51 protein-coding genes, 2 pseudogenes and 1 riboswitch (1 of these 54 only partly in view) are annotated in these 56,915 nt (G+C 71.2%); of the genes and pseudogenes, 30 read left to right on the top strand and 23 right to left on the bottom strand.

All coding sequences use genetic code 11. The annotated features are described in order from the left end of the window. Positions 1-176 precede the first annotated feature (176 nt). The gene (locus tag OG395_RS38835) at positions 177-1,616 is read left to right on the top strand and encodes a CoA transferase (RefSeq protein WP_327247104.1); all 1,440 of its coding nucleotides are present in this window, start codon (positions 177-179) and stop codon (positions 1,614-1,616) included. Positions 1,617-1,679: 63 nt separating this feature from the next. Here OG395_RS38835 and OG395_RS38830 read toward each other — a convergent pair whose 3' ends face one another. The 4 genes from OG395_RS38830 to OG395_RS38815 all read right to left on the bottom strand — a co-directional run bounded on the left by OG395_RS38830 (position 1,680) and on the right by OG395_RS38815 (position 4,815). Beyond that, complete coding sequence (locus OG395_RS38830) at positions 1,680-2,723, bottom strand: zinc-dependent alcohol dehydrogenase family protein (RefSeq protein ID WP_266987143.1); 1,044 nt, start codon at positions 2,721-2,723, stop codon at positions 1,680-1,682. A 21-nt stretch (positions 2,724-2,744) separates the two neighbouring features. Further along, positions 2,745-3,434, bottom strand: a complete 690-nt coding sequence (locus tag OG395_RS38825; RefSeq protein ID WP_327247103.1) for a lysoplasmalogenase — start codon at positions 3,432-3,434, stop codon at positions 2,745-2,747. Beyond that, positions 3,431-4,309 (bottom strand): sterol desaturase family protein, encoded by an 879-nt coding sequence (locus OG395_RS38820; RefSeq protein WP_327247102.1) that lies wholly within the window; start codon positions 4,307-4,309, stop codon positions 3,431-3,433. Before OG395_RS38820 ends, OG395_RS38825 begins: the two co-directional genes overlap by 4 nt. Before the next feature lie 119 nt (positions 4,310-4,428). After that, positions 4,429-4,815 (bottom strand): nuclear transport factor 2 family protein, encoded by a 387-nt coding sequence (locus OG395_RS38815; RefSeq protein ID WP_327247101.1) that lies wholly within the window; start codon positions 4,813-4,815, stop codon positions 4,429-4,431. A 306-nt stretch (positions 4,816-5,121) separates the two neighbouring features. Here OG395_RS38815 and OG395_RS38810 point away from each other — a divergent pair, with 306 nt between their 5' ends. Next, the gene (locus OG395_RS38810; RefSeq protein ID WP_327247100.1) at positions 5,122-7,170 is read left to right on the top strand and encodes a fibronectin type III domain-containing protein; all 2,049 of its coding nucleotides are present in this window, start codon (positions 5,122-5,124) and stop codon (positions 7,168-7,170) included. 144 nt (positions 7,171-7,314) lie between these two features. Here OG395_RS38810 and OG395_RS38805 read toward each other — a convergent pair whose 3' ends face one another. Beyond that, positions 7,315-8,028, bottom strand: a complete 714-nt coding sequence (locus tag OG395_RS38805; RefSeq protein WP_327247099.1) for a VIT1/CCC1 transporter family protein — start codon at positions 8,026-8,028, stop codon at positions 7,315-7,317. Positions 8,029-8,333: 305 nt separating this feature from the next. Between OG395_RS38805 and OG395_RS38800 the strand changes: the two genes are divergently transcribed. From OG395_RS38800 to OG395_RS38780, 5 genes are all read left to right on the top strand, one after another. Further along, on the top strand, positions 8,334-9,359 hold the full coding sequence (locus OG395_RS38800) for a DEDDh family exonuclease (RefSeq protein WP_327249596.1): 1,026 nt from the start codon (positions 8,334-8,336) through the stop codon (positions 9,357-9,359). A gap of 64 nt (positions 9,360-9,423) precedes the next feature. Further along, positions 9,424-9,657, top strand: a complete 234-nt coding sequence (locus OG395_RS38795; protein ID WP_026249933.1) for a hypothetical protein — start codon at positions 9,424-9,426, stop codon at positions 9,655-9,657. Between the two features lie 71 nt (positions 9,658-9,728). Continuing rightward, on the top strand, positions 9,729-10,559 hold the full coding sequence (locus OG395_RS38790; protein ID WP_327249595.1) for an SURF1 family cytochrome oxidase biogenesis protein: 831 nt from the start codon (positions 9,729-9,731) through the stop codon (positions 10,557-10,559). A gap of 107 nt (positions 10,560-10,666) precedes the next feature. Further along, on the top strand, positions 10,667-12,466 hold the full coding sequence (locus OG395_RS38785) for a glycoside hydrolase family 15 protein (protein WP_327247098.1): 1,800 nt from the start codon (positions 10,667-10,669) through the stop codon (positions 12,464-12,466). A 5-nt stretch (positions 12,467-12,471) separates the two neighbouring features. Then, positions 12,472-13,227: an SDR family oxidoreductase gene (locus tag OG395_RS38780; protein WP_327247097.1), complete on the top strand. Its 756-nt coding sequence runs from the start codon at positions 12,472-12,474 to the stop codon at positions 13,225-13,227. A 119-nt stretch (positions 13,228-13,346) separates the two neighbouring features. Here OG395_RS38780 and amaP read toward each other — a convergent pair whose 3' ends face one another. The 5 genes from amaP to OG395_RS38755 are packed head-to-tail and all read right to left on the bottom strand — an operon-like array spanning position 13,347 to position 15,685. Continuing rightward, entirely contained in the window at positions 13,347-13,934 is a 588-nt protein-coding gene (gene amaP / locus OG395_RS38775; protein ID WP_327247096.1) for an alkaline shock response membrane anchor protein AmaP, read from the bottom strand. Next, a complete protein-coding gene (locus tag OG395_RS38770; RefSeq protein WP_327247095.1) occupies positions 13,931-14,617 on the bottom strand; it encodes a DUF6286 domain-containing protein in 687 nt (228 codons plus the stop codon). Before OG395_RS38770 ends, amaP begins: the two co-directional genes overlap by 4 nt. Then, entirely contained in the window at positions 14,614-14,967 is a 354-nt protein-coding gene (locus OG395_RS38765) for an Asp23/Gls24 family envelope stress response protein (protein ID WP_327247094.1), read from the bottom strand. Before OG395_RS38765 ends, OG395_RS38770 begins: the two co-directional genes overlap by 4 nt. Positions 14,968-14,972: 5 nt before the next feature. Beyond that, on the bottom strand, positions 14,973-15,164 hold the full coding sequence (locus OG395_RS38760) for a hypothetical protein (RefSeq protein ID WP_327247093.1): 192 nt from the start codon (positions 15,162-15,164) through the stop codon (positions 14,973-14,975). A gap of 32 nt (positions 15,165-15,196) precedes the next feature. Then, positions 15,197-15,685, bottom strand: a complete 489-nt coding sequence (locus tag OG395_RS38755) for an Asp23/Gls24 family envelope stress response protein (RefSeq protein ID WP_327247092.1) — start codon at positions 15,683-15,685, stop codon at positions 15,197-15,199. Positions 15,686-15,778: 93 nt separating this feature from the next. Here OG395_RS38755 and OG395_RS38750 point away from each other — a divergent pair, with 93 nt between their 5' ends. Continuing rightward, complete coding sequence (locus OG395_RS38750) at positions 15,779-16,480, top strand: hypothetical protein (RefSeq protein ID WP_266987107.1); 702 nt, start codon at positions 15,779-15,781, stop codon at positions 16,478-16,480. Positions 16,481-16,828: 348 nt separating this feature from the next. Here the strand turns inward: OG395_RS38750 and OG395_RS38745 are convergent, their stop codons facing one another. From OG395_RS38745 to OG395_RS38735, 3 genes are all read right to left on the bottom strand, one after another. Further along, complete coding sequence (locus OG395_RS38745; RefSeq protein WP_327247091.1) at positions 16,829-17,620, bottom strand: enoyl-CoA hydratase/isomerase family protein; 792 nt, start codon at positions 17,618-17,620, stop codon at positions 16,829-16,831. Between the two features lie 223 nt (positions 17,621-17,843). Further along, positions 17,844-18,065 (bottom strand): helix-turn-helix domain-containing protein, encoded by a 222-nt coding sequence (locus OG395_RS38740; protein WP_037691626.1) that lies wholly within the window; start codon positions 18,063-18,065, stop codon positions 17,844-17,846. A 359-nt stretch (positions 18,066-18,424) separates the two neighbouring features. Then, positions 18,425-20,023 carry an ABC-F family ATP-binding cassette domain-containing protein gene (locus tag OG395_RS38735; protein ID WP_327247090.1) on the bottom strand — a complete coding sequence of 533 codons (1,599 nt, stop codon included), beginning with the start codon at positions 20,021-20,023 and terminating at the stop codon, positions 18,425-18,427. A 288-nt stretch (positions 20,024-20,311) separates the two neighbouring features. Here OG395_RS38735 and ypfJ point away from each other — a divergent pair, with 288 nt between their 5' ends. Then, entirely contained in the window at positions 20,312-21,202 is an 891-nt protein-coding gene (gene ypfJ, locus OG395_RS38730; protein ID WP_327247089.1) for a KPN_02809 family neutral zinc metallopeptidase, read from the top strand. A 72-nt stretch (positions 21,203-21,274) separates the two neighbouring features. Beyond that, positions 21,275-21,688, top strand: a complete 414-nt coding sequence (locus OG395_RS38725) for a VOC family protein (protein ID WP_327247088.1) — start codon at positions 21,275-21,277, stop codon at positions 21,686-21,688. A 34-nt stretch (positions 21,689-21,722) separates the two neighbouring features. On the opposite strand, the gene OG395_RS38720 is transcribed toward OG395_RS38725, so the two are convergent. From OG395_RS38720 to OG395_RS38710, 3 genes are all read right to left on the bottom strand, one after another. Then, positions 21,723-23,024, bottom strand: coding sequence for a hypothetical protein (locus OG395_RS38720; protein WP_327249594.1), 1,302 nt, complete (start codon positions 23,022-23,024; stop codon positions 21,723-21,725). A gap of 185 nt (positions 23,025-23,209) precedes the next feature. Beyond that, positions 23,210-24,337: an alpha/beta hydrolase gene (locus tag OG395_RS38715; RefSeq protein WP_327247087.1), complete on the bottom strand. Its 1,128-nt coding sequence runs from the start codon at positions 24,335-24,337 to the stop codon at positions 23,210-23,212. Positions 24,338-24,417: 80 nt separating this feature from the next. Beyond that, positions 24,418-25,131, bottom strand: coding sequence for a class II aldolase/adducin family protein (locus OG395_RS38710; RefSeq protein ID WP_327247086.1), 714 nt, complete (start codon positions 25,129-25,131; stop codon positions 24,418-24,420). Between the two features lie 282 nt (positions 25,132-25,413). Here OG395_RS38710 and OG395_RS38705 point away from each other — a divergent pair, with 282 nt between their 5' ends. The 7 genes from OG395_RS38705 (at position 25,414) to OG395_RS38675 (ending at position 34,327) form a co-directional block, all read left to right on the top strand. Beyond that, on the top strand, positions 25,414-26,703 hold the full coding sequence (locus OG395_RS38705) for an inorganic phosphate transporter (protein ID WP_327247085.1): 1,290 nt from the start codon (positions 25,414-25,416) through the stop codon (positions 26,701-26,703). A gap of 12 nt (positions 26,704-26,715) precedes the next feature. After that, a complete protein-coding gene (locus OG395_RS38700) occupies positions 26,716-26,949 on the top strand; it encodes a hypothetical protein (RefSeq protein ID WP_327247084.1) in 234 nt (77 codons plus the stop codon). Between the two features lie 358 nt (positions 26,950-27,307). Continuing rightward, positions 27,308-27,438: riboswitch (cobalamin riboswitch) on the top strand. A gap of 147 nt (positions 27,439-27,585) precedes the next feature. Beyond that, positions 27,586-28,566, top strand: coding sequence for a cobalamin biosynthesis protein (locus OG395_RS38695; protein ID WP_327247083.1), 981 nt, complete (start codon positions 27,586-27,588; stop codon positions 28,564-28,566). Next, entirely contained in the window at positions 28,563-30,149 is a 1,587-nt protein-coding gene (locus tag OG395_RS38690) for a cobyric acid synthase (RefSeq protein WP_327247082.1), read from the top strand. The genes OG395_RS38695 and OG395_RS38690 overlap by 4 nt, the downstream gene beginning before the upstream one ends. A 136-nt stretch (positions 30,150-30,285) precedes the next feature. After that, positions 30,286-32,301 carry a putative cobaltochelatase gene (locus OG395_RS38685; protein ID WP_327247081.1) on the top strand — a complete coding sequence of 672 codons (2,016 nt, stop codon included), beginning with the start codon at positions 30,286-30,288 and terminating at the stop codon, positions 32,299-32,301. Then, positions 32,301-32,909, top strand: a complete 609-nt coding sequence (gene cobO / locus OG395_RS38680; protein WP_327247080.1) for a cob(I)yrinic acid a,c-diamide adenosyltransferase — start codon at positions 32,301-32,303, stop codon at positions 32,907-32,909. The genes OG395_RS38685 and cobO overlap by 1 nt, the downstream gene beginning before the upstream one ends. Then, the gene (locus tag OG395_RS38675) at positions 32,903-34,327 is read left to right on the top strand and encodes a cobyrinate a,c-diamide synthase (RefSeq protein WP_327247079.1); all 1,425 of its coding nucleotides are present in this window, start codon (positions 32,903-32,905) and stop codon (positions 34,325-34,327) included. The genes cobO and OG395_RS38675 overlap by 7 nt, the downstream gene beginning before the upstream one ends. A 5-nt stretch (positions 34,328-34,332) precedes the next feature. Here OG395_RS38675 and OG395_RS38670 read toward each other — a convergent pair whose 3' ends face one another. Then, the gene (locus OG395_RS38670; protein ID WP_327249593.1) at positions 34,333-35,085 is read right to left on the bottom strand and encodes a ZIP family metal transporter; all 753 of its coding nucleotides are present in this window, start codon (positions 35,083-35,085) and stop codon (positions 34,333-34,335) included. An 85-nt stretch (positions 35,086-35,170) separates the two neighbouring features. Here OG395_RS38670 and cobC point away from each other — a divergent pair. Further along, positions 35,171-36,764: pseudogene (cobC, locus tag OG395_RS38660) on the top strand (Rv2231c family pyridoxal phosphate-dependent protein CobC). A gap of 85 nt (positions 36,765-36,849) precedes the next feature. Here cobC and OG395_RS38655 read toward each other — a convergent pair. Both OG395_RS38655 and OG395_RS38650 read right to left on the bottom strand, forming a co-directional pair. Further along, positions 36,850-37,779 (bottom strand): SCO1860 family LAETG-anchored protein, encoded by a 930-nt coding sequence (locus tag OG395_RS38655; protein ID WP_327247077.1) that lies wholly within the window; start codon positions 37,777-37,779, stop codon positions 36,850-36,852. A gap of 300 nt (positions 37,780-38,079) precedes the next feature. Continuing rightward, on the bottom strand, positions 38,080-39,180 hold the full coding sequence (locus tag OG395_RS38650; RefSeq protein ID WP_327247076.1) for an amidohydrolase family protein: 1,101 nt from the start codon (positions 39,178-39,180) through the stop codon (positions 38,080-38,082). Positions 39,181-39,283: 103 nt separating this feature from the next. Here OG395_RS38650 and OG395_RS38645 point away from each other — a divergent pair, with 103 nt between their 5' ends. The 7 genes from OG395_RS38645 to OG395_RS38615 all read left to right on the top strand — a co-directional run bounded on the left by OG395_RS38645 (position 39,284) and on the right by OG395_RS38615 (position 46,866). Continuing rightward, the gene (locus tag OG395_RS38645) at positions 39,284-40,390 is read left to right on the top strand and encodes a pyridoxal-phosphate-dependent aminotransferase family protein (RefSeq protein WP_327249592.1); all 1,107 of its coding nucleotides are present in this window, start codon (positions 39,284-39,286) and stop codon (positions 40,388-40,390) included. A gap of 412 nt (positions 40,391-40,802) precedes the next feature. Further along, entirely contained in the window at positions 40,803-41,267 is a 465-nt protein-coding gene (ectA, locus tag OG395_RS38640) for a diaminobutyrate acetyltransferase (RefSeq protein WP_376342335.1), read from the top strand. A 55-nt stretch (positions 41,268-41,322) separates the two neighbouring features. Continuing rightward, positions 41,323-42,591, top strand: a complete 1,269-nt coding sequence (gene ectB, locus OG395_RS38635) for a diaminobutyrate--2-oxoglutarate transaminase (protein ID WP_327247074.1) — start codon at positions 41,323-41,325, stop codon at positions 42,589-42,591. Between the two features lie 55 nt (positions 42,592-42,646). After that, entirely contained in the window at positions 42,647-43,045 is a 399-nt protein-coding gene (locus OG395_RS38630; protein WP_327247073.1) for an ectoine synthase, read from the top strand. Between the two features lie 3 nt (positions 43,046-43,048). Then, on the top strand, positions 43,049-43,942 hold the full coding sequence (gene thpD / locus OG395_RS38625; RefSeq protein ID WP_266987068.1) for an ectoine hydroxylase: 894 nt from the start codon (positions 43,049-43,051) through the stop codon (positions 43,940-43,942). A gap of 94 nt (positions 43,943-44,036) precedes the next feature. Beyond that, positions 44,037-45,059, top strand: a complete 1,023-nt coding sequence (locus tag OG395_RS38620; protein ID WP_327247072.1) for a VOC family protein — start codon at positions 44,037-44,039, stop codon at positions 45,057-45,059. A 103-nt stretch (positions 45,060-45,162) separates the two neighbouring features. Then, positions 45,163-46,866, top strand: a complete 1,704-nt coding sequence (locus tag OG395_RS38615; RefSeq protein ID WP_327242291.1) for an ISAzo13 family transposase — start codon at positions 45,163-45,165, stop codon at positions 46,864-46,866. A gap of 139 nt (positions 46,867-47,005) precedes the next feature. Here the strand turns inward: OG395_RS38615 and OG395_RS38610 are convergent. Next, positions 47,006-48,525: pseudogene (locus OG395_RS38610) on the bottom strand (beta-galactosidase); the annotation flags it as partial. Between the two features lie 14 nt (positions 48,526-48,539). On the opposite strand from OG395_RS38610, the gene OG395_RS38605 reads away from it, so the two are divergent. After that, positions 48,540-49,337, top strand: coding sequence for a carbohydrate ABC transporter permease (locus tag OG395_RS38605; protein ID WP_327249591.1), 798 nt, complete (start codon positions 48,540-48,542; stop codon positions 49,335-49,337). A gap of 42 nt (positions 49,338-49,379) precedes the next feature. After that, positions 49,380-50,432 carry a LacI family DNA-binding transcriptional regulator gene (locus OG395_RS38600; protein ID WP_327247071.1) on the top strand — a complete coding sequence of 351 codons (1,053 nt, stop codon included), beginning with the start codon at positions 49,380-49,382 and terminating at the stop codon, positions 50,430-50,432. 23 nt (positions 50,433-50,455) lie between these two features. Here OG395_RS38600 and OG395_RS38595 read toward each other — a convergent pair whose 3' ends face one another. Further along, on the bottom strand, positions 50,456-51,526 hold the full coding sequence (locus tag OG395_RS38595; protein ID WP_327247070.1) for an alkene reductase: 1,071 nt from the start codon (positions 51,524-51,526) through the stop codon (positions 50,456-50,458). A 147-nt stretch (positions 51,527-51,673) separates the two neighbouring features. On the opposite strand from OG395_RS38595, the gene OG395_RS38590 reads away from it, so the two are divergent. Continuing rightward, a complete protein-coding gene (locus tag OG395_RS38590) occupies positions 51,674-52,168 on the top strand; it encodes a MarR family winged helix-turn-helix transcriptional regulator (protein WP_327247069.1) in 495 nt (164 codons plus the stop codon). Positions 52,169-52,188: 20 nt separating this feature from the next. On the opposite strand, the gene OG395_RS38585 is transcribed toward OG395_RS38590, so the two are convergent. Together OG395_RS38585 and OG395_RS38580 are read right to left on the bottom strand one after the other, a co-directional pair. Next, on the bottom strand, positions 52,189-53,250 hold the full coding sequence (locus OG395_RS38585; protein ID WP_327247068.1) for an aminotransferase class V-fold PLP-dependent enzyme: 1,062 nt from the start codon (positions 53,248-53,250) through the stop codon (positions 52,189-52,191). Between the two features lie 100 nt (positions 53,251-53,350). After that, positions 53,351-54,070: a DsbA family oxidoreductase gene (locus tag OG395_RS38580; RefSeq protein WP_327247067.1), complete on the bottom strand. Its 720-nt coding sequence runs from the start codon at positions 54,068-54,070 to the stop codon at positions 53,351-53,353. 887 nt (positions 54,071-54,957) lie between these two features. Between OG395_RS38580 and OG395_RS38575 the strand changes: the two genes are divergently transcribed. After that, a complete protein-coding gene (locus OG395_RS38575) occupies positions 54,958-55,899 on the top strand; it encodes an ABC transporter ATP-binding protein (protein ID WP_327247066.1) in 942 nt (313 codons plus the stop codon). After that, a protein-coding gene (locus OG395_RS38570; protein ID WP_327247065.1) for an ABC transporter permease crosses the window boundary here: on the top strand, positions 55,896-56,915 show its 5' portion. The gene runs 363 nt beyond the window's last position; 1,020 of the gene's 1,383 nt are visible here — the first part of the coding sequence; it begins with the start codon at positions 55,896-55,898; the stop codon falls past the right edge of the window. The genes OG395_RS38575 and OG395_RS38570 overlap by 4 nt, the downstream gene beginning before the upstream one ends.

The raw sequence follows: 56,915 nt of genomic DNA, 5'->3' as shown, positions 1-56,915 counted from the left end.
GAGCCAGGCCAGCCGATCGCCGCAATGGCAATGGCAATGGCTCCCTGCCGCGCTCGAAGACTTTTGTGCTTGGAACGGAGGGAAATGCATGCGATACGACGGCGGCGTCATCAAACGCCGGGGGCGTCCCCCGCCCCTTCGTTCCGCCAGGTGGCGCTCAGTGCCATAGTGCGGACATGGCACGCATACAGAGCTCCGGTACGGAGCAGGCCTGGGCCGCTCTCGGCGGTGACCCCGCGCTTCTCGGCCGTATCGGATTCGGCGGACCCACCGATGCGCTGCCCGCGCGGCTGCCCGTCCTGGAGTTGGCCCGCTCCACTGTCGCGGTCTGTTCGCTGGCCGCCGCCGAACTCGCGGCGCGCCGCACGCAGGGCGGCGCCGGTCCCGTACCGCAGGTCCAGATCGACGACGGGGCGGTGGGCACGGCGTTCCTCAGCGAGAGGCATCTGCGGATCGACGGGCGCGCGCCGACGACGTTCGCCCCGCTGTCCCGGTTCTGGCGGACGGCCGACGGCTGGGTCCGCACCCACGCCAACTACCCCCACCACCGCGCCCGTTTGCTCACCGCGCTCGGCCTGCCCGACGACACCGGGGTGGACACAGTGGCGGCCGTGCTCGCCGAGCGCCGGTCGGTGGAGATCGAGGAGACGGTGTACGCCGCGGGCGGTCTGGCCGTCGCGCTGCGCACCCCCGAGGAGTGGGCCGCGCACGAGCAGGGCGCCGCGATCGCAGCACGCCCGTTGCTCACGCTCGAACGGACCGAGGCGCCGGGATTGGTGGCGCCGCGCCGCCTCTCCCCGCTGCCGGGTTCGCCGCTGCTGCCCGCCGCCGGGCTCCGGGTGCTGGACCTGACGAGGGTGCTCGCCGGTCCGGTCGCCACCCGCACGCTGGCGCTGCTGGGCGCGGACGTGCTGCGGATCGACGCGCCGCAACTGCCGGAGAGTCAGGACGCCCACAGCGACACCGGCTTCGGCAAGCGGTCGGTCTCCCTGGACCTGCACGACCGAGCCGGGCGGGCGACGTTCGAGGAGCTGCTCGCCGGCGCCGATGTACTGGTCACCGGATACCGGCCGGGCGCGTTGGAGGCGTACGGCCTGACTCCGGAGGCGCTCGCCGTACGCCGTCCCGGTCTGGTCCTCGCGCAGGTGTCCGCGTGGGGCCGGTACGGGCCATGGCACGAGCGGCGCGGCTTTGACAGCCTGGTACAGGTGGCCGCAGGCATCGCGACGCTGGAGGGGAACGCGGGAGCACCGGGCGCGCTGCCCGCGCAGGCCCTCGACCACGGCACCGGGTACCTGCTGGCGGCGGGGGTGCTGCGGGCACTGTCCGAGCAGCACGACGAGGGCGGCTCGCGGCTGCTGCGACTGGCGCTCGGGCAGACGGCGCACTGGTTGTGCAAGGGCCTGTCGGAGCAGTCGGCCGAGGGCGCCGCGGAGACGTACGACCCCGAGAAGTACCTCGGCATCACGGACAGCGAGATGGGACGCCTGCGGTACGCCCTGCCGCCGGTGTCCTTCGCGGGCGGCCCGGCGGACTGGTCGCGCCCGCCGGGCCGGCTGGGCGCGGATTCCCCGGTGTGGGGTGTCACCGCGGCTGCCACCGGCGGCACCCGCTGACCGGAACGGGCCCGGCGGACGTGTCCCGTCCGCCGGGCCCGCACGGTTCACTGCCGGGGTCCGCTACGGCTTGATGAGGACCTTCAGCGCCGTACGCTCGTCCATCGCCCGGTAGCCCGCGGGGACCTCGTCGAGGCCGATGGTGAGGTCGAAGACGGGCGACGGGTCGATCGTGCCGGACAGGACGTCGGGGAGCAGTTCCGGAATGTACGCACGCACGGGGGCGACGCCGCCGCGCAGGGCGATGTTCCGGTCGAACATGACGCCGAGATCCAGCCCGGTACCGCTGCCGTGCGGCACTCCGACGTAGCCGATCGAGCCGCCGTCGCGGGTGATCTCGACCGCCGTACGCATCGACTGCTCGGTGCCGACGGCCTCGATCACGGCATGCGCGCCCGCGCCGCCGGTCAGTTCCCGTACGGCGGCGACGGCCGCCTCGCCGCGCTCGGCGACGACGTCCGTGGCGCCGAAACGGCGGGCGATGTCCGTGCGCACCTGGTGGCGGCCCAGCGCGATGATCCGCTCGGCGCCGAGCCGCTTGGCGGCCATGACGCCGCACAGGCCGACCGCCCCGTCACCGACGACCGCGACCGTGGAGCCGGGCCTCACGCCCGCGCCGACGGCTGCGTGGTGGCCGGTGCCCAGCACGTCGGACAGGGCCAGGAGCGCCGTGAGCAGCCGGTCGTCGGACGCGGCGGCGGCCGGGAGCTTGACCAGTGTGCCGTCGGCGAACGGGACGCGGACGGCCTCGCCCTGACCGCCGTCGGAGCCGACCGAGCCCCAGAAGCCGCCCTGCGGGCAGGACGTCATCAGGCCTTCGGCGCAGTACTCGCAGCTGCCGTCGGACCACACGAAGGGGGCGACGACCAGGTCGCCGACCGCGAATCCAGCGACCTCCGAGCCCGCCTCCTCGACGATCCCGAGGAACTCGTGGCCGATTCGCTGGCCGGGCTGCCGGGCGGACTCGCCGCGGTACGCCCACAGGTCGCTGCCGCAGATACAGGCCCGCAGGACCCGCAGCACCACATCGGTGGGCTGCTGGATCGTCGGGTCCGGCACCTCCTGCACACGTATGTCGTGGGGGGCGTGGATGACGGTGGCGCGCATGCGTGGGGGTCCTTGCTGATCTCAGATGCTGATACTCCGCTCACGGTACGCCCCAGGGGTGACAAGGGCCCATTTCGCACCCGGTGCAAGCGCTCCGACGGTGAGCAGGAACTGCGCCGCGATGTAGGTGAGCATGATCCAGAAGTCGGGGGCGGGCAGCTGGGGCAGGTCGGCGATGCCGGTGGCGATCAGCGCGTCGGAGAGCAGGAAGAGCGCCCCGCCGACGGCCGCGTACCGGCCGAAGGTGCTGGACCGGTAGGCCATCGCGGTGAGCAGCAGGCTGTACCCGGCCATCGGGATCCGCAGGTCCGCGGGCAGCCCGCCCCAGAGCAGGACGAGGAAGCCGGCCAGGACGGCCGCGTACGCGACACCGAGCAGCACGGAACTCCGGGCGCGCCCGAAGAGCCACAGATAGCAGACATGACCTGCGGCGAAGGAGCCCATGCCGATGAGGAAGGCGGCGTCGGCGTCCGGCAGCAGGAGTGTGTCGCCGCCCCAGCCGAAGAGCAGCGCGGCGATCAGCGGCCGGGGGCCGCGGCGGGCGGCGGCGTACCCGGCGAGCAGCGGCATGAGCAGCGGCTTGGCGACGAGGTGCGCGATGCCGACATCGGCGAGGACACCGAAGAGATCGACGGCGGAGGCGACGAGGAAGGCGATGAGCAGGGGGCGTACGAGGCGCGCCCGCTGATCGGCGACCGTGGCGGCGCTCATCCGGTGCGACCGGGTGCGGCGACGACGCCGGCGGAGGCCTCGGACGCCGGCTGCCACCCCGGCCCGCGGAAGACCCGCCCGGCCCGCTCGCCCCAGCTGCCCGCCGCCCGTACGTCCCTGGCGATCGCAGCGTACTCGTGGGTCGCGACGCGCAGCGGGTTGTGGGTGGCGATGTCCTTGGTCAGCCCGTAGACCGGCCGCTCGGTCTCGGCGGTGAAGGAACCGAAGAGCCGGTCCCACAGGATCAGGATGCCGCCGAAGTTCCGGTCGAGATAGCCGCCCTGGGACGCGTGGTGCACCCGGTGGTGGGAGGGCGTGTTCAGTACGTACTCGAAGGGCCGGGGCAGCTTGTCGATCCGTTCGGTGTGAACCCAGAACTGGTAGACGAGATTGGCCGAGGAGCAGAACGCCAGCGCCGCCGGATGGACCCCGCACGCGACGAGCGGCACATAGAACGGCCAGACGGTCAGCGAGGTCCAGGGCTGGCGCAGCGCGGTGGTGAGGTTGAACTTCCGGCTGGAGTGGTGGACCACATGGCAGGCCCAGAGGATCCGGATGACGTGGTGGCCGCGGTGGGACCAGTAGTAGAGGAAGTCCTGTGCGAGCAGCATCAGCAGGACCGTCCACCACAGGACGGGGACGCGGAGCGGGGTCAGCTCGTAGACCGCGGTGTAGATCGCCACGATGGGCACTTTCCACAGCAGGTCGAAGACGAGGCTGCCGAGCCCCATGGTGACGCTGGTGACGGCGTCCTTGGTCTCGTACCCGGCGGCGTCCTCGTCGGGGTGGATGCGGTGGCTGACCATTTCGACAACGGTGAGCAGGACGAAGGCCGGTATGGACCACAGCACGACATCGGGCAGGTTCGGCTCCATGCGAGCACCGTAGAGCTGCCGGTCGGCCCGGGACTAGACGTTGTTACCAACAAGTATGCAAGACGCGATGTCAGCAACCTTTGGCACCTTCTGCCAAGAGGGGCGTCGCACGATTCCGCTCATGCGCCCTCGAGCGGGATCGGTGTGGCCTGGTGGTAGTACATCTGCCACGTCGCGCTCGCACTCCGCCTGCGCCAGAGTGAACTCCGTCGTGCCCGGTTTCCACCGATCACGGTCTCGTAGGTGAGGTGCACCAGCCCTGGTGCCAGCAGGACACCGGTCATGTCCGAGGGCTCGAAGCGCGGGCCGTCCTCTGCCGCACCGTCCATCTCGGGCAGCGCGGCCAGCATGTCCTCATACGCCCACCGTCGGCCCGAGGCGCCGACCTCCACGAAGTCCGGATCCAGCAGCTGCCTGGCCCGCGATCGTGATGTGCGCACGTCGGGGTCCATCAGTCGCAGCTCGCCCGCGATGGCTTCGCGCACCTCGTCCGTCTCTCTGCTCATGCGGCATCCTCGCCCGGGTGACCTGCCCCTGCGCAACCGAGTCACCCCCCGCAGAGCGGGCTCGGCCTCGGTTCCGGGAAGCCGAGCGGTGGACCGTCAGGCAGAACCGAGCCGCCTCGGAACAGCTCCGACAGCACGCTCGCCGGCGGCTCCAGCACGGCCGGCATGGTCCAGCCCTCCGGACGAGGGGCAGAGGGACAGTGGACCGAAGTCGGATTTCCCGGACCTACAACCAAACGCGTTCCTCTCGAGTCATGATCGTCGGCGGTCACATCCTGCCGCAGACGATCAAGACCGAAGGAACGCATGAACCGACCCAGAGGCACAACGGTCGCCACTGCCAGCGCCGTCGTGCTCGCCACCGCGGGCGGCCTGCTCACCGCGGCCGCCCCCGCCTCCGCCGCCGTGACCTGCGCATCGCCCGTCTTCAAGCGGACGTTCTTCGCGAACACCACCTTCTCCGGGACCCCCAAGGGCACGGACTGCGACGCGGCGATCGACCAGAACTGGGGCACCGGCGCACCCGGCTACAAGGGCATGCCCGCCGACAATTTCGGTGTCCGCTGGTCCACGACCCGCGACTTCGGATCCGGCGGGCCGTTCACGTTCGCCGCCTCCTCCCGAGACGGCATCCGCGTCTACCTCGACGGCGTCCGCAAGGTCGACCTGTGGAAGAACGTCGCCACCACCGTCTCCAAGACCGTCAACGTGACCATCCCGTCGGGCAAGCACAGCCTCCGCGTCGACTTCGTCAACTGGACCGGCGCCGCCAACGTCAAGTTCGCCTACACCCCGCGCACTTCGGCGACCGTCGACAAGGTCAAACCGCTCGTCCCGACCGGGACCACCGTCACCTACAGCACGGCGACCATGTCCACGAAGGTCAGCTGGGCCAAGAACAAGGAGATGGACCTCGCCGGGTACCGCGTGTACCGGCGGCTGAAGGGCGCCTCCTACCCCGCGAAGCCGATCGCGACCACGACGTCCACCTCGTGGACCGACACGACCGTCCCGAAGGACGGCAACGTCTACTACTACGAGGTCCGCGCCTACGACAAGGCCGGCAACACCTCCTCGGGCACCGCCGACCTCGGCATCACCACCCTCGACCGGACCGCCCCCGCCGCCCCGAAGGGCGTCGAGGACAACTGGGCCATGGGTTACCCTGACAAGGTCACCCTCTACTGGAACAGCAACACGGAGTCCGACCTCGCCGGCTACCGCGTGTACCGCTCGACGTCCTCCCCGGTCGCCCTCACCCCCGAGAACCTGCTGAACGGCGACAAGCTGTCGGGCGGCGGTTACAGCGGGCCCCTGCCGCAGACCGGCGACATCTACTACTACGTCGTCACCGCCGTCGACACGCACGGTCACGAGTCGGCGGCCTCGGGCGCGGCGATGTACTACACCCGCGACCTGACGGGCCCGGTGGACACCGCCCTCAACGCGCGAGGCTCGGAAAGCGAGGCGGGCGTCACGTTGACCTGGGACGCCTCCGAGCGGACCAGCCGCGACTTCGCGGGCTACTCGATCTTCCGGTCGCGCACCGTCGCCGGGGCCCCGCCCGAGGAAGTCGGCAAGGGTGTGAAGGGCACCACCTTCACCGACGCCGCCCCGCCGCCCGGCGTCACGTACTACTACTCCGTGGTCGCCCTGGACCACGCAGGAAACGGGGGCCCCGCGTCCGAGGAGGTCGCCGTCACCGTCGCCGGCAACACGACCGCCCCCGCACCGGTCACCGGCGTGACGGCCACCCCGAAGGAGAACGGCGTCACTCTCTCCTGGGACGCGGGCAACGCGCCCGGCTTCGACCACTACCGCATGCTGCGCGGCACCCTCGTCGACGGACAGTGGGTGTACAAGCCACTGCTGGACCCCTGGTCCCTGCGGCCCCGGGAGATCACGACGACGACGTTCCACGACGCCGTGCCCGCCGACGGGCAGCAGGTGCGCTACAGCGTCGTCGCCATCGACCAGTACGGCAACCAGCTCACCCCGGACACCGGCGCGACCGTCGCCGACGTCACCGAGCTGGACCTCCGCCCCACCGCCCCGCCCGCGGCCGGCGGACCAATCACCAGCCTCAACACCGGCTACAACGGCTGGATCCGCTGGTCCCTCTCCAGCAACAGGAACGAGAACGGCAGTCCGGTCTCCGGCTTCGAAATCCACCGCTGGAACCGGCAGACCGAGACGTTCGACCTGATCGGCACCAGCCCCGAGGACACCTCCGGGGACCACTCCTGGGTGGACCTCACCCAGCCAGCGGGCACCACGGTGTACTACCGCGTCACGGCCCTCTACGCGGACGGCACCAAGTCGGGCGCGACCGAGACCGCCGCCGTGACCGACTGAGCGCACCCACGCCGAGCGCACCACGCAGACGGTGAACTCCACCGAGGGGACTGGAAGTTGAGCTTCCAGTCCCCTTCGCCATGCCACGCCGGATTTCCGGCCTCTCGCCCGCAACCAGCCGCGTCGTCATCCAAGCGAAAGGTCCTAGACCCCCACCGCCCCCAACAACGCCCCCGCCCCATAGGTCACCGCCATCGCCACCGCTCCCCCGCCCATGTTCCGCAGTATCGCGCGCCCCACCGTCGCGTCGCCCAGCCGTGCGCTCCACCACCCCGTGAGCGCCAGCGCGGCCAGGACCGCCAGGACCGTGACGACCAAGCGTACCGACGACGGCGGCAGCACGATCGCCAGCAGGGGCAGCAGGGCACCCACCGTGAACGCCAGGAAGCTGGCGCCCGCCGCGTGCCAGGGGTTCGTCAGGTCGTCCGGGTTGATGCCCAGCTCGACTTCCGCGTGGGCGCGGAGCGCGTCGCGGTCGGTGAGCTGGAGGGCGGCCTCGCGGGCGAGTTCACGGCTGAGGCCCTTGCCCTCCAACAGGCCGGTCAGTTCCACGAGTTCCGCCTCCGGGGTCTCCTTCAGCTCCCGTTTCTCCGTGGCCAGCGCAGCCTGTTCCGAGTCGCGCTGGGTGGAGACCGATACGTATTCGCCCGCCGCCATCGACATCGAACCGGCCAGCAGCCCGGCCAGGCCCGCTGTCAGCAGGGCGCCGCGGTCGTCGGTGGCTCCGGCGACACCGACGACGAGGCCCGCGGTGGAGACCACGCCGTCGTTGGCCCCGAGGACCGCGGCGCGCAGCCAGTTCAGCCGCGCGCCGAGGCCGTCGCCATGGGCTTCATCGTGGGTCTGTGTCTCCGTCACCCGGGGAGAGTCTCATTCGTTCCCTCACCAGACGTGTACCGACCCACCCGGGGCGCAATCGGGAACGCTCCCCCGTCCAGTCCCCCGGTGAGGGTGATCTGTGGGGCGTGGCCACCGCGGAACACGACCCGGCGTCGGCGCGGGCACTGGCCAGGCCCGTCGACCAGGACCGGCTGTTCACGGCGTCCGTGCGGGCGCTGGTGAACGGGCTGACGGCGGCCGGCGGGACGTTGGAGCCGCGGCCCGGGACCGGTCGAACAGAGGGCTCCCGGATAGGGGGATGTCAGTACCGGCCCGTATTCTCTGTGACCATGCTCGACGACCGCCAGACCGCAGCACCGTGGCCGACCGCCTACCCGCAGGGGTATGCGGTCGTCGACGTGGAGACCACCGGACTCGCCCGCGACGACCGGATAATCTCCGCTGCCGTCTACCGGCTGGACGCGCAGGGCGATGTCGAGGACCACTGGTACACCCTCGTCAACCCGGAGCGGGATCCCGGCCCCGTCTGGATCCACGGGCTGACCAGCGATGTCCTGGAGGGAGCCCCGCTCTTCCCGGAGGTCGCCGCCGCCCTGTCGGAGCGTCTCGCGGGCCGGGTCCTGGTCGCGCACAACGCCGCCTTCGACTGGTCGATGCTGGCCCGGGAGTACGCCCGCGCGGCGGTCGTCGCCCCGGTCGAGCAGCGGCTCTGCACGATCGCGCTCTCCAAGGAGCTGCGGCTGCCGCTGCCCAACCACAAGCTGGAGTCGCTGGCCGCGCATTTCGGAGTCGTGCAGCAGCGTGCGCACCACGCGCTGGACGACGCACGGGTGCTGGCCGAGGCGTTCCGGCCGAGTCTGCATGCGGCGGCGCGCGACGGGGTGCGGCTGCCGCTGCTGGAGTGCCGCCCGCTGACCGAGTGGTCGGACTCCCCGGTGACCCCGAGGGTCGGCTATCAGCCCTCGTACGGAAGCCAGAACAGCTGGCGCCCCTCCCGGAAGCGGCCCGCCTGCCCGTATCCGAACCCCGGGCGGTACGACAAGGACAAACCGCTCATGCAGGGCATGCGCGTGGCGTTCTCCGGGGACACCTCCGTCGACCGTGAGCTGCTGGAGGACCGGGCGGTCGAGGCCGGGCTCCATGTGGCGACCAGCGTCTCCCGGCTGACCAGCCTGCTGGTCACCAATGACCCGGACGCGGCGACGTCGAAGACGGTGAAGGCCAAGGCTTTCGGCACGCCGATCGTGGACGAGAGCGCCTTCACCCACCTGCTGAGGGATGTGGCCGAGGTGTCGGCGACGGCCGGGGCGCCCGTGGCTCCTGCTCTGCCGACGCCGTCATCGGAGTGAACCGGGGGCGACTCGCCCGTCCGCCGCTCGCCGCCCGGCGTCCCCGCGTCCCACCCTGTGGCGCATGGCACGTTGTGAGGTTTGCGGAAACGACTACGGCATGTCGTTCGAGGTGCACGCGCAGGGTGCGGTGCATGTCTTCGACTGCTTCGCCTGCGCCATTCACCGGATGGCACCCATCTGTGAGCATTGCCGGGTCCAGGTCATCGGCCAGGGTGTCGAGGTCGACGGGCACTGGTTCTGCGGCGGGCACTGCGCCCGCGCCGAGGGGAAGGTGGGCATCGTCGACAAAGTCTGAGCCCCGGCCGCGCGGCCCCGTCCGCCACCCCCTCCGCGATGCACCCCATGACGCAGTTGTACCGTCATGGGGTGTACCGCTTCCTGTTGACCCGGCAGTGGCTGATCCTCGCCCTCCTCGCCCTCGTCCTCATTCCCACGATGGTCGAGCTGGGCTTCTGGCAGCTCCACCGGCATGAGCACCGGGTGGCGCAGAACTCCCTGATCTCGCACAACCTGAAGGCGAAGCCGGTTCCGGTCGCCACGCTCACCTCCCCCGGTCACACGGTCCCGCGCTCCGACTACTGGCGTGCGGTGACGGCCACGGGGACGTACGACACGAAGCACGAGGTCGTCGTGCGCCGCCGGACCTCGACCGACGGCAGCATCGGCTTCCACGTACTGATCCCGCTCGACCTCAAGGGCGGCGGTACGGTCCTGGTCAACCGGGGCTGGATCCCCACCGCCGACGACCAGCGCGCCTTCCCGGACATCCCGGCCGTGCCCACGGGCGAGGTGACCGTCACGGGACGGCTCAAGGCCGATGAGACGACGGGCACCAGCGGCATCAAGGACCTGTCGGACCTGCCGGACCGCCAGGTGATGCTGATCAACAGCGCCCAGCAGGCCAAGGCGCTCTCCCGGCCGGTCCTCGGCGGCTACATCGAGCAGACCGCACCCGAACCGTCCGGCGACGTCCCGGAGCTGATCGAGGCGCCGGACGACAGCTCCATCGGTCCGCACATGGCGTACGCGGTCCAGTGGTGGCTGTTCGCCGCCGGTGTCCCTGCGGGGTACGTGGTGCTGGCCCGGCGCGAGAAGCGCGACCGGGTGGAAGCCGCGGCCAAGGCCGAGGCCGAGGCCGAGGCCGCAGGCGATCCGGAGCCGGAACAGCCGGAGAAGCCCGCGCCCGCGACTGCCTGAGCGGACTGCTCGGCGACGGCCCGCCACCGTCCGGTGATGTCGGGCATGCGGCCGCCTGTGGGACATCGGCTGCTTAGCAGGGCCCCGGTTCGGGAACACGGCAGAACGTGACCCCACGCATCGAGGACTACGCCCTCATCGGCGATCTGCAGACAGCCGCCCTGGTCGGCAGGAACGGTTCTGTGGACTGGCTCTGTCTGCCCCGCTTCGACTCGGGCGCCTGTTTCGCCGCCCTGCTCGGCGACGAGGACAACGGCCACTGGCGCATCGCCCCGAAGGGCGCGGACACCTGCACCAGGCGCGGCTACGTGGGCGACTCCCTCATCCTGGAGACGTTCTGGGAGACCCGCACGGGCACCGTCAAAGTCATCGACTTCATGCCGCAGCGCGACCAGGAACCCGATGTCATGCGGATCGTCGAGGGGGTCAGCGGCACCGTCGACATGGCCTCCGTGATCCGGTTGCGCTTCGACTTCGGCTCCATCGTGCCGTGGGTGCGCCGCTCGCAGGGCCACCGAGTGGCGGTCGCCGGACCCGACTCGGTCTGGCTGCGCAGCGAGCCGCCGGTCAAGACGTGGGGCCAGGAATTCTCCACCTGCTCGTCGTTCACGGTCTCCGCGGGCGAGCAGGTGGCGTTCGTACTGACCTGGCATCCCTCGCACTCGCCCCGCCCCGATCTCGTCGATCCGCACGAGGCGCTGAAGAACACCCTGTCCGACTGGACCGAGTGGTCGGCCCGCTGCAAGTACCGGGGCCCGTACCGGGAGGCCGTGATCCGCTCGCTGATCACCCTCAAGGCGCTCACCTTCGCTCCGACCGGCGGCATCGTGGCGGCCCCCACCACCTCGCTGCCGGAGGAGATCGGCGGGGTACGGAACTGGGACTACCGCTTCTGCTGGCTGCGCGACTCCACCCTGGCGCTCAATGCGATGCTCTCGGCCGGCTACGTGGAGGAGGCCGCCGCCTGGCGGGACTGGCTGCTGCGCGCCGTCGCCGGGGACCCGGCCGACCTGCAGATCATGTACGGCCTGTCGGGCGAACGACGGCTGCCCGAGGCGGAGCTGCCGTGGCTGCGCGGATACGGGAACTCCAGCCCGGTCCGGATCGGCAACGCGGCGGTCCGGCAGCGACAGCTGGATGTGTACGGAGAGGTCATCGACTCGCTCCGACTGGCGCGTGAGGCGGGACTGGCCGACCAACCGCACGCCTGGAGTCTGCAGCTCAGCCTGCTCGGCTTCCTGGAGTCCACCTGGCGCGAACCGGACGAGGGGCTGTGGGAGATCCGCGGCCAGCGCCGCCACTTCGTGCACTCGAAGGTGATGGCGTGGGTCGCCGCCGACCGCGCGGTGCGCACCCTGGAGGCCAACCCGTCGCTGGCCGGGGACGCCGACCGGTGGCGGGCGATGCGGGACGCCGTGCACCGGGAGGTGTGCGAGAAGGGGTACGACCCGGTGCGGAACACGTTCACACAGTCGTACGGCTCCCGGGAGCTGGACGCCGCGACGCTGCTGATCGCCCGGACCGGCTTCCTGCCGCCGGACGATCCGCGGATCGTCGGGACGGTCGACGCGGTCCGGGCCGAGCTGGGCAGCGACGGGCTGGTCCGCCGCTACAGCACGGACGGCGGCTCGATCGACGGGCTGCCGGGCGGCGAAGGGGCCTTCCTGGCGTGCTCGTTCTGGCTTGCGGACGCGTTGCGCCTGACCGGGCGCACCGAGGAAGCCACGGAACTCTTCGAACGGCTCCTCGCGCTGCGCAACGATGTCGGGCTGCTCGCCGAGGAGTACGACACCGTGGCACGCCGGCAACTGGGCAACTTCCCGCAGGCGTTCAGCCACATCGGACTGGTGGGTACCGCCGTTGCCCTGGCCGGGTGCGACATGCTGGATGCCGACGCGGCAGGATAGGACCCATGGATCTTGGACTGAAGGACCGTGTGTACATCGTGACCGGCGCGACCCGGGGGCTGGGCCATGCCACCGCGCGGGAGCTGGCGGCGGACGGCGCGAAGGTGATCATCACCGGGCGGGACGGGAAGCGGGTCGAGGCGGCCGCCGCCGAACTGGGACCGGACGTGGTCGGCGTGGCCGCCGACAACGGGGAGCCCGGCGCGGCGCAGCGTCTGGTAGACGCCGCCCATGAGCGGTTCGGGCAGCTCGACGGCGTTTTGATCAGCGTCGGCGGACCTGCGCCCGGCTTCGTCGCCGACAACACGGACGAGCAGTGGCAGTCGGCGTTCGACTCGGTGTTCATGGGCGCGGTACGGCTGGCGCGCACGGCGGCCGCGGCGCTCGGCGAGGGCGGGGTCATCGGCTTCGTGCTCTCCGGCTCGGTCCATGAGCCGATCGCCGGGCTGACCATTTCGAACGGTCTGCGTCCGGGACTGGCCGGGTTCGCCAAGTCCCTGGCCGACGAGCTCGGCCCACGGGGCATCCGTGTGGTGGGCGTGCTGCCGGCCCGGATCGACACGGACCGGGTGCGGGAGCTGGACGCACTGTCCGGCGATGCGGAGGCTTCGCGTACGGCGGCCGAGGCGCGGATTCCGTTGCGCCGGTACGGCACGCCGGAAGAGTTCGGGCGGACGGCAGCATTCCTGCTGTCACCCGCGGCGTCGTATCTGACGGGGATCATGGTGCCGGTGGACGGCGGGTCGCGGCACGGGTTCTGAGCGGGACCGGAGGTACCGGGCCGTCCGGCAGCCTCTCTCGTCCTCCCCTCCCCATGCCACAAGGGCGGGCGAGGGAGCTCCGGACGGCCCGATTCTGCCGCTGCCGGACGTCCCCGCCCTCAGCTCACCCGTTCCGCACGGTGCTTGACGGCCCTCAGCCGCACTTCCGCCGGCAGTTCCGCCAGACCCGCCGAGTCCCTCGCGTGGGCCAGGGCCTCGTCCGTGAGGCGGCCGAGGGCCTCGTCCGGTGCCGCGTGCGGTTCCATCAGCAGCCGGATCCGCGCCCGCGGCGTACTGCGCCGGCCGACCAGCATCACCTGGGCGCGGGCCACCCCGTCCAGCGTCCCCGCCTCCCCGGCGAGCACGCCCTCCAGGGCCCGGCCGCGCAGCAGCGCGCCCTCGCCGTCGCCGCTGTCGACCAGCACCTCGGCGAGGCGGGCGCGGCGGAGCTGGGCGAGGAACCACCACAACGCGAGGACGACGAGGACCGCGAGGATCACGAGGACGGTCGGCCACCACCAGCCGTCGGCACGCCAGCGGTCCCGGTCGGCCCTGCTGAGCAGCACATCGGTCCTGCCGTCCCACGGCCACCAGGACGGCACGGAAAGGCCGAGCCCGGCGGCGAGCACCGCGCCGCCGCCGCAGACCAGCACCAGTCCGGCCAGTGCGAGCAGTACCCGGTTGACGGTCCTGAGCACCGCGGTCACCCCTTCTTCGCCGGACGGCGGACCTGCACGGACAGGCTCGGCGGCTTCGCCAGGCCCAGCTCCTCGATCCCCGTGCCCAGTACGGTGTCCAAGTCGGCCCGCACGTCGTCGAGTTCACGGAAGTGCGACACGGCACGCACCGCGACCTTGGCGCGCCCCATCCGGACCCGCACCGACTGCACGCCGGACACCTCCACGGCCCGGTCGCGCAGGACCAGTGCGGCGGCGGTCCGGTCGAGCCCGGCCCGTACCCCCGGACGGTCGCGGCGCATCGGCAGCACGTCGCGCAGACCGGGAGTGGCGGCGAGCACGATCAGCCACACACCGATCGCCATCGCGACCGCGGCACCGGCCACCACCCACACATTGTTCAGCGGCCGCTCCGCCAGGTCGTCGGCGAGCGCGCGGCGCCACTGCATGGCCGGGTGATGGGCCCGTACCGCGGCCACGTCGTACAGCAGCAGGCCTGACCCGCCGAGGACCACCAGCGCGAGGAGCCCGGCCGGGATACGGCGCGCGGACCAGAAGCGGCCGGCGCTGCCACCGCTGCGCTCCTTCACCGGCGCCGGGTCGTACGCCGCGGCGGAGGCGGACTGGTCGAGGGCCAGTCCACCTCCGCGTTCCACGGGGTCGCCGGCGGGCGGGCGCCGCGTGCTGTTCTCCGGCTCCTGGGGCTCGGTCATCGGATCCTCCCCTGTGCCGCGGCGCTCGCTCCCGCGGGGTGCAGACGCTCGACCTGTACGGCCACTTCGGGCACTTCCATCCCCGCCAACGCCTTTACCCGTTCGATGACATGCCGACGCACGGCACCGCACTGACGGCCGATGTCGGTGGGATATCCGAGCTCCAGACTGACCCGCACCCGGGCGGTCTCACGGTGCACCGTGACAGTGGCGCGCGGCGAGGCACCCTCCCGCGGCGGCTCGACGACAACCTCCTTCGCCGCCTGTGCAGCGATCTTCGCGACGACCCGGTCGGCGATCCGGGTCTCGCCCCGCTCCGCGGCGGGGACCCTGCCGAACACCCCCGACAAAGCCGTCACCGCCGTCGGTCGCCGCGCTCGCGACTCCGGAAGAAGTCGCCGAGTTCCAGTTCGCCGTCCAGGAAGCGACCGGCGACGAAGCCGATCGCTCCCAGTGCGGCAACCAGCAGAAAGGCCCCGAACCCGCCGAAGTACCCGGCGAATGCGAGCGCCATGCCGGCCACCATGCCGACCACAGCCATGCTCATCGTGCGCTCCTCAACTGCCTCGGGTGGGAGGCCTACTGGAGACGTGGCTCGGAATGGTCCTCGCCCTCCTCGTCGGGCAGCTTCACATCGCTGACCGCGATATTGACCTCGACGACCTCAAGACCCGTCATCCGCTCGACCGCCGCGATGACGTTCTCCCGTACGTCACGGGCGACATCGGCGATCGACACGCCGTAGTCGACGACGATCTCCAGGTCGAGGGCGGTCTGCGACTCGCCGACCTCAGCCTTGACGCCGCGGGTGACCGATTTGCCGCCGCCGGGGACCCGGTCGCGCACCGCCCCGAAGGTACGGGACAGGCCGCTGCCCATCGCGTGGACACCGAGCACGTCACGTGCCGCCATACCGGCGATCTTCTCGACCACACCGTCCGCGATGGTGGTACGGCCGCGGGTGGCGGGATCTCCTCCGCCGCGCTTGGTCAGCGGACTCTTTCGGCCGTCGTCCCCCGTCGCACTGTCAGGGTTCTCGGGCCGGTTCCGCTGCGGGGACTCGGTCATCGCCACTCTTCCCTTCGGGGCAGGGTTGGACTTCCTTGCCCACATTAAGTGCGCTTGCCCCGTCTCGCGCCGTGGATGCGGCAGGCTGGGGCAATGACGACGGCTGACAGCCCGCACAGGGCCGACGGATGGACGGCGGCGGTACGGCAGAGGCTCGGCCTGGGCAGACTGCTCCCTCTGGGTGGTCCGGCGGACGGTGCGTGGATCGCGGAGCGGGCCGTGGTCTCGGTGCTGCGGCGCTCGGTGGGCGCATCGGGTCCCGGCCCGGTGCTCGGTGACGTACGGATCACCGTGGCGGACCCGGACGCGGCCCCGGACCCGGCGCTGCCGTCGCCGCCGAGCGCGCTGCCGCCCGGACCCCTGCGGATCGAGGCGACGATGTCGGCGACGGCCGACCGGCCGCTGCCCGCCGCCGCGGCCGCCCTGCGCTCGGTCCTCGGGACGGCGGCCACGCAACGGCTCGGATTGGTGGTCGGCGAGGTGGATCTGCGGGTGACGGAGCTGCTGGACACGGTCCCCGACCGGGCGGCCCCGGAGCCTGCCGCGGTACGCGGGGCGGAGCCGGAGGGCGCGGCGGGGACGGCGGCGGCCGCGGTCCCCGGTGTCGCGACACTGACCCATGTGCTGGGCAGCGCGGTGCATACGGCCGCGGACCATGTGCGGGTCGAGCTGGCGACGGACGCGAACCACCGGGCGCTCGATGTGGCACGGGCGGTGCGAACGGCGGTGGCGGACGCCGTGGACGGGCATCCGCCGGTGACCGTGCTGGTCACCGCGGTGGTGGACACGGGATGAAGGGACCGGTCGTCCCTGTGGTGGACACCGAGCCACCGGGATCGTCACGGCCCCGGGCACGTGAAGTGGCCCTGAGAGCCTGTCGGGTGACCTCTGATCGGGCGGCCACGCCCTGGCACGCACGCTTCCCGCGTTACCGAAATGTACTGGTAGCTCCTTCCCCAGGCTCTCAGCTTCGCTCGAGCAGGGGAGACCCCATCCGAGGACATCCCGCCGCCTTGGAATCGCACGCACCACACCGCGTCCGCTATCCGATCGAAGGTCACCCGACAGGCTCTGAGCCGTCGCCACCGTGGCGCACGCGGAGTAACCGGGCGGCTCCCGCTGGGGGGACGCCCGGTGACAGCCTCAGTCGCTGAGGCCCGCGAGGTCGCGGAGGCGGCGCCCCTGGGCCGCGCGCTCGGCGGTGCGCTGGTCCTCGTAGGTACGCGAGACCGCACCGCTCAGCAGCGCCTTGGTCTCGACGACGGCGTCACGCGGGGCCGCCAGCAGTGCGGCGGACAGTTCATGGGTCGCCGCGTCGAGCTCGTCGGCGGGGACCACGAGGTTGGCGAGACCGGTGCGCTCGGCCTCCTGCGCGTGGACGAAGCGGCCGGTGGCGCAGATTTCGAGGGCGCGGGCGTATCCGACCAGGTGCACCAGCGGGTGCGTGCCGGTGAGGTCGGGGACCAGACCGAGGCTGGTCTCACGCATGGCGAACTGCACGTCCTCGGCGACGATCCGCAGATCGCAGGCGAGGGCGAGCTGGAAGCCGGCACCGATCGCATGCCCCTGGACCGCCGCGATCGACACGATGTCGTTGCGGCGCCACCAGGTGAACGCCTCCTGGTACTCGGCGATGGTCGCGTCGAGCTCGGACTCCTTGCCGCGTGCCAGGTCGAGGAAGGACGGCTCACCGTCGAACCCCTCGGGACTGAACGCCTGCCGGTCGAGCCCCGCGGAGAAGGACTTGCCCTCGCCACGGAGCACGACGACCCGCACGCTGCCGGGCAGCGCCCGTCCGGCCTCTGTCAACGCCCGCCACAGAGCGGGGGACTGAGCGTTGCGCTTGGCCGGATTGGTGAGGGTCACCGTGGCAACCGCGTCATCGACGGTGAGTCGTACGCCGTCCTGGTCGAGCACAGAGTCGAGCGAGGTCATGGGGCGCCTCCGGGTCGGGTGCAGTCAGCATGTCGAGCTAAGTGACTGAACAGTAACCACCCGGTCGGCCATGTGGTCGACCGGGTGGCCACCGCCCGAAACCGGTGAGCCCTCGGGGCATGTCCGTCCTGCGACGCGCCCCGATTCGCCCAGGTCCCATCGTCGAGCTGCCGCACTCGCCCAAGGGCGGCAGACGACAGTTCGACGACAGGGCCTGAGGCCGTCAGGCCGTGGCAGCCTTCTTGCCCCGTGTCGCTCCGCCGCGTCCCCGCAGCGTGACCCCGGACTCGCTGAGCATCCGGTGGACGAATCCGTAGGAGCGGCCGGTCTCTTCGGCCAACGCCCGGATGCTCGCACCGGAGTCGTACTTCTTCTTCAGGTCTGCCGCGAGCTTGTCGCGCGCGGTGCCGGTCACCCGGCTGCCCTTCTTCAGAGTCTCGGCCACCCGTGCCTCCTCATGGGAAGTGCGCTCTGGATTCTCATGATCACCCCTCGAGGGCTTCCTGGCCACCCATTCGGCAAGGTCCGTACAACCGGTTTCGCACCCCGGGAATACGCCTTCACAAGCGGAATCTCCCATTCCGAAGGGCTTCGGAGGCGGTCCGGAGCGGAGTTGAGACGAACAGCCAGGTCAGGGCCGTACGAGGGGGCAGGGCCCCACATGGGTGCGCCCGGCAGGTATCTGCCGGGCGCCGCGCCAAGGTACGAGAGGTCCTCACGCAGATGATGGATCACGCGTGGGCCGAATGATCCAGTCGGAGTGGATCATTCGACAGCGGGCGAGGAAACCACCCGGAACGGGAATCAGGCCAGGGCGACCAGGTCCCGGTAGTCCGCACCCCACAGGTCCTCGACACCGTCCGGCAGCAGGATGATCCGCTCCGGCTGGAGCGCCTCGACCGCACCCTCGTCGTGCGTGACGAGGACGACCGCGCCCTTGTACGTGCGCAGCGCGCCGAGGATCTCCTCGCGGCTGGCCGGGTCGAGGTTGTTCGTCGGCTCGTCGAGGAGCAGCACATTGGCGGAGGAGACCACCAGGGTCGCGAGCGCCAGACGGGTCTTCTCCCCGCCGGAGAGCACGCCGGCCGGCTTGTCGACGTCGTCGCCGGAGAAGAGGAACGAGCCCAGCGTCTTGCGGACCTCGACGAGGTCGAGATCCGGGGCGGCGGAGCGCATGTTCTCCAGGACCGTGCGCTCCGGGTCGAGGGTCTCGTGCTCCTGGGCGTAGTAGCCGAGCTTGAGCCCGTGGCCCTCGATGACCTCGCCGGTGTCGGGCTTCTCGGCACCGCCGAGGAGCCGGAGCAGGGTGGTCTTGCCCGCACCGTTGAGGCCGAGGATGACCACGCGGGAGCCCTTGTCGATGGCGAGGTCCACGTCGGTGAAGATTTCGAGCGAACCGTAGGACTTGGACAGCCCCTCCGCCATCAGAGGGGTCTTGCCGCACGGCGAGGGCTCGGGGAAGCGCAGCTTGGCGACCTTGTCGGAGACCCGGACGGCCTCCAGGCCGGAGAGCAGCCGCTCGGCGCGCTTGGCCATGTTCTGCGCGGCGACGGTCTTGGTCGCCTTGGCGCGCATCTTGTCGGCCTGCGAGTTGAGAGCAGCCGCCTTCTTCTCGGCGTTCTGGCGCTCACGCTTGCGGCGCTTCTCGTCGGCCTCGCGCTGCTGCTGGTAGAGCTTCCAGCCCATGTTGTAGATGTCGATCTGCGAGCGGTTGGCGTCGAGGTAGAAGACCTTGTTGACGACCGTCTCGACGAGTTCGACATCGTGGGAGATCACGACGAAGCCGCCGCGGTAGCTCTTCAGGTAGTCGCGCAGCCAGACGATGGAGTCGGCGTCGAGGTGGTTCGTCGGCTCGTCGAGGAGCAGGGTGTCGGCGTCCGAGAACAGGATGCGGGCCAGCTCGACACGGCGACGCTGACCGCCGGAGAGCGTGTGGAGCGGCTGTCCGAGCACGCGGTCGGGCAGGCTGAGCGCGGCGGCGATGGTGGCGGCCTCGGCCTCGGCGGCGTAACCGCCCTTGGTGAGGAACTCCGTCTCCAGCCGCTCGTACTTCTTCATCGCCTTCTCGCGGGTGGCGCCCTTGCCGTTCGCCATCCGCTCCTCGTTCTCACGCATCTTGCGCAGGATCTCGTCGAGACCACGGGCGGACAGGATCCGGTCGCGGGCGAGGACGTCGAGATCACCGGTGCGCGGGTCCTGCGGGAGGTAGCCGACCTCACCGGAGCGGGCGATGGTGCCGCCGGCCGGTGTGCCCTCGCCGGCGAGGCACTTGGTGAGGGTGGTCTTGCCCGCTCCGTTGCGGCCGACGAGGCCGATGCGGTCGCCCTTGGCGATACGGAAGTTGGCGGACTCGATGAGGATGCGGGCGCCGGCACGCAGCTCGATACCGGAAGCGGTGATCACGGAAAAACTCCAGGGCGGGTTGGACGGCGGACGGGACGACTTCAGAGTCTCGACTCGACGCCGCTACTCATGCACAAGGAGAATTGCCATACGGGCCATTCTACTGGCGGTGTGCAACTGCTTTTCCGCATGCTCCTACGGCATTTGCCGATCACTCGCCCAGGATGCCCTCCGGCGCCGCCCCACTGCCTCCATACGGCCACCAGAACAGGCATAGCGGTGTGAACTATCCGATACTCGGCGCAGTGCGGTGAGGCAGCCGCGCCGGATCGGAGAAGTGGTGGCCCCATGCAGTTCGACGACGACGCCGATCTGGACACGTCCGAGGTCAGTGACGTACGCGGCAGCCGGATCCCCGGGGGAAAGGCGACGGTGGGCGGCGGTGTCGCCGGTCTCATCGCCCTGATCCTGGGGCTGCTCTTCGGTGTCGGCCCGGACCAGCTGGGCCTTTCGTCGGGCGACTCGGGTACGACGGCGACCGCGTCGTCGGCGGCGCAGGTCGAGCAGAGCTGCCGGACCGGTCAGGACGCGAACACCAGGGACGACTGCCGCACCGTCGCCGTGGTCAACAGTGTGCAGGACTTCTGGAGCCAGGAGTTCGCCCGCCGGGGCGCTCGCTACGGCGACGCGAGGACGGTTCTGTTCACCGACCGGATCGGGACCGCCTGCGGTTCGGCCACCTCGGCGGTCGGGCCGTTCTACTGCCCGGCCGACCGGCAGGTCTATCTGGACCTGGGGTTCTTCGACGAACTGCGGACCACGTTCGGGTCGAGCGGCGGCCCGTTCGCCGAGGCGTACGTCGTGGCGCACGAGTACGGCCACCATGTGCAGAACCAGATGGGGACGCTCGGCCGCTCGCAGGACGGCCGAACGGGCTCCGGCAGCAACGCCGTGAAGGTGGAGCTGCAGGCGGACTGCTATGCCGGGGTCTGGGCGCACCACGCGACGACCACGCCGGACGAGTCGACCGGGCGGCCTCTGATCACCTCGCTGACGCAGGCGGACATCCGGGACGGGCTCGACGCGGCGGCCGCGGTGGGCGACGACCGGATCCAGGAGAAGTTCCAGGGCCGGGTCACACCGGAGTCCTGGACGCACGGCTCGGCGGCGCAGCGGCAGCAGTGGTTCACCACCGGCTTCCGCAGCGGCGACATGGCCGACTGCAACACCTTCCGGTGAGCCGGCCACTGCCGGTGGCCGACGGAAGACTGAGACGCGGATCACAATCGAGAATGGAAAGAGGTGAGCGCCATGGCGGGCGCACCGGCCGGGGTTCCGACGATCTATCCGACGATTCTGTACGACGACGCGAAGGCCGCGATCAGGACGCTGACGGAGGGGCTGGGGTTCACCGAGGAAGCGGTGTACGAGGGCGAGAACGGCACGGTGCTGCACGCGGAGCTGTCCTGCGGCAACGGCAGGGTGATGCTGGGCTCCAAGGGGCGCGGCGGGACCTTCGCCAAGGCGATGGCGGATGCGGGACCGAGCGGGGTGTACGTCGTGGTGGACGAGGTCGATGCGCACCATGCGCGGGCCGTGGAGTACGGGGTGGAGATCCTGATGCCGCCCACGGATCAGGACTACGGGTCGCGCGACTACATGGCGCGTGACGCGGAGGGCAATGTGTGGAGCTTCGGGACGTACGCCCCGGGGTCCGCGGACTGACCGCGTGCGCGTCCCCGGGCGCTCCCCCTGATTCCTACGCGCCGCCGGTGTGCACCTGGAAGGCGGCCCGGCGGACGGCCTTGGCCAGCGCGGGGTCCGGATGGGCGGCGGCCAGCGCCACCAGCACCTGGACGGTGCGCGGGTGGCCGACGGCCCGGACCTCGTCCAGCAGCGCCGGCACCGTGCCCTGGACGGCGGAGTCGAGATGACGGACCAGCAGTGCCGTCTCGCCGTGGTCGGCGACGGCCGCCGCGGTGTCGACCCAGAGCCAGGTGGCTTCCTCGCGGCTGAGGACCTCCTGGGCGTCCTCGGGGTCGGTTCCGTCGTACTCGGCCAGCCAGAGCAGCGCGTACGGGCGCAGTGAGGGGTCGGTGACGACGGAGCGCACCACTGGCTCGGCGGGGGCGCCGACGACCCGGAGCGCCTCGAAGGCGAGTCCGCGCAGCAGTGCGTCCTCGCCGCGGGCGACGGCGAGCAGTTCGGCGACGGCACTGCCGACGGGGCGGGCGGCCAGCCAGGCGCGGTATTCGGCGCGGGCCGGTCCGGGGGTGAGCCGGGCGCAGCCGAGCAGCATGTCGGCGGCGGACTGCTCGATGTTCCCGGCCGGGCTCTGGGCGGCGACGCAGATCTGTTCCAGCTTGACCCAGACCGCCCAGTTACCGAGCGGGGTGAGGGTGGCATGGCCGACGCCGAGCGTGAGTGCGCCGACGGCGGCCAGTCCCTCCAGCGCCCAGTCGAGGAGCAGCGCGACCAGGGCGGCGGGGTGCGCGGTGGGAGCGGGTTCCGCCGGTGCCTCCGGTCCGTACGGCACCTCGCAGCGCTCCTCGTGGAGTTCGGCGACGCGCTGGCCGAGGAGATCGAGGAGGGCGGGCACGGTGACCGGGCCCGCCGAGAGCTGCAGGAGGGAGAGCACCTGGGGTACGGCCTCGACGGCCTCGGCGACCGCGGTGGACTCGATGCCCTCGGGCGCCGGGTGGACGAGCGACCAGGCGTCGAAGAGCGCCACCCAGCCACGGAGCACGGCGGAGTCGTCACGGTCCCAGGCGCGCAGCCGCCAGCCGGGGCGTGCGGTCTCGCCGTGGAGTTCGACGAGGCCGGCCAGGCGGGCCCGGTCCCAGCCGGAGCGGACCTGTGCCGGGGACAATTCCAGTGCGGCCGCAGCCCGTTCGAGAGCGTGGGCGGCGAGCGGGGCCGTGCCGGGGCTCGCGCCGTCGGCGGCCCAGCGGGCGATCCGTACGGCGTCGGCGAGCGCGGCCCTGGCCTGGCGGGCCAGTTCCGCACGGGGCGGGGTGCCCTCGGGCGGGCGGGGGGCCGGCCTGGTGCGCCGGGTGGTCACGGCCTTGCGGGCGGTGGCAAGGGGTCGCGGGCGGACAAGTCGCAGCCTGGAGTCGCGCGGGGTACGGGACGTCACGGGGAGCAGTCTTGCCTCTGACGGCCCGAAAGCCCAAACGGAACCCGGATTCGCGGCGGAAGGGGGCTGCGGGCCCGGCCGCTACCAACCGTCCGATCCCTCGCATCCGCTCACATCAGCGGCGTCAGGAAGCGCCGCAGCGCCTCTTCGTAACGGGCCGGATCGGCATTCCACATCGCCGCATGCGGAGCCTGCGGTACGGGATGCAGGGCGACCAGGTCGGGACGGCGCTCGGCGAGCTCCCGGCTCGGCTGCCAGGGGGCCAGGGTGTCGTCGGGGCCATGGAAGATCAGCGTCGGGACGCGCAGGGCCTGCGGGAGGGAGGTGTCGAGGAGTCGGGAGCCACGCACACCGGTCTGGCCCTGGGCGGCGCGCAGGGCGAGAGGCAGCAGCGGGGCCGGGACGCCGCGGGCGGTGGCCAGGGCGCGCAGGGTGGTGGCCCAGTCGAGCACGGGGGAGTCCAGGACGAGGCCGCAGATCCGCTCGCGGAGCGCGGAGTTGACGGCCGCGTGCAGCGCCATGGAGGCGCCGGTGGACCAGCCGTGCAGGACGACCTTCTCGGCGCCGTACCGCAAGGCGAAGCGGACGGCCGCGTCCAGGTCGCGCCATTCGGACTCGCCGAGGTGGGCGAGTCCGTCCGGGGAGCGCGGGGCTCCGGGGTCGCCGCGGTAGGCCAGGCCGAGGACCGGCAGCCGCAGCCGGTGCAGGAACTCCATGATGTTCATGGGGTGTTCGCGGGTGGTGCCGAGGCCGTGCACGGTGATGACCCAGGTGTCCCGGGGGCCGGGCACGAACCAGGCGGGCAGGATGCCGAGCTCACCGGGGATCTCGACGTCCCTGTGGTCGAGGCCGAGTGCCGTGCCGGGGTCGCCGCTGTGCAGCGCGGGGGTGATCCTGACCTGGGCGCCGGGTTCCAGGCTGCCGTCGTTGACGCGTTCCAGTCTGCGTACGACGGCGTCGGCGGCGTGCGGTGCCTGCTCGATCACCGGGCCGACGACGGCCTGGACGCCGTCGCCCACCAGTCCGTACGTACCGGGCCGGAGCGCGGCGAAGGAGCGCGTCAGTGTGACCTGCCCGGCCGCCGTGGCGTGCACGGTGAGTTTCCGGTCGGCGGGGAGCGGACGTCCGGACGGCGCCCTCAGGGCGACGTCGCTGGCGTACCGGCCGGCCACGACCGCTGCCGCGCCGACGCCGAGGATGGTGGTGACGGCTGCTGCCGTCGCTGTAGCCGGGCGCACTGCTTCAGTGTCGGAGGGTGTGCCGTGCCCGGCCAGTGGACGGGGGCCGTCCGGTGGCTCGCCGGGCCGCCCTCTCCCGGTCAGCCGGGTTGTCCGTACCCCTTCAGGGCGTCCTGCACGTCGCGCAGCTGAGCGAGGGAGAGCAGGGACGGGGTGTGGCCGGGTACCGAGCTCGCGGTGAGCCAGAGCCTGCACATCCATTCCAGCTGGGCGGTGCGGTCGTAGGCCTCGTCGAGGGTGGATCCGTAGGTGACCGTTCCGTGGTTGCGGAGCAGACAGCCCGTGCGGTCGCGCAGGGCGGCCAGCATGTGCTCGGCCAGCTCCTGCGTTCCGTAGCGCGCATAGGGCGCGGTACGGACGGGGCCGCCGAGCATGGCGGCGGCGTAGTGCACCAGCGGGACCTCGGGGACGAGGGTGGAGACGGCCGTGGCGTGCACGGCGTGGGTGTGCACGACGGCGGCGGCGTCGGTGTGGCGGTAGACCGCCAGGTGGAGCGGGAGTTCGCTGGTCGGGGCAAGGACGCCGAGCACCTGGTTGCCGTGGAGGTCGACGGCCACGGTGTCGCCCGGGCCGAGCCGGTCGTACGGCACACCGCTCGGCGTGACCAGGACGAGGTCGCCGACCCGCGCCGACACATTGCCCGAGGTGCCGACGACCAGGCCCTCCGTCGCGGTCCTGCGGGCGGTGGCGACGACACCGTTCCAGGCCTGCTCGATCGCGTCGCGCGCATCGTTCGCGTCGTGCCCGTTATGACCGTTGTGCCCGTCGCGTGCGTCCTGGTGATGATCGCTCATGGGGGAATCCTGTCAGCGGGGTCGGCGCGGCAGGGGGTCCCGGGTGACCCACATCTCCTTTCGAGGGTTTCCCGGCCCCGGATCACGGGGCGCAACGGGGGGCGGGAGAGGCGAAATCCGGCCACGGCGGGCGCTGCGCCCCGCATCGACTGTCGGTGGCCCGACAAAGAGAACGGCTCAACTCCGTTTGGAGTCACCGCAGGGCCCCGCTCAGTTCATCTTCCGTTCATCCAGGTTGCCTACGTTCCACGTGCCAATGACGTCGAACGATTGCCTGGGTAAATGGAACACATCACGCTGCTACTCGCGATTGTGATCGTGACAGCTCTAGTGTTCGATTTCACGAACGGTTTCCATGACACCGCGAACGCGATGGCGACCACCATCTCGACCGGTGCCCTCAAACCCAAGACGGCGGTGGCCATGTCCGCCGCTCTCAACCTCGTCGGCGCATTCCTGTCGGTGGAGGTCGCCAAAACGATCTCCGGCGGGATCATCAACGAGGAAGGGCTGCGGACAGAAGTCATCTTCGCGGCCCTCGTCGGCGCCATTCTGTGGAATCTGCTGACCTGGCTGGTCGGCCTGCCGTCCAGTTCGTCCCACGCACTCTTCGGCGGCCTGATCGGCGCCGCGGTGATGTCGGCGGGCTGGTCCTCGGTCGACGGCGGCACCGTCGTCACCAAGGTGCTGCTTCCCGCGGTCGCCGCCCCGGTCGTCGCCGGTCTCGCCGCACTGCTGGCGACCAGGCTGACCTACCGGATCGGCGGCGGGATCCGTAACGACGCCCAGGAGAAGGCCACCGCCAAGGGCTACCGGGCCGGCCAGATCGCCTCGGCCGGACTGGTCTCGCTCGCCCACGGCACCAACGACGCGCAGAAGACCATGGGCATCATCACCCTGGCCCTGGTCACCGGTGGCGTCCTGTCCCCCGGCTCGAACCCGCCGGTCTGGGTCATCGTCTCCGCCGGTCTGGCCATCGCACTCGGCACCTACCTGGGCGGCTGGCGCATCATCCGCACCATGGGCAGCGGCCTCACCGAGCTCAAGCCGCCGCAGGGCTTCGCCGCCCAGACCAGCGCGGCCACGGTCATCCTGGCCTCCTCGCACCTCGGCTTCTCCCTCTCCACCACCCAGTCCTGCTCCGGCGCCGTCATGGGTGCGGGGCTCGGCCGCCGGGGCGGTGTGGTCCGCTGGTCCACCGCCACCCGGATGTTCGTCGCCTGGGGTCTGACCCTGCCGGCCGCGGGTCTGGTCGGCGCGGGCGCGGAGTTCCTCACCAAGCAGGGCACCTGGGGTGTCGCCGTCGTCGCCGTCCTGCTCGTCGCGGGCTCCGGAGCGATCTGGCTGCTGTCCCGGCGCAAGCCGGTCGGGCACGACGATGTCGCGCCCACCGGTGAGGACGCCGAACCGGCCGGTGTCATCACCACCGCCATCGCGGCCGTCACCCCGCCGCCGCCCGCCGGGGCGGCCGCGGTCGCCACGGCAGTGGACACGACCACGGACCTCAAGACCACCATCCCGGCCCAGCCCGGAACCGTCGCCGCCGATCCGGCGCGGCCCGCCACGGTGTAAGGACAGATCACCATGAACATCGACTGGGCAGCTCTCGGCTCCGTTTTCGGCGTCTCGCTCGTCGTCACCGTCGCACTGGTGGGCCTCTTCACCCTGGGCATCGTCGGCCTCTCCAAGCAGCCCGAACCGGCCGCGCAGGGCGGCTCCACCGGAGGCTCCCTGGTGCTCGCCCGTGCGGGTGCGTACCTCTGCTTCGGGCTCTGCGCGGCCGCGGTCGCGTACGGGATCTATCTGATCGTCGCCTGAGAGCCTGTCGGGTGACCTTCGATCGGATAGCGGACGCGGTCTGGTGCGTGCGATTCCAAGGCGTCGGGATGTCCTCGGATGGGGTCTCCCCTGCTCGAACGAAGCCGAGAGCCTGGGGAAGGAGCTACTAGGACATTTCGGCAACGCGGGAAGCGTGCGTGCCAGGGCGCGGCCGCCCGATCAGAGGTCACCCGACAGGCTCTGAGCCCCTTCCCGCACTCTCCCATCGGGCCGGACGCACCTCGCGTGTGTCCGGCCCGATGTGCGTCTGCGCACACTGCACCGCCGCAGGTCAACGCCAGGTTGACGGGCGTTCGCGGAGCGTGGTGGACTGCCGGAGCCATTTACGGCGACAGCAGAGGAAGCCGGTGCGAATCCGGCGCGGTCCCGCCACTGTCACCGGGGAGCAGTCCCCCACACCGGAAGTCACGGCTCGCGCATGCGGGTTGGAAGGCCGGGGGAACTGCGGATCCGGGAGCCAGGAGACTCTCGCCGCCGGTCACGTCGAACCAGGGCGCGGACCCTGAGTGAGGACATATCGCCATGCCCGGCTGCCGTGCGTCCGCCGTTTCTGTGCCGCTCCCACCAGGAGTCGGCTGTACGAAGGTCCTTCGAGGCAGTACGGCCGGTTGAGCCGTGCGAGCCGACCGCATCTTCGCGTACGGCGCCGCCGCCGGCCTGATCGGCGATCTGCTGCTCGGTGATCCCCGCCGGGGGCATCCGGTCGCCGCCTTCGGGCGGGCCGCGGCGGGCGTCGAACGGCGTCTGTGGCGCGACCACCGCGGGTGGGGCGCCCTGCACACCCTGGTCTGCGCCGGAGGCGCTGCAGGTGGAGCCGCGCTGGCCGCCCGTGTTGTACGCCGTCGTCCCGCCGCCTCCGTCGCCCTGACCGCGGCCGCCACCTGGTCCGTCGTCGGCGGCACCTCGCTGGGGCGCGAGGCGCGCGCCATCGGCGGCGCGCTCGCCGCCGGTGACATCGAGCTGGCCCGGGAGCGGCTCCCCCATCTGTGCGGGCGCGATCCGCACTCCCTCGACGGGCCGCAGATCGCGCGCGCCGTGGTGGAGTCCGTGGCCGAGAACACCTCGGACGCGGTGGTCGGCGCGCTGGTGTGGGGCGCGCTGGGTGGCGTGCCCGGACTCGTCGCCTTCCGCGCCGTCAACACCCTCGACGCGATGGTCGGGCACAAGTCGCCCCGCCATCTGCGCTACGGCTGGGCCTCGGCCCGCCTGGACGACGTCGTGGGCTGGCCCGGTGCCCGGCTCACCGCCGTGCTCGCCGTGGTTGCCGGGGGGCAGCCGCGTCGAGCGTTGCGGGCCTGGCGGGCGGACGCGGGCAGACATCCGAGCCCCAACGCGGGTCCGGTGGAGGCCTCGTTCGCGGGGGCGCTCGGCGTACGGCTCGGCGGGACCCTCGCGTACGGCGGACGTGTCGAGCACCGGCCGGTACTGAACGGCGCAACCGGCCGTGCGGTGGAGACCGGGGACATCGAGCGCGCGGTGCGGCTGTCGCGCCGGGTGGGGGTGCTGGCCCTCGGCGTGTGCGCGGCGGGCCGGCTGATCGCGGGACGGTGGTCGCCCTCGGGGCGGCGTCCGGCCGCGGGACGGAGCGGGAAATGAGCGGCGGACTGCTGGTCGCCGGAACCACGTCGGACGCGGGCAAGAGCGTCGTCACGGCAGGCATCTGCCGGTGGCTGGTGCGCCAGGGCGTGAAGGTCGCGCCGTTCAAGGCGCAGAACATGTCGCTGAACTCGTTCGTCACCCGCGAGGGCGCGGAGATCGGACGCGCGCAGGCGATGCAGGCGCAGGCCGCCCGGGTGGAACCGACCGCGCTGATGAACCCGGTGCTGCTCAAGCCCGGCAGCGACCGGTCCAGTCAGGTCGTCCTGATGGGCAGGCCGGTGGGCGAGATGAGCGCGCGCGGTTACCACGGAGGGCGACAGGAATCCCTGCTCGGTACGGTCGTTGACTGCCTGGAGCAGCTTCGGAGCACCTATGACGCCGTGATCTGCGAGGGTGCGGGCAGCCCGGCCGAGATCAATCTGCGGCGCACCGACATCGTGAACATGGGGATCGCGCGGGCCGCGCGGTTCCCCGTCGTCGTGGTCGGCGACATCGACCGCGGTGGCGTCTTCGCCTCGTTCTTCGGCACGACGGCACTGCTCAGCGCCGAGGACCAGGCGCTGATCGCCGGCTATCTGGTCAACAAGTTCCGCGGCGACGTGTCGCTCCTGGAGCCGGGTCTCGACATGCTGCACGGGCTGACCGGGCGACGGACGTACGGAGTGCTGCCGTTCGCCCACGGCCTGGGCATCGACGAGGAGGACGGACTGCGGGTCTCGCTGCGCGGGGCCGTACGCGAGTCGGTCGTCGCGCCGCCGCACGGAGAGGACGTGCTGCGGGTCGCGGTGTGCGCCGTACCGCTGATGTCGAACTTCACCGATGTGGACGCGCTGGCCGCCGAACCGGGTGTCGTGGTCCGGTTCGTGGACCGGGCGGAGGAGCTGGCCGACGCGGATCTGGTGATCGTGCCCGGCACGCGCGGGACGGTGAGGGCGCTGGCCTGGCTGCGGGAACGGGGGCTGGCCGACGCGCTGCTGCGGCGGGCGGCGCAGGGGCGTCCGGTGCTCGGCATCTGTGGCGGGTTCCAGGTGCTCGCGGAGCAAATCGAGGACGAGGTGGAATCGCGGGCGGGGCGGGTCGACGGGCTCGGACTGCTGCCGGTGCGTATCCGGTTCGACCACGAGAAGACCCTCGCCCGGCCGGTCGGTACGGCGCTCGGGGAGCCGGTGGAGGGGTACGAGATCCACCACGGGGTCGCCGATGTGCGGGGCGGCGAGCCGTTCCTGGACGGGTGCCGGGTCGGCGCGGTGTGGGGGACGCACTGGCACGGGTCGTTGGAGAGCGATGCGTTTCGGCGTCGGTTCCTGGTGGAGGTCGCGGCAGCGGCGGGGCGGCGGTTCGTGCCGGCGCCGGACACGAGTTTCGGCGCTCTGCGGGAAGAGCAGCTGGACCGCCTGGGGGACTTGATCGAGGAGCACGCGGACACGGGGGCGTTGATGCGGTTGATCGAGGCGGGGGTACCGGAGGGATTGCCGTTCGTGGGCCCTGGGGCACCGGAGGTGCCGGCGGCCCGAGGGCGCGGTGTTGTGGCTGGTGCACGTCGCGCTGACGAGCCCGGGGTGGCTGGGGGGTCGACGTGAGGGGAACGCCTACGGCGGGCTTTCCTCCCCGCCCCGCCCCTTCCCGTAACCGGGGCTCCACCCCGGACCCCAGTCCTCAAACGCCGGACGGGCTGGAACGCGGCCCGCGGATGGATGACGTCGTCAAGGAGGCTTTGTGAGTACCCCGTATCCCTTTACTGCCATCGTCGGGCAAGACGATCTGCGGCTCGGATTGTTGCTGAACGCCGTATCGCCCGCTGTCGGCGGTGTGCTCGTGCGTGGGGAGAAGGGGACCGCCAAGTCCACCGCCGTGCGGGCGCTCGCCGCGCTCATGCCCGAGGTCGATGTCGTCCCCGGCTGCCGATTCTCGTGTGACCCGGTGTCACCCGATCCGGCGTGTCCCGATGGTCCCCACGAGGCCGGGGGCGGCGTGTCGCGGGCGGCGCGGACCGTGGAGCTGCCGGTGGGCGCCTCCGAGGACCGGCTCGTCGGGGCGCTCGACATCGAGCGGGCGCTCGCCGAGGGGGTCAAGGCCTTCGAGCCGGGGCTCCTCGCCGATGCGCATCGCGGAATCCTGTACGTCGACGAGGTCAACCTGCTCCATGACCACCTGGTGGATCTGCTGCTGGACGCGGCTGCCATGGGTGCCTCGTACGTGGAACGCGAAGGCGTCTCCGTACGGCATGCCGCGCGGTTCCTGCTCGTCGGAACGATGAACCCCGAAGAGGGCGAGCTGCGGCCGCAGTTGCTCGACCGGTTCGGGCTGACCGTCGAGGTCTCCGCGTCACGCGACACCGATCAACGCGTCGAGGTCGTACGGCGGCGGCTCGCGTACGACGACGATCCGGCCGCGTTCGCCGCCCGGTGGGCCCAGGAGGAAGGGGAGTTGCGGGAGCGGATCGCCGCGGCGCGGGCGCTTCTTCCCCATGTGGTGCTCGGGGACCGTGCGTTGCGGCAGATCGCCGCCACCTGTGCGGCCTTCGAGGTCGACGGGATGCGCGCCGACATCGTGATGGCCCGCACCGCGACCGCGCTGGCCGCGTGGGCGGGGCGTACCGACGTGCTCGCCGAGGACGTCCGGCAGGCCGCCCTGCTCGCGCTCCCCCACCGGCGCCGCCGCAATCCGTTCGACGCGCCCGGTCTCGACGAGGACAAGCTCGACGACACTCTGGAGCAGAACAGCGGTGAAGGGGACGGGGGCGGGGACGATCCCGATCCGGACGGGCCGGGTGGGGGTGGGCAGCCTCCGCGGGAGGACGGGCCCGACACGCCGCCGCAGCCCGAGGCGGGGAACGGCGACACGCCCGGACTGCCCTCGCAGGGGCGGCCGGCCGATGGTGGCGAGCAGCAGCCCGCACGCGCCGCCGAGCCGTTCCGCACGAAGATGCTGAGCGTGCCGGGTCTCGGCGAGGGAGCGGCGGGGCGGCGGTCCCGGGCGCGTACCGAACACGGGCGTACGACCGGGGCGCGGCGGCCCGAGGGGGCCCTGACCAAACTGCATCTCGCCGCGACCGTACAGGCTGCCGCCCCGCACCAGCGTGCGCGCGGGCGGTCGGGCCGCGGGTTGGTGGTGCGGCGGGATGATCTGCGACAGGCGAACAGGGAGGGACGCGAGGGGAACCTCGTTCTTTTCGTCGTGGACGCGTCCGGGTCGATGGCCGCCCGGCAGCGGATGGGCGCCGTGAAGGGTGCGGTGCTGTCGCTGCTGCTGGACGCGTACCAGCGGCGGGACAAGGTCGGTCTGATCACCTTCCGCGGCAGGGGCGCCGACGTGGCACTGCCGCCCACCTCGTCCGTGGACGCGGCCGCCGCGCGGCTGGAGACGCTGCCGACCGGTGGGCGCACTCCCCTCGCGGCCGGGCTGCTGAAGGCACATGACGTACTGCGGGTGGAGCGGCTGCGCGATCCGTCGCGGCGGCCACTGCTGGTCGTGGTGACGGACGGGCGGGCGACCGGAGGTCCGGAGCCGGTGGCCCTGGCGGCGCGCGCCGCGCGGCTGCACGAGGCCGAGGGCACGGCGTCCGTCGTCGTGGACTGCGAGTCGGGGGTCGTGCGGCTCGGGCTGGCCGGCTCCCTGGCCCGCGATCTCGGGGGCACCGCCGTCACGCTCGACGAGCTGCGGGCCGACTCGATCGCCGGGCTCGTCAGGGACGTTCAGGGAACCAACGGATCCAACAGGAGGGCCGCTTAATGCCGCAGGGACAGCCGACCACGGTGCCGGACGACGGGCTGACGACGCGCCAGCGCCGGAACCGTCCGCTGCTCTTCGTCCATACCGGTATCGGCAAGGGCAAGTCGACGGCCGCGTTCGGGCTCGCGCTGCGCGCCTGGAACCAGGGCTGGCCGATCGGGGTGTTCCAGTTCGTCAAGTCGGCGAAGTGGAAGGTCGGGGAGGAGAACGCGCTGAAGGTCCTCGGCGCGAGTGGTGAGGGTGGCACGGTCGCCTGGCACAAGATGGGCGAGGGCTGGTCGTGGGTCCAGCGCGGCCTGCACGGCGACAACGCGGACAACAAGGAGAAGGCCCGCGAGGGCTGGGAGCAGGTCAAGCGCGACCTGGCCGCCGAGACGTACAAACTGTACGTCCTCGACGAGTTCGCGTACCCGATGCACTGGGGCTGGATCGACACCGACGAGGTGGTCGAGGTGATGCGCAACCGTCCGGGGACGCAGCATGTGGTGATCACCGGACGCAACGCCCCGGAGAAGCTCGTCGAGGCCGCCGACCTGGTGACCGACATGTCCAAGGTGAAGCACCCGATGGACGCCGGCCAGAAGGGCCAGAGGGGCATCGAGTGGTGACCATTCCGCGACTGGTGATTGCCGCGCCGGCCTCCGGCAGCGGCAAGACCACCGTGGCGACGGGACTGATGGCGGCCTTCGCGGAGCGCGGCCTCGCCGTGTCGCCGCACAAGGTCGGGCCCGACTACATCGACCCCGGCTATCACTCGCTGGCCACCGGGCGGGCGGGGCGCAACCTCGACGCGTACATGTGCGGTCCGGAGCTGGTCGCTCCGTTGTTCGCGCACGGGGCCCGTGGGTGCGACCTGGCGATCGTCGAGGGGGTGATGGGGCTGTACGACGGGGCCTCCGGACGGGGCGAGCTGGCGTCGACCGCCCATGTCGCGAAGCTGCTGCAGGCTCCGGTGGTGCTGGTCGTCGACGCGTCGTCGCAGTCGCGGTCGGTGGCAGCGCTGGTGCACGGCTTCGCCTCGTGGGATCCGCAGGTACGGATCAGCGGGGTGATCCTCAACAAGGTCGGCTCGGACCGGCACGAGATGTTGCTCCGGGAGGCGCTGGAGGAGTCCGGTGTCCCGGTGATGGGGGTGCTGCGGCGGGCCGAGCAGGTGGCCACGCCCTCGCGCCATCTGGGGCTGGTGCCGGTGGCCGAGCGACGGGGCGACGCGGTCGCCGCTGTCGCGGCGATGGGGGCGCAGGTGCGGAGCGGGTGTGACCTGGATGCGCTGATGGCGTTGGCGCGGTCGGCACCGCGGACGCCGGCCGCGTCGGGGGCGTGGGATCCGGCGGGGGCCGTGCGGGAGGCGGGCGGAGGCAGGGACGCCGACGGTGAGGGTGGCCCGGAACGGCCGGACGGTGGCCAGGGCGGGCCGGGTTGTGGCCGGCCCGTCGTCGCCGTGGCCGGAGGACCCGCCTTCACGTTCTCCTACGCCGAGCACAGCGAGCTCCTCACCGCCGCCGGGGCCGACGTCGTGACGTTCGATCCGTTGCGGGACGAAGCGCTGCCCGAGGGCACCCGTGGGCTCGTCATCGGTGGGGGATTCCCGGAGGTGTACGCCCCCGAGCTGTCCGCCAACGAACCGCTCCGCAAGGCCGTTGCCGATCTCGCCGCCGCCGGGGCTCCCCTTGCCGCCGAGTGTGCCGGGCTGCTCTATCTCTCGCGTTCGCTCGACGGACTGCCGATGTGCGGGGTGCTCGACGCCGACGGCCGGATGTCGAAGCGGCTGACACTCGGCTACCGGGAGGCCGTGGCACTCACCGACAGTCCGCTGGCCGCGGTCGGCACACGGCTGCGTGGGCACGAGTTCCACCGCACGGTGCTGGAGCCGGGCGCCGGTGCCTCCCCGGCCTGGGGCATGCATCTGCCGGAACGGCGCGTGGAGGGCTTCGTGCAGCAGGGCGTCCATGCCAGCTATCTGCATACGCACTGGGCCTCGGCGCCGGGCGTCGCGCGGCGGTTCGTCGAGTGGGCCGCGGTGTGACGCCGTCAGTCCGCGATGCCCACCACCGGCCACATGAAGGCGACCCCCACCACGGTGCACAGCAGTGTGGAGCGGGCCGGGTGGGCGTGGTGTGCCTCCGGAAGGATCTCGGCGGCGGCGAGGTACAGCAGTGCGCCGCCGAAGAAGCCGAGATAGCAGCCGAGGAACTCCTCCGGAAGGGTGAGCAGCGGCGTCGTGGCCGCTCCGACCATCGGTGCCAGGGCGTCCGCGAACAGCATCGCCAGGGCCTTGCGCCGCGCATTCCCGTACAGGCTCGTGACGGTGTACGTGTTGAAGCCGTCCGCGAAGTCATGGGCGATGACGGCCAGTGCGACGGCGGCGCCCATGCCGCCGCCGATCTGGAATGCCGCGCCGAGCGCCACCCCGTCCATCAGACTGTGGCCGACCATCGCCACCGCTGCCGTCAGCCCGACCTGCGGCACACGCCCGCCCGTCTCCCGACCACCACCCCTCGTGGAAGCGCCGGGCGCCGCGGCGCTGGATTCGATCGTGCCGTGTGCCGCCCGGCGTACGGCGAGGAGGCGCTCCACCGGGTGGGCGAGGAGAAAGCCGCCGACGAACAGGAACAGAGCCGCCGGGACGCCGAATACGCGCTCGCCCGCTGCCTCGACCGCCTCCGGCAGCAGGTCGAGGCCGACGACGCCGGGCACCAGGTGGCGGCCGTCGGTGACGCGCTGGGCGACCCAACCGCCCGCCAGGGGCATCAGGAAAGCGCCGAGCGCGACGAACACCGCCATGGGCTCTTGCCGGCCGATCGACCGCGGTCCGCGCATCTCGGAGCTGCTCCTTGTCCCGCTCCCGTTCCCGGAGGGATCTCGCCCCATGGTTCTGCTCGTCGTCGGGGTCGGCGCGGGCCGGGGCGCGCCGGCCGGTGAGGTGCTGGAGCTCGTCTCGTCCGTACTGCACGAGGCGGGGCTGTCACCCTGCGACGTCGTGGAGTTGGCGACCCTCGACTCGAAGACCGAGGAGCCGGGGATCGTCGGAGCGGCGGCGCTGCTGGGCGTGCCCGTACGCGGCTACAGCGCGCAGGAACTCGCCGTGGTCGCCGTACCGAACCCGTCGGGCGCCGTGCTCGCGGCGGTCGGTTCGGCGTCGGTCGCGGAGGCGGCGGCTCTCGTCCGTGCCGACGAACTCCTCGTACCGAAGCGGAAGTCGAACCCCGCGGGGCGGGTGGGGAAGGTGACCTGTGCGGTGGCCCGGCGGGCTTCGCACGCGCATCCGGATCCGACCGTTGCGTCGAGTGCGGTGCCGGGCACATAGTCGTCCTGCCGTTGCTCCATCCCCATCGTCATGAACCCGCCCCCCACACCCTCTGGAAGTCATGCACACTCCCACTGAGAGACCCGATGTCAACCGCGCAGGCGGACAGCACGATCTGCGGCACCACGGCGACGTGGAGGTCCGCGGCCGGGATCTGACCGATCTCGCCGTCAACGTACGTACCGATACGCCCCCGGCCTGGCTGAAGGAGCGAATAACCGCGTCCCTCTCCACGCTCGCCGCCTACCCGGACGGGGGCCGTGCGCGGGCCGCGGTCGCGGAACGGCACGGGCTGCCGGCGGATCGGGTCCTGCTGACGGCGGGTGCGGCGGAGGCGTTCGTGCTGATCGCACGGGCGCTGCCGGCCCGGCGGCCGGTCGTCGTGCATCCCCAGTTCACCGAGCCCGAGGCGGCGTTGCGCGCGGCCGGGCACACGGTGGGGCGGGTGCTGCTGCGCGCGGAGGACGGTTTCCGGCTGGATCCGGCGGCCGTGCCCGAGGAGGCGGATCTGGTGGTGGTCGGCAATCCGACCAATCCGACGTCGGTCCTGCATCCGGCGGCCGCACTGGAGAAACTGGCACGCCCCGGGCGGACGTTGGTGGTCGACGAGGCCTTCATGGACGCGGTGCCGGGCGAGCGCGAGGCGCTGTGCGGACGTACGGACGTCCCGGGCCTCGTCGTGCTGCGCAGCCTCACCAAGACATGGGGGCTGGCTGGGCTGCGGATCGGTTACGTGCTGGCGTCCCCGGAGACCATCGGCACGCTCCAGGAGGCGCAGCCGCTGTGGCCGGTGTCGTCCCCCGCGCTGGCGGCGGCCGAGGCGTGCATGGAGCCGCGGGCGCTGGTCGAGGCGGCCGTCGCGGCGGACCGTATCGCGGTGGACCGGGCCCATCTGATCGCCGGGCTCATGGAGTTCGCCGAAGTGCGGGTGGCGGAGCCTGCCGAAGGGCCGTTCGTGCTGGTGCGGCTGGAGCGGGCGGCGGAGGTGCGGGAGCGGCTGCGGGCGCTGGGGTTCGCGGCGCGGCGCGGCGATACGTTCCCGGGGCTCGGCCCGCAGTGGCTGCGGCTGGCCGTGCGCGACCGCGTGACGACCAACCGCTTTCTACAGGCGCTCGATCAGGCGCTCCAGGTGCTCGCCTCCCCCAGGAACCGCTGACGGGGAGCGGCGCTCGCCCCTGTGCGAACGCCGCTCCCCCATGCCCCTGATTTCCCCCTGTCCCGCCCCTCGGGCCGGGTCGGTGTCAGTCCTGGGCGCGCCTGCGTGCCACGACGGTCGCGCCCGCGCCCAGCGCAAGCAGGAACGCCGCTCCGCCCGCGAGGTACGGCGTCGTGGAGCTGCCACCGGTCTCCGCGAGGCTCGTGTCGACCGCTGCCGGGGCGTGGCCGGTCCCGGTCTGCGGCTTCACCTCGCCGCCGGAGTTGCCTCCCGCCGGCTCGGTGGGCTCGGCGCTGGGAGCGGCCGCCTTCGGGGTCTCACAGGTCGCCTCGACGAGCGTGACCTCACCCTGGACGTCGGCGACATTGAGCTTGAGCGGGTTGACCGACACCTTCAGCTGCAGCGCGGTCGCCGCGGCGGTACGCGACGTGGTCCGGGTCTTCGACAGGTCGAGGACGACCTCGCCGACGCCGGGCACCGCCACCCGGGTCGTGCCGCCCGCCGTCAGCGTGACCTTCCGGCCGAGGACCCTGACATGGCCCAGCACATTCGATTCGGCAACGGGCTTGTGACCCACTTCGCAGACCGCCTTCGAGGTGACCTTCTCGACCTCGACGATCGAGAGCAGCGGCAGTCCGGGCACATGGACGCGGGCCTTCGCCAGGTTGCTGTGACCCTCGGCCCTGTGCTTGTCGACGGTCGCGTCCGCCGTGGCCACGTCGGCACGGAGCACGTCGACCGGGCGGCTGTGCGCCACGCCGTCGAGCCGCACGCTGAGGGCGGTCTCCTCGGCGCTCGCCGGTGCGTGCACCTCGTTGAGCGTGGTCCTCAGCGGCACGTCGACCGTCTTGTTCAGGAGTGAGACGTCGAGTGCGGTGCGGAGCACGACCGCGCTCGCCTTCCCGCCGCCGGTGGTCGTGGTGGACCCGGTGGCGTGCGCCGGGGCGGCAACCAGCAGGGCGACGGGCGCGGCGGCAGCCGCCAGTGCGGCGAGGCGGAAGGTGTTGCTGTTCAAGATGGTGGAACCCCCACAAGAGACATGGAGCCACCGGCGCCGTCCAATGGGGGACATCGCGGGCACCGGTGGCCTCGACTCCGTGAATCTTTTCGTACAGATGGTGAACTGGCAGTTGCCTGAGGCGAGTTCACCCCAAAGGGGGTTTCCGTGTCTGCATTCGATTATCTCGGCACGTGCGACCCTCGGAGTCACCCGATCAGCCGAGCGTGTGCGAGGAACCGACCGGCTGCGCTGAGGTGCTTCGACGAACGCGAGCTCCGTTCGGTCACTGGCTGTCAACGCGTCACCGCGGCGGCGTCAGCCGATCACACGGCCGTTCAGCACCACATGGCGCGGCGCCGCCAGCACCCGTACATCCGCCCGCGGGTCCTCCTCGTACACCACCAGATCCGCCGGGGCGCCCTCCTCGAGGCCCGGCCGCCCGAGCCAGGCGCGCGCACCCCAGGCCGTCGCCGAGAGCGCCTCGCGGGCCGGGATGCCCGCCGTGACCAGTTCGGCGACCTCCGCCGCCACCAGACCATGGGCCAGCGAGCCGCCTGCGTCGGTGCCGACGTAGACCGGCACGCCCGCGTCGTACGCCGCGCGCACCGTGTCGTAGCGACGCTCGTACAGCTGCCGCATATGCGCCGACCAGCGCGGGAACTTGGCCTCGCCGCCGGCCGCGAGGTCCGGGAACGTGGCGATGTTGACCAGCGTCGGGACGATCGCGACACCGCGCTCGGCGAAGAGCGGGATGGTGTCCTCGGTCAGACCCGTCGCATGCTCGATGCAGTCGATCCCGGCCTCGACGAGATCGACGAGAGCGGCCTCGGCGAAGCAGTGCGCGGTGACCCGGGCGCCGAGCCGGTGCGCCTCGGCGATGGCCGCCTCGACCTCGCCGCGCGGCCAGCAGGCGGTCAGGTCACCGGCGTCCCGGTCGATCCAGTCGCCGACCAGCTTGACCCAGCCGTCGCCGCGCCGCGCCTCCTGCGCGACGTATGCGACGAGGTCGCCCGGCTCGATCTCATGGGCGTAGTTCCGGATGTACCTCCGGGTCCTGGCGATATGACGTCCGGCCCGGACGATCTTGGGAAGGTCCTCGCGGTCGTCGATCCACCGGGTGTCGGAGGGCGATCCGGCGTCCCTGATGAGCAGCGTGCCGGCCTCCCGGTCGGTGAGCGCCTGCTTCTCGCTCGTGGCGGCGTCGACCGGGCCGTGGTGATCGAGCCCCACATGGCAGTGGGCGTCCACGAGGCCCGGTAGCACCCAGCCGGTGACGGTCTCCGCCGCGTCCGCGCCGGGCGGCCGCTCGTACGAGATCCGCCCGCCGACGGCCCACAGCTCGTCCCGTACGTCGTCGGGACCGACGAGTACCCGCCCCTTCACATGCAGCACAGGCCGCACCGTGTGATCACTCATGGCAGCACTGTACGAGGCGGCCGATGACGGCCTCGGTACTCTCGACGGAAGCGCTGTTCGTACGCCGAACCGCAGGCCGACCCGATCCGAAGAGAGCACCACCGTGACGCACCCCTTCCTCGACCTCGCCCCGCTCACCGCCGCGCACTTCGCCGTCATCGAACGCCGGGTGGCCGGGCTCCTCGCCACCGAGCAGGACGTCGTCATCATGCAGGGCGAGGCGCTGCTTCCCCTCGAAGGCTGCATCCGGGGCGGTGCCCGGCCCGGTTCGACCGCACTGAACGTGGTCACGGGGCCGTACGGGCAGACCTTCGGGAACTGGCTGCGCGACTGCGGTGCCAATGTCATCGATCTGGCGGTGCCGTTCCACACGGCGGTCACCGCCGACCAGGTCGCGCAGGCGCTCGCCGCGCACCCGGAGATCGACTTCGTCTCGCTGGTCCACGCGGAGGCGGCGACCGGCAACACCAACCCGGTCGCGGAGATCGGTGAGGTCGTCCGGGCGCACGGGGCGCTGTTCATGCTGGACGCCGTCGCCTCGGTGGGCGCCGAGCCGCTGCTGCCGGACCTGTGGGGCGTCGACCTCTGCGTGATCGGCGCGCAGAAGGCGATGGGCGGCCCGGCCGGGGTGTCGGCGGTGTCGGTGAGCGGGCGCGCCTGGGAGCGGATCGCCGCCAACCCCGAGGCCCCCCGCCACTCGTACCTCTCGCTCCTGGACTGGAAGGAGCGCTGGATCGACGGCGGCCGCAAGGCGCTCCTGCACGCCCCCGCGCAGCTGGAGATGCTGGCGCTGGAGGCGTGCGTGGAGCGGATCGAGGCGGAGGGGCTGGAGGCGCTGATGGCCCGGCACGCGGCGGCCGCCGCGGCGACGCGGGCGGGCGCGGTGGCGCTCAGCGGCGGACTGGCGCCGTACGTGCACGAGGCACGGGACGCGGCGCCGGTCGCCACGACGCTGCGCGCCCCGGCGGGGATCGACGCCGCCGGGCTGGTCGCCAAGGGACTTGCGGCCGACCCGTCGCTGCCGCTGATCGCGGGCGGTGGGGCACTGTCCAAGGAGATGATCCGGGTCAATCACTACGGTGTGGACGCGACGCGGGGCGCGGTGCAGTCCTCGCTCGCGGCTCTGGGGGCGGCGTTGGCCGACGAGGGCCGGCCGGTCGACTTCGAAGCTGCCCGCAGGGCCGTTACGGAAACCTGGCCGAGCGAATAAATTCAGGAGGGTCCGGGATCCGGCGACGGACCGCCACGAATTCATCAATGCGGGGAGCTGTTAATTCATAGCAGCTCCCCGCATTCTTGTGCCCGCTTTCCCGGACACTAAACCCTAAAGTTTCGGAAGCATCGATCTGCGCAATTCGACCACACCTCCCGGGAGTTACGACTCTGTGACCGACTCCACACCCGGGGAAGATTTGCCGGATAAATGACGGACATATCGGCAGGAATCTTCACCGTTTCACGCCGGGGCACGCGCCCGCGTGATAACACACGGGCCCCTTCCACCCAACCGTCTGCGTCGATGCAATTTCAGAATTTGCTGGGTAAATTCAATTCGCATGACCGCCGCACCAGCAGATTTTGCACGTGCCCGAAGCGAATTCCTCACCATCGACACCCCGCGAGTGGAGGACGGAGCCGCGATCTGGCGTATCGCCCGTGACTCCGAGGTCCTGGACCTCAACTCCTCGTACAGCTATCTGCTGTGGTGCCGTGACTTCGCCGCGACCTCCGTGGTCGCCCGCGACGAGACCGGCGAACCGGTCGCCTTCGTGACGGGATACATCCGGCCCGACCGCCCCGAGACGCTCGTCGTCTGGCAGGTGGCCGTCGACCACGGCCACCGCGGGACCGGGCTGGCCGCCAAGCTGCTGGACTCGCTGACCGCGCGGGTCGCCGCAGTGCAGGGCCTGGCCTCCGTCGAGACCACCGTCACGCCGGACAACACCGCGTCCGACCGGCTGTTCACCTCCTACGCACTCCGCCATGACGTGGCTCTGGAGCGCGAGGTGCTGTTCGACGGCGAGCTGTTCCCCGAGGGGACGCACCTGCCGGAAGTGCTCTACCGCATCGGTCCGTTCCACGCCTGAGCGCGGCGAAGACCGCACCGCCGCCCTCCCACCCCCCTCAAGCAGGAGATCCCCTGTGACCATCACCCCGCCTGCCCTGAGCGTCTTCGAGACCCTGGAGTCGGAGGTACGGAGCTACTGCCGCGGCTGGCCCGCCGTGTTCGACCGTGCGCAGGGCTCCCGGCTGACCGACGAAGACGGCCACACGTACCTCGACTTCTTCGCCGGTGCCGGATCCCTCAACTACGGCCACAACAACCCGGTTCTGAAGCGTGCGTTGATCGACTACATCGAGCGCGACGGCATCACCCACGGCCTCGACATGGCCACCACCGCGAAACGCTCCTTCCTGGAGACCTTCCAGAACGTGGTGCTGCGCCCGCGCGACCTTCCGTACAAGGTGATGTTCCCCGGCCCGACTGGCACCAACGCGGTCGAGGCCGCGCTGAAGCTGGCCCGCAAGGTGAAGGGGCGCGAGTCGGTCGTCTCGTTCACCAACGCCTTCCACGGCATGTCCCTCGGCTCTCTCGCCGTCACCGGCAACGCCTTCAAGCGGGCCGGGGCCGGTATCCCGCTGGTGCACGGCACGCCGATGCCGTTCGACAACTATCTCGACGGCCAAGTCCCGGACTTCCTCTGGTTCGAGCGGCTCCTCGAGGACCAGGGGTCGGGTCTCAACCAGCCCGCCGCCGTGATCGTCGAGACGGTGCAGGGCGAGGGCGGCATCAATGTGGCGCGGCCCGAGTGGCTGCGGGCGCTGGCCGATCTGTGCCACCGCCGCGACATGCTGCTGATCGTCGACGACATCCAGATGGGCTGCGGCCGTACGGGCGCGTTCTTCTCGTTCGAGGAGGCCGGCATCACGCCGGACATCGTCACGCTGTCCAAGTCCATCAGCGGATACGGACTGCCCATGTCGCTCTGCCTGTTCCGCCCGGAGCTGGACATCTGGGGACCGGGCGAGCACAACGGCACCTTCCGCGGCAACAATCCCGCGTTCGTCACCGCCGCCGCCGCCCTCGACGCCTACTGGGCGGACGGCCAGATGGAGAAGCAGACCCTGGCCCGCGGCGAACAGATCGAGCAGGCACTGCTGGCGATCTGCGACGAACACGCCCCGCTCGGCACTCGGTTCCGCGGCCGCGGCCTGGTCTGGGGGCTGGAGTTCACCGACGTGTCGCGCGCCGCCGCGGTCTGCGCCCGCGCCTTCGAACTGGGGCTGCTGGTGGAGACCTCCGGTCCGCGGAGCGAGGTCGTGAAGCTGCTGCCGGCCCTGACCGTCACCCCCGAGGAACTGGACGAGGGCCTGCGCACGCTGGCCCGTGGCGTCCGCGAAACCGTCTGACACCCCGGCGCGCAGAGACACCGAAGAGAAAAGAAGAGAAAGGCACCGACTCACCGTGATCGTCCGATCGTTCAGTGACATCGAGAACACCGACCGGCATGTGAAGGCCGCCTCCGGCACCTGGGAGAGCAAGCGCATCGTGCTCGCCAAGGAGAAGGTGGGCTTCTCGCTCCACGAAACCGTGCTGTACGCGGGCACGGAGACGTCGATGTGGTACGCGAACCACATCGAGGCCGTGTTGTGCACCGAGGGCGAGGCCGAGCTCACCAACGACGAGACGGGCGAGAAGCACTGGATCTCCCCCGGCACGATGTATCTGTTGAACGGGCACGAGCACCACACGCTGCGCCCGAAGACCGACTTCCGCTGTGTCTGCGTCTTCAACCCTCCCGTCACCGGACGGGAGGACCACGACGAGAACGGCGTCTATCCCCTGCTGACCGAGGAGGTCTGAACGATGACCACCGATGTACGCGCCGACCTCTATCCCACCCGGGGTTCCGCCGAGCTGATCACGCCCCGCCAGGACCCGGTCATCTGGTCGGCGCCCGGCGCCCCGGGCCCGGTCGCCGTGAAGGACCTGCAGGGCTTCGAGCGTGACGGCTTCCTCACCGTCGACGAGCTGATCACACCCGCCGAGGTCGACGGCTACCGGGCCGAGCTCGACCGGCTGATCGCCGATCCCGCGGTCCGGGCCGACGAACGCTCGATCATCGAGCCGACGTCGCAGGACATCCGCTCGGTCTTCGAGGTCCACCGGATCAGCGAGGTCTTCGCCCGGCTGGTCAGCGACGAGCGGGTGGTGGGCCGGGCCCGCCAGATCCTCGGCTCGGACGTGTACGTCCACCAGTCGCGGATCAACGTCAAGCCGGGCTTCGGCGCTTCGGGGTTCTACTGGCACTCGGACTTCGAGACCTGGCACGCCGAGGACGGTCTGCCGCACATGCGGGCGGTGTCCGTGTCGATCGCGCTGACCGAGAACCACGACACCAACGGCGGGCTGATGATCATGCCCGGTTCGCACAAGTCGTTCCTCGGGTGCGCGGGCAGGACGCCGAAGGACAACTACAAGAAGTCGCTGAGGATGCAGGACGCCGGCACCCCGTCCGACCAGGCGCTGACCAGGATGGCCGACCGGCACGGCATCCGGCTCTTCACGGGACCGGCCGGTTCGGCGACCTGGTTCGACTGCAACTGCATGCACGGCTCGGGGGACAACATCACCCCGTACCCGCGCAGCAATGTCTTCATCGTCTTCAACAGTGTGGAGAACGCCGCCGAGGAACCGTTCGCGGCGCCGGCCAGGCGCCCGGAGTTCATCGGGTCGCGGGACTTCTCGCCGGTGGGATGAGGCGGTGACGCGGTGGGCGGGGGTGGCCCGGCCGTCCCCGCCCACCGGCACAATCGGGTGGACCCGGTCGTCCGTCAGCAGCGAGAGTGAGGGCATGACTTCACTCGTACGACACGTCACCATCGACTGCGCCGACGCCTACAAGCTCGGTAGTTTCTGGGCCGAGGTGCTCGGTGCGCAGCTGTCCGACGAGGATCGGCCCGGTGATCCCGAGGCACTCGTCGAGACCCCCGGCGCCGCACTGCTGTTCATTTCGGTACCCGAGCCCAAGGCCGGCAAGAACCGCGTCCACCTGGACATCCAGCCGCAGGACCGTACCCGTGACGAGGAGGTCGAGCGGCTGCTCGCCCTCGGCGCCACTCTCGTCGGCGACCACCGCAAGCCGAACGGCCGGGGCTGGGCGACGCTCGCCGACCCCGAGGGCAATGAGTTCTGCGTGGAGTGCAGCGCCGCGGAACGGGCCACGCTGACCGCGACCCGGCTGCCGGTCACCGCGGACGACGTGACCACCGCGGTCCATCTCTCGCTCGCCGCGCTCCGTGAGGTTCCGGAGGACCACTGGCGGGCGCCCGCCGGGACACTGGAGTGGGACTCCTGGGAGACCGTGGAGCATCTGAACGATGATCTCTTCGCGTACGCAGCCCAGTTGGGCCCGAAGAAGCCGCCGCTCGACCGCGAGGTGCCGTACCGCTGGGGAGCGGAGCGCAAGGGCGGCCCGGCCAACGCGATCTTCGCCAACCCCGACGCCGGTGCGGTCGGACTGCTGCAGACCCTGGAGGCGAGCGGGGCACTGCTGACCGCGATGGTACGGACGACCCTGGCGGATGTCCGTTCGTTCCATGCGTACGGGATCTCGGACCCGGAGGGCTTCGCCGCGATGGGGATCGTGGAGACCCTGGTGCATACGCACGATGTCGTTCGGGGCCTGGACATCTCCTGGGCGCCGCCCGCCGATCTGTGCGACCGCGTACTTGCCCGGCTGTTCCCGGACGCCCCGAATGACGCCGACCGGTGGACCGTGCTGCTCTGGTCCACCGGTCGCGCCGAGCTGCCCGGGCGTGAGCGCGTCAGCTCGTGGAAGTGGCGGAGCGCGCCTCTGGACACGCCTGCTTCCTGACGACCTGGTGCGCGAGGGAGCCCGCTCCCTGTCGTGCACCAGGCCGTAAGGGCTCGCAGAGAATCAACGTGTTGCTTCCGGCGATGCGGCTCGTTGATGTGGTATGGGCATAACGCAGGAGATTCGAGATCAACTGAGTGCGAAGTTCGGGGTGTTGTTCCCGCATCTGGACGAGCGGCAACAGCGTCTGCTGATGGGAGCCGAGGCCCGGCTCCTGGGACACGGCGGGATCCGGGCCGTCGCCCGGGCAGCCGGGGTCAGCGAGGCGACGGTCCGCAAGGGCGTCTATGAGCTGGAGGCTGGCGAAGGGCCCCTGGGGCGGGTCCGCCGGCCCGGCGGCGGACGGAAGAAGGCCGCCGACCTGGACGCGGGACTGCGTCCCGCACTTCTCGCCCTGGTCGAGCCGGACATGCGCGGGGACCCGATGTCGCCGCTGCGGTGGACGACCAAGTCGACCCGGAACCTGGCCGGCGAGCTGACGCTTCAGGGACACAAGGTCAGTGCCGACACGGTCGGTGACCTGCTGCGGGAGGCGGGCTTCAGTCTGCAGGCCAACTCCAAGACCGTCGAGGGCAAGCAGCACCCGGACCGGGACGCCCAGTTCCGCTACATCAACGACCGGGCCAAGGACCACATCAGCTCCGGAGATCCGGTGATCAGCGTGGACAGCAAGAAGAAGGAACTGGTCGGCCAGTACAAGAACGCCGGGCGGGAGTGGCAACCGGGGGGCGAGCCGGTCAAGGTCAAGACGCATGACTTCCTGGACCGGGAGGGGCCCGGCAAGGCGATCCCGTACGGGATCTACGACATCGCGGCGAACACCGGCTGGGTCAGCGTCGGCACCGACCACGACACCGCCGCGTTCGCGGTGGAATCCATCCGCCGCTGGTGGCAGGCCCGCGGCCGACACGATTACCCGCACGCCACACGGCTGCTGATTACCGCCGACGCGGGCGGTTCCAACGGCTACCGCACCCGCGCCTGGAAGAGTGAACTCGCTGCCCTGGCCGCCGAGACCGGCATGGACATCACAGTCTGTCACCTACCGCCGGGCACATCGAAGTGGAATCGGATCGAGCACCGGCTGTTCTCCCACATCTCCATGAACTGGCGCGGCAGGCCCCTGAGCAGCCATGACGTCATCGTGGAGACGATCGCGGCGACCACCACCCGCACCGGACTGACGGTCGAGGCCCGCCTCGACACCGACAGCTACGACACCGGCGTGAAGGTCAGCGATGCCCAGGTCGACGCGCTGGCGATGAGCCGGCACCGCTTCCACGGCGACTGGAACTACACGCTCCATGGCGATGCCTGCCCGCCCCCACGCCAGGGCGCGGGCATGGAGACCGAAGCGCGGTCGCCCGAGCTCCCGAATGACGTTGCCGCCGGCTCGCTCCGTGACCCGGAGCTGACCGGCATGACCGATCCACAACTGGACGTTCTGGTCAGCGCGTTGATCCCAGCACTGGCACGACGACGAGAGCAGACTCGCCGCGAACGCCGGGGCGGTGAGCGCCAACGAGCACGCGGTGCGGGCGCCAAGGACAAGCTCTCCGACGAAGACCGCATCCTGGCCACCGTGCTCAGCCTTCGCAAGATTGGTACCCACGACCTGCTCGCCCAGCTCTTCGGCGTCACCGGGAGCACCCTCACGCGGGCAGTCCAGGAAGTACGGCCCCTCCTGGCCGAGCGCGACCACGCGATCCCGCCTTCAACCGCCAGGTTCCGCACCCCGGCAGACGTGGCCGCCCACCTCGGCAAGTACGGCAGCCGACCCCCATCAGAGATCAAACCAGCATGTTGATTCTCTGCGAGCCCTAAGGGCTGTCACCACCGCCGGCCTCGTCCGCCCCGGGTGGCCTTCCGTGCGCCTTTCCGTACATCGTCGATGTCCCTTCGACCGTTGCACGGGATGACGGGTTGGGGGGTCACCCGACGGGCTCTCAGCCGTCGAGGCGTACGACCCGGACCGCACCCGCCGGGACGGCGAGGTGGCCCGCGGTGTGCTCGCCGGTGAGGAGTTCGGTGCCTGCGGCTTCGAGCGGCACCTTGGTGTCGTCCCCGGTGTGATTGATCGCGAAGACATAGGTGCCGCTGTCGCCGGCGCGGGTGACGACCTCGACGTCGCGCGGGAGACCGGTGCGCGGCGCGATCCGGGCGTCGCCGCAGGCCCGGTCGAGGACGGCGTCGAGGTGGGGCCCGGAGAGCCGGGTGGAGACGTACCAGGCGGTGCCCTTGCCCAGGCGGTGGCGGGTGACGGCGGGGCGGCCCGCGGGAATGCCGTCGGCGTAGGACCAGACGGTCTCGGCGCCGCGCGGGATCACCACGTCCGACCACAGGTCACCGGTCAGCTCCGGGCCCTCGGCGGCGCCCTCGGGAGTGATCAGGCGGACCGTCCCGCCCTCGCCGAGCGGTGAGAACTCCTCGATGGTCAGGCCGAGTACGTCCCGCAGGGCGCCCGGGTACGGACCGGGGTGGACGGCGTCATGAGTATCGACGATGCCGGAGAAGTACGAGACGACGAGTGTGCCGCCGTTCTCGACGTAGGTACGGAGGTTCCGGCCGGTCTCCGCTGTGGCGAGGTAGAGGGCCGGGGCGACGACCAGCGGGTACGCGGACAGATCGGCGTCCGGGTGGGCGAAGTCGACGGTGAGGTGCCGGTCGTACATCGAGGCATAGAAGGTGTCGGCGCGCTCGCGGGCGTCGTGGTCCTCGCTCGGGCGCCATTCCAGCCCCTGCGCCCACCAGGACTGCCAGTCCCAGAGCATCGCCGCGTCCGCGACGGTGCGGGTCGAGCGGATGCCGCTGAGCAGGCCGAGATCGGCGCCGAGCCGGGAGACCTCGCGCCACACCCGGGAGTCCGTACCGGCGTGCGGCACCATCGCCGAGTGGAACTTCTCCGCGCCGCTGCGGGACTGCCGCCACTGGAAGAACATGGCCCCGTCGGAGCCGCGGGCGACATGGGCGAGGCTGTTGCGGGCCATCTCGCCCGGACGCTTGGCGGGGTTGCGGGGCTGCCAGTTGACGCCGCTGGTGGAGTGCTCCAGGAGCAGCCAGGGTGCGCCGCCCGCGACGAACGGGTGAGGTCGGCGGCCATCGCGAGGTTGACGTGGGTACGGCGGCCATCGGTGATGAGGTAGTGGTCGTTGGTGACGAGGTCGGTCTCGCGGCCCCAGGCCCAGTAGTCGACGGAGTCGCACTGGCTGAGTGCGGTCATGAAGTTGGTGGTGACCGGGATGCCGGGGGCGAGGCGGTGCAGGATGTCCCGTTCCATGCAGAAGTTCTCGCGCATGGTGGCGTCGGCGAAGCGGGCGTAGTCCAGGCGCTGGGCCGGGTTGGCGACGGTCGGGGTGGTGCGGGGCGGGTCGATCTCGTCGAGGCTGCGGTAGCGCTGGCCCCAGAAGGCGGTGCCCCAGGCGTCGTTGACGGCGTCGACGCTGCCGTGGCGGTCGGCGAGCCAGCGGGCCTTCCGCCGCCCTGCTGCTCGGCGCGCTCTACTGTCTGCTGCCGGTCGCCTGGGTCCTGGTCGCCTCGACCAAGTCCGGCCGTGAGCTGTTCTCCACCTTCACCTTCCTGCCGGGCACCGGCTTCACCCGGAACGTCGCCGATCTGTCGGCGTACCGCGACGGCGTGTACTGGAAGTGGATGGCCAACTCGGCGTTCTACGCCGGGGCCGGCGCCCTGCTGTCCACGGCCGTCTCCGCGGTATCGGGGTACGCCCTGGCCGTGTACCGGTTCCGCGGACAGGAGAGCATCTTCAACATCCTGCTGGCCGGGGTGCTGATGCCGCCGGTGATCCTCGCCATGCCGCAGTATCTGCTGCTGGCGAAGGCCGACCTGACGGACTCGTACCTCTCGGTCCTGCTGCCGGTGATCCTCTCCCCGTACGGGGTGTATCTCGCCCGGATCTACGCGGCGGCCGCCGTACCGGCCGATGTGGTCGAGGCCGGCCGGATGGACGGCGGCGGTGAGTGGCGGATCTTCCGCACCATCGCGTTGCCGATGATGCTGCCGGGTCTGGTGACCGTCTTCCTGTTCCAGTTCGTCGCGATCTGGAACAACTTCCTGCTGCCGTACATCATGCTCGGCGACGACGAGAAGTTCCCGGTCACCCTGGGCCTGTACACCCTGCTCCAGCAGGGCTCCAACACCCCAGCCCTCTATACCCTGGTGATCACGGGGGCGCTGCTGGCGATCGTCCCGCTGATCGCGCTGTTCCTGGTCATCCAGCGCTTCTGGAGCCTCGACCTGCTCTCCGGCGCCGTAAAGTCCTGACCGGGCCCCGCCAGGGCTTCATTTGATGAAGGATCATGCACCATGAGCCGCACAGAACAGCCCGGACAGCCCGGACCGTCCGGTACGGGACGCCGAAGGCCGCCGACCATTCACGACGTGGCACGGGAGGCCGGGGTCTCCCGCGGCACCGTCTCGCGGGTGCTCAACGGCGGCCACAACGTCAGCGCAGCCGCGCTCGACGCGGTCAACTCCGCGATCCGCAGGACCGGCTACACGGTGAACCGGCACGCCAGATCGCTGATCACGGGCCGCTCGGACTCGGTGGCGTTCCTGCTCACCGAGCCGCAGGAGCGGTTCTTCGAGGACCCCAACTTCAATGTGCTGCTGCGGGGCTGCACCACCGCTCTCGCCGCGCACGACATCCCGCTGCTGCTGATGATCGCGGGGACGGAGGCCGAACGCCGCCGGAACATGCGGTACATCGCCGGTCATGTGGACGGGGTCCTGCTGGTCTCCAGCCACTCCGGGGACCCGGTCGCCGCCCAGCTGCACGAGGCCGGGGTCCCGCTCGTCGACTGCGGCAAGCCGCTCGGGCAGGGCTCGAAGGTCAGCTACGTGGCGGTCGACGACCGGGACGGTGCCCGGGACATGGTGCGTTACCTGTACGAGTCGGGGCGCCGCCGGATCGGTACGGTGAGCGGCCCGCTGGACACCCCGGGCGGCGTCGAACGTCTGGCGGGCTACCGCGAGATGCTCGCCGACTGCGGGCTGCCCGCCGACGACGCACTGATCGTCCCGGGCGACTACAGCCGGGCGGGCGGCGAGGCGGCGGCCGCACTGCTGCTGGAGCGGGCCCCGGATCTCGACGCGGTGTTCGTCGCCTCCGACCTGATGGCGCAGGGCGTGCTCGCCGCTCTGGAGAAGGCCGGGCGCCGGGTGCCGGAGGATGTCGCGGTCGGCGGCTTCGACGACTCGCCCGCGGCGCTTGCGTCCCGGCCGGAGCTGACCACGATCCGGCAGCCGTGGGACCGGATCAGCGCCGAGATGGTACGGGTACTGCTGGCCCAGATCGGTGGGGAGGACCCGGCCGCGGTGATCCTCCCCACCGAACTGGTACGCCGTGATTCGGCGTGACCGCCGCGGCTACGGGACAGCTCTTACACGGCGTCCAGTGCCGGGTAGTCGACGTAGCCCTTCGCGTCCCCGCCGAAGAAGGTGGACGGGTCAGGGGTGTTGAACGGGCCGCCGGTCCTCAGTCGGGCCGGCAGGTCCGGGTTGGCGATGAACAGAGCGCCGTACGAGATGATGTCGGCGATCCCGTCATCGATCACCGAGTGGTCGTCCGGTCCGGTCGGCCCGTCCGTCAGCGCATTGATGACGAAGGTGCCGGAGAACTGCTTGCGCAGCGCGAGCGTCAGTTCGCGGATCTCCACCGCCTCCAGGACGTGCAGATAGGCGAGGCCGAGCGGCTCGATCTCCCCTACCAGCGCGGTGTAGACGGCGTCCGGCTCGGGCTCGTCGATGTCGTTGTACGGGTTTCCGGGCGAGATGCGCAGCCCGGTGCGCTCCGCGCCGATCTCGGCGGCGACGGCCTTGACCACCTCGACGGCGAAGCGGATACGGGCCTGCTCGGAGCCGCCCCACTCGTCGGTGCGCAGGTTGGTGTTGGGGGCGAGGAACTGGTGGATGAGGTAGCCGTTCGCGCCGTGCAGCTCGACCCCGTCGAAGCCGGCGTCGACCGCGTTGCGGGCGGCCGTCGCGAAGTCGGCTATGGTCTGCCGGACCTCGTCGCCGGTCAGTGCGCGCGGTGTGGTGAAGTCCTCCAGCCCCGTGCCGGTGTAGAGCTGTCCGGCGGGCTTGACCGGGGAGGCGCTGACGGGGGCGAGCCCGTCCGGCAGCAGGTCCGGGTGGCCGATCCGGCCCGCGTGCATGAGCTGGGCGAAGATCCGGCCGCCCGCCGCATGCACCGCGTCGGTCACCTTGCGCCAGGACGCGACCTGCTCCTCGCTGTGCAGACCCGGGGTGGAGGGGTAGCCCTGGCCCACCACCGACGGCTGGATGCCCTCCGTGATGATGAGGCCCGCCGAGGCGCGCTGGGCGTAGTACTCGGCGACGAGATCGGTGGCGGTGCCACCCTCACCGGCCCGGCTGCGGGTCATCGGGGCCATGGCGATGCGGTTGGCGAGCTGGGTGCCGGAGAGATCGATCGGGTCGAATGCGGTGGTCATGGGAGCCCCCAAAGAAAATTACATGGTCGGCCAAGTATTTCGGTCCTGCGTCACTGTAACGCATTAATTGGCCGACCAAGGTAAAGTGCGGAGCAAGCGCCGGAACCGGACCCGGACCAGGCCGGAGCACCGCCCCGAGGAGTCCCCATGAAGGCCGAACCCGTCGACCCCGCCTGTACCGAGCTGCCGAGCGCCGCCCGCGGCGGCCCGGTCAGTCATGCCGTCTCACGGGTCGCCCGGCTGCACCGGATCGCCGCGGGCAAAGCGCTCCGGGCAGCCGGCCTCTACCCCGGCCAGGAGTTCCTGATGATGTACCTGTGGGATGCGGGCGCGGTGCGCCAGTCGGAGCTGATCAAGGCGGTCGACCTCGACCCGTCGACCGTCACCAAGATGCTCCAGCGGCTCGAACAGGCCGGACACGTCCGCCGCTGCCCCGACCCGGACGACCGGCGGGCCGTCCTGGTCGAGGCCAGCGTCGGCAGCTGCGCGCTGCACTCCGATGTGGAGCGCGCCTGGACGGATCTGGAGGAGCACACGCTCGCCGGTCTGGACGCGGCGGAGCGCACCGAGCTGGCCCGGCTGCTGGCGAAGGTCGAGGAGAACCTCTGCCACCAGACCGAGTGCCGCCCGGATTCCTGCTGACCGGAAGCGGGCCGGGACAGTCAGCCCGCCAGCGCCTCCAGCGCGCGGTCCACATCGGCCTGCGTGTTGTAGAGATGGAATGCCGCCCGCAGATTCCCGGCCCGGGCCGAGACCGTGATCCCGGCCCGCGCCAGCGCGGGCTCCCGGTCGCCGAGCCCCGGCACGGCGACGATCGCGGTCCGGCCGGGCACCGGTTCGTGACCGATCCCGGCCAGTCCGGTACGGAACCGGGCGGCGAGCGCGGTGTTGTGGGCGTGTACGACGTCGATGCCGATATCGGCCAGCAGCGCGAGGGAGTGCTCGGCGCCGTGGTAGGCGAGGAAGGCGGGCGCCTCGTCGAAGCGGCGCGCGGTGCCGGCGAGCCGTCCGATCGGACCGTATGTGCTGTTCCAGCGGTCCTCGCCGGCCACCCAGCTCGCGAAGAGGGGCGGCAGGATCTCCTGCGCCTCCTCGGTGACCGTCAGGAACGACGTACCGCGCGGGCAGAGCAGGAACTTGAAGCCGCCCGTGACGGTGTAGTCGTAAGCCCCCGCGTCCAGCGGCAGCCAGCCCGCGGACTGGGTGGCGTCGAGCAGGACCCGGGCTCCGTGCGCGGCGGCTGCCGCCCGGACCGCGTCGAGATCGGCGAGGCGGCCGTCGGCGGACTGCACGGAGGAGAGGGCGACCAGCGAGGTCGTGGGCCGCACCGCCTCAGCCATGCCGTCCAGCGGGACGTACCGCATCCGCAGATCCCCGCGGGCCGCGAAGGGGCCGACGACCGAACTGAACTCCCCCTCGGGAACCAGCACTTCGGCGCCCGGCGCCAGCGAGGCCGCGATCAGACCGACATGCACGGCGACCGAGCTGCCGGTGGCGACCCGGTCGGGGCCGACGCCGACGAGCCCGGCGAACCGGACCCGTGCGGTGTCCACGGCGTCGAAGCTGCCCGCGCCCGGACCGGTGCCCGCGGCATTCTCGTCGGCGAGCGTCTTCACCGCCTCGACGGTGCGGCGGGGCAGCAGCCCGCAGCTGGAGGTGTTGAGATACGTGGTCTTGGGCGCAAACTCTGCGCCTACCGCCTGGCTGAGCGAGGAGATCTCCATACGCCCACCCTGAAGCCCCCTCAACTCATCGTCAATCACGAAGAATTGAGGGGTTCCCCCAAGCAGTGCTTATGTGTGTGGCCGGGCGGGGTGGAGCGGGTCAGCTCTGCCCGCCGGACTGCGGGACCTCGCAGGCCCCGTCGGCGTCACAGGCTGCCGCGTCCGAGCCGATCGCGGTCAGCGGACGGTCCTTCCACGCCTGCTCCAGCGCCTGCGCGAACACCTCGGCGGGCTGGCCGCCGGAGATCCCGTACCGCCGGTCGAGCACGAAGAACGGCACCGCGTTGGCCCCCAGCTCGGACGCCTCGCGCTCGTCGGCCCGCACCTCGTCGGCGTACGCCTCGGGATCGGCGAGGACGGCGCGCGCCTCATCGACGTCGAGCCCGGCCTCGACGGCCAGCTCGACCAGCACGTCACCGTCGAAGACGGACCGCTCCTCGGCGAAGTTCGCCCGGTAGGCGAGGCTCAGCAGCTCGTCCTGGCGGCCACGAGCCTTGGCCAGGTGGAGCAGCCGGTGGATGTCGAAGGTGTTGCCGTGGTCGCGGCCCTCGGTGCGGTAGCCGAGCCCCTCGGCCTGCGCGTTGGCCGCGACATTCGCCTCCATGGCCTTCGCCTCTTCCCGGGTGCGCCCGTACTTCTGCGCCAGCATGTCGATCACCTGCACGGTGTCGCCCTTGGCGTACGTGGGGTCGAGCTCGAAGGACCGGTGCACGACCTCGACCTCGTCGCGGTGGGCGAAGCCCGCCAGGCCCTTCTCGAAGCGGGCCTTCCCGATGTAGCACCAGGGGCAGGCGATGTCGCTCCAGATCTCGACGCGCATGTCTCTTCTTCTCTCCGTGTTCTCGTACGAACGGCTCGGGCAGCGCGGAGTCACTCTCCGCTCCGTTTTACAACGCAGGAGCGGACGCCCTGATTCCCCCGGTTGCCTACGGCCGGTCCTGCGCCGTCCGGGGACCATGGCGACGTGGACCGCCACGTCGATGTCCCGAGGACGGCTCCGCGGGCCCCCGCACTCCCAGACGCGGATGTGGAGCGGTTCGACGTAACTCACTCCGGATTCTCCTCCTGCTCCGGCGAGGGGACACGCCGCCGAGTGTGATCACAACCGGAGACAGGCCCTGGTTCACCGGCGCCACGCTCCCCACGACCGCGCCGGCCGGCAGCGGTGCCGGCCCCGCGCGCCCGGCCGTCCAGCCGCGCCGTCCCGCGCGGCGGACCGCACGAGGGCGGCGTGATCTGCTGTTCGTCTGCGGTCGGGTCTCGCGATGGGCATGCAAGTGCCTCTGGAGATCAGGGGTGTTGCCGAACCCGCCGCCTTCGACACCGGTGCAGTGCCCGCGCAGTGCGTCCCGGGCACGCTTCGTGCCGGTAGCGCACCGGATTGCGGGCACGGCACTTCGTACGGAGTCGGTGCATCCAGGTGTGACCCAAATCCGGCTGCTCGATGCTGGTTACTTCGTGCACACGGGACTTGTCGATGCCCTGTCGTGATCACGATCCAACTGGCGGCGATGCTTGCGACCGCACGTGCCCGGTGGCCCGGTGAGCTCTGCGATCCGGCATCGCAAAGGTGCGGTGACGGCTACCGGCGAGGCATCGGTGCAGCGTCTGCCGGTCGTTTCCCATTACACGAATATTCAACTGGCCGTCCCTGCCTGCGCTGTGCGCCGTCCCTAAGGTCCTTGAGGGTTTCGAAAGAAGGGGTTCATGGACACACGCATCGCCATCCGGGCTCGCGGGATCACGAAATGTTTCGGCGACGTCGTCGCGCTCGACGGCATAGACCTCGATGTGACGCAGGGGCAGATCCATGGCCTGGTCGGACCGAACGGCGCCGGGAAGACGACCTTGCTCGGCCTCCTGCTGGGGCTCGCGGTTGCCGACAGCGGTCGCCTCGAGGTCCTGGGCACACCGGTCGGGCGGGCACTCGACGCTCCCGACGGTGTCGCCGGCTTCGTGGACAGTCCCGCTCTCTACCCCTCGCTCACCCCACGGCAGAACCTCGCCGCGCTGGCCGCACTCCGCGGCCACGACGCGCGCACGGCGGAAGTCGACGACGTACTCGCCGAGGTCGGCCTCACCGGCGTCGCCGACGACCGCACCCGCGGCTTCTCCCTCGGCATGCGCCAGCGGCTCGGACTCGCCGCCGCCCTGCTGACCAAGCCCCGGCTGCTCGTGCTCGACGAACCGTCCAACGGCCTCGACCCGGCGGGCAAGAAGCACGTGCACGGTGTCCTCAACCGGCTCGCGGCCGACGGGACCGCCGTCGTGCTCTCGAGCCACAACATGGACGACCTCGAGGCGCTGTGCTCCGAGGTGACCATCCTCGCTGCCGGACGCGTCGTCTTCTCCGGCCCGCTGAGCAAGCTGGCCACCGACAACCGCGAACTCGACTACCGGCTGCTCACCTCCGACCCGCAGGCCGCCCGCCGACTGGCTGTCGAAACGGCCGGGATCCAGGTCGTCGACGACGCCGACGTGCGGCACGACGCCCGGACGCTCGTCGTGCGCGCGCAGGTGCCCGCCCTCGACGAACTGGTGGCGGGGCTGGTGCACGCGGGCATCGCGGTGCGCGAGCTCGCCCCCGTGGTGTCGCCGCTCGAAGCCGCGTTTCTCGCCCTCACCGAACAGCAGGAGGCCGGCCGATGACCGCGACCCTCACCCCGGGCCGGGAACAGGAAAAGGAACACGAGCAGGTGACCAGGGGCCCTCGCGTCCCCGTCACCCGCGTCTGTCGCTTCGAGTTCGTCAAGCTCGTCTCACAGTGGCGGATCCGCCTGCTCGTCCTCGCCTGCTGGATCGTTCCCGCCCTCTTCGTCGCCGGCGTGAGCCAGCAGGCCACGCTCCCCGTGGACACCCTCTTCGGGCGCTGGATGCACGCCTCCGGGTGGGCCGGGCCGCTGGTGATGCTCGGTTTCGCGGGGGCCTGGGCGCTCCCACTGCTGACCTCGATCGTGGCCGGTGACGTGTTCGCCTCCGAGGACCGACTCGGCACCTGGCGCCAGCTGCTCGTGGCGGTCCGCTCGCCTCGGCGGATCTTCGTGGCGAAGGCAGCCGCCAGCCTCACCGTCCTGCTGCTGCTCGTGGCCGGGCTCGCGGTCTCCAGCACGGTCGGTGGCCTCCTCGCGGTCGGCAACCAGCCGCTGGTCGGCCTCGACGGCCACCTCCTGGCGCCGTCGGACGCCGCCGTTCAGGTCCTGCTCTCCTGGATCTGCGTCCTCGCTCCGACCCTGGCGCTCGCCGCGCTCGGCTTCCTCGGGTCGGTCACGCTGGGACGCTCCCCGATGGGGCTGCTGGTGCCCGTACTCGTCTCGCTCGCGATGGCGGTCGCCCAGATGCTGCCGCTCCCCGTGGCCGTCCGGGTCGCCCTGCCCAGCTACGCCTTCATCTCCTGGAACGGGCTGTTCGCCGGCCCGCAGCAGCTCGGCCCGCTGCTGATCGGCATCGTCGTCAGCCTCGTGTGGGCCGTGGTCGCGACGGCGCTGGCCTATGTGCTCTTCGTACGGCGCGAATTCACCAACCCGACCCACGACGGTTCGGGCCGCCGCGCGATCACCGTCGGAGTCCTGCCGCTCGTCGGAGTGGCCGCCGTGTCGTTCGCGGTCGTCGCCGCGACGACCTCGGCGACGGGCTCCGGGATCGAGCAGGACAAGGTGCAGCGCTCG

Origin of the sequence: Streptomyces sp. NBC_01320 (genome assembly GCF_035974375.1) — a bacterium.
GTDB classification, from domain to species: domain Bacteria; phylum Actinomycetota; class Actinomycetes; order Streptomycetales; family Streptomycetaceae; genus Streptomyces; species Streptomyces yanii.
Note: the sequence above shows the minus strand (reverse complement) of the source record. Positions and strands in the feature narration are given on the sequence as shown.

What these genes read in the sequence shown, in the direction of transcription:
- OG395_RS38745 (WP_327247091.1), bottom strand. Translation starts at nt 17,620, where the DNA reads ATGACCTCGCTCGACTCTGTGCTCGACCAGGACGGCGTACGACTCACC.
- OG395_RS38820 (WP_327247102.1), bottom strand. Translation starts at nt 4,309, where the DNA reads ATGGAGCCGAACCTGCCCGATGTCGTGCTGTGGTCCATACCGGCCTTC.
- OG395_RS38600 (WP_327247071.1), top strand. Translation starts at nt 49,380, where the DNA reads ATGAGCCGCACAGAACAGCCCGGACAGCCCGGACCGTCCGGTACGGGA.
- OG395_RS38835 (WP_327247104.1), top strand. Translation starts at nt 177, where the DNA reads ATGGCACGCATACAGAGCTCCGGTACGGAGCAGGCCTGGGCCGCTCTC.
- OG395_RS38690 (WP_327247082.1), top strand. Translation starts at nt 28,563, where the DNA reads ATGAGCGGCGGACTGCTGGTCGCCGGAACCACGTCGGACGCGGGCAAG.
- OG395_RS38750 (WP_266987107.1), top strand. Translation starts at nt 15,779, where the DNA reads ATGACGACGGCTGACAGCCCGCACAGGGCCGACGGATGGACGGCGGCG.
- OG395_RS38815 (WP_327247101.1), bottom strand. Translation starts at nt 4,815, where the DNA reads ATGAGCAGAGAGACGGACGAGGTGCGCGAAGCCATCGCGGGCGAGCTG.
- OG395_RS38725 (WP_327247088.1), top strand. Translation starts at nt 21,275, where the DNA reads ATGGCGGGCGCACCGGCCGGGGTTCCGACGATCTATCCGACGATTCTG.
- OG395_RS38590 (WP_327247069.1), top strand. Translation starts at nt 51,674, where the DNA reads ATGAAGGCCGAACCCGTCGACCCCGCCTGTACCGAGCTGCCGAGCGCC.
- OG395_RS38795 (WP_026249933.1), top strand. Translation starts at nt 9,424, where the DNA reads ATGGCACGTTGTGAGGTTTGCGGAAACGACTACGGCATGTCGTTCGAG.
- OG395_RS38575 (WP_327247066.1), top strand. Translation starts at nt 54,958, where the DNA reads ATGGACACACGCATCGCCATCCGGGCTCGCGGGATCACGAAATGTTTC.
- thpD (WP_266987068.1), top strand. Translation starts at nt 43,049, where the DNA reads ATGACCACCGATGTACGCGCCGACCTCTATCCCACCCGGGGTTCCGCC.
- OG395_RS38615 (WP_327242291.1), top strand. Translation starts at nt 45,163, where the DNA reads ATGGGCATAACGCAGGAGATTCGAGATCAACTGAGTGCGAAGTTCGGG.
- OG395_RS38650 (WP_327247076.1), bottom strand. Translation starts at nt 39,180, where the DNA reads ATGAGTGATCACACGGTGCGGCCTGTGCTGCATGTGAAGGGGCGGGTA.
- OG395_RS38700 (WP_327247084.1), top strand. Translation starts at nt 26,716, where the DNA reads ATGAACATCGACTGGGCAGCTCTCGGCTCCGTTTTCGGCGTCTCGCTC.
- OG395_RS38755 (WP_327247092.1), bottom strand. Translation starts at nt 15,685, where the DNA reads ATGACCGAGTCCCCGCAGCGGAACCGGCCCGAGAACCCTGACAGTGCG.
- OG395_RS38670 (WP_327249593.1), bottom strand. Translation starts at nt 35,085, where the DNA reads ATGGCGGTGTTCGTCGCGCTCGGCGCTTTCCTGATGCCCCTGGCGGGC.
- OG395_RS38595 (WP_327247070.1), bottom strand. Translation starts at nt 51,526, where the DNA reads ATGACCACCGCATTCGACCCGATCGATCTCTCCGGCACCCAGCTCGCC.
- OG395_RS38770 (WP_327247095.1), bottom strand. Translation starts at nt 14,617, where the DNA reads ATGACCGAGCCCCAGGAGCCGGAGAACAGCACGCGGCGCCCGCCCGCC.
- OG395_RS38780 (WP_327247097.1), top strand. Translation starts at nt 12,472, where the DNA reads ATGGATCTTGGACTGAAGGACCGTGTGTACATCGTGACCGGCGCGACC.
- ypfJ (WP_327247089.1), top strand. Translation starts at nt 20,312, where the DNA reads ATGCAGTTCGACGACGACGCCGATCTGGACACGTCCGAGGTCAGTGAC.
- cobO (WP_327247080.1), top strand. Translation starts at nt 32,301, where the DNA reads ATGCCGCAGGGACAGCCGACCACGGTGCCGGACGACGGGCTGACGACG.
- OG395_RS38825 (WP_327247103.1), bottom strand. Translation starts at nt 3,434, where the DNA reads ATGAGCGCCGCCACGGTCGCCGATCAGCGGGCGCGCCTCGTACGCCCC.
- OG395_RS38580 (WP_327247067.1), bottom strand. Translation starts at nt 54,070, where the DNA reads ATGCGCGTCGAGATCTGGAGCGACATCGCCTGCCCCTGGTGCTACATC.
- OG395_RS38830 (WP_266987143.1), bottom strand. Translation starts at nt 2,723, where the DNA reads ATGCGCGCCACCGTCATCCACGCCCCCCACGACATACGTGTGCAGGAG.
- OG395_RS38620 (WP_327247072.1), top strand. Translation starts at nt 44,037, where the DNA reads ATGACTTCACTCGTACGACACGTCACCATCGACTGCGCCGACGCCTAC.
- OG395_RS38760 (WP_327247093.1), bottom strand. Translation starts at nt 15,164, where the DNA reads ATGAGCATGGCTGTGGTCGGCATGGTGGCCGGCATGGCGCTCGCATTC.
- OG395_RS38710 (WP_327247086.1), bottom strand. Translation starts at nt 25,131, where the DNA reads ATGAGCGATCATCACCAGGACGCACGCGACGGGCACAACGGTCATAAC.
- OG395_RS38585 (WP_327247068.1), bottom strand. Translation starts at nt 53,250, where the DNA reads ATGGAGATCTCCTCGCTCAGCCAGGCGGTAGGCGCAGAGTTTGCGCCC.
- OG395_RS38810 (WP_327247100.1), top strand. Translation starts at nt 5,122, where the DNA reads ATGAACCGACCCAGAGGCACAACGGTCGCCACTGCCAGCGCCGTCGTG.
- OG395_RS38705 (WP_327247085.1), top strand. Translation starts at nt 25,414, where the DNA reads ATGGAACACATCACGCTGCTACTCGCGATTGTGATCGTGACAGCTCTA.